This window comes from Noviluteimonas gilva, from assembly GCF_009740395.1.
GTDB classification, from domain to species: domain Bacteria; phylum Pseudomonadota; class Gammaproteobacteria; order Xanthomonadales; family Xanthomonadaceae; genus Noviluteimonas; species Noviluteimonas gilva.
Genome location: NZ_WOXT01000003.1, coordinates 55412 through 110844, shown reverse-complemented (window position 1 = coordinate 110844; position 55433 = coordinate 55412). Strand labels below are relative to the sequence as shown.

56 protein-coding genes and 1 tRNA gene (2 of these 57 running past the window's edge) are annotated in these 55433 nt (G+C 66.6%); 21 read left to right on the top strand and 36 right to left on the bottom strand.

All coding sequences use genetic code 11. The annotated features are described in order from the left end of the window. The 4 genes in view from GN331_RS11470 to GN331_RS11455 are tightly spaced (at most 50 nt apart) and all read left to right on the top strand, a layout consistent with a single transcriptional unit that may run on beyond the window. Window positions 1-678: the 3' portion of a carbon-nitrogen hydrolase gene (locus tag GN331_RS11470; RefSeq protein WP_156642222.1), read on the top strand. It extends 213 nt beyond the left edge of the window; 678 of the gene's 891 nt are visible here — the last part of the coding sequence; its start codon lies beyond the left edge, outside the window; it ends in the stop codon at window positions 676-678. Between the two features lie 50 nt (window positions 679-728). Next, on the top strand, window positions 729-1352 hold the full coding sequence (locus GN331_RS11465; RefSeq protein WP_156642220.1) for a TetR/AcrR family transcriptional regulator: 624 nt from the start codon (window positions 729-731) through the stop codon (window positions 1350-1352). 22 nt (window positions 1353-1374) lie between these two features. Then, complete coding sequence (locus GN331_RS11460) at window positions 1375-2298, top strand: alpha/beta hydrolase (protein WP_156642218.1); 924 nt, start codon at window positions 1375-1377, stop codon at window positions 2296-2298. A 27-nt stretch (window positions 2299-2325) separates the two neighbouring features. Beyond that, window positions 2326-3549, top strand: coding sequence for a TraB/GumN family protein (locus GN331_RS11455; RefSeq protein WP_156642216.1), 1224 nt, complete (start codon window positions 2326-2328; stop codon window positions 3547-3549). A gap of 48 nt (window positions 3550-3597) precedes the next feature. Here the strand turns inward: GN331_RS11455 and GN331_RS11450 are convergent, their stop codons facing one another. From GN331_RS11450 to GN331_RS11440, 3 genes are read right to left on the bottom strand one after another with little or no spacing between them, the layout of a single operon-like run. Further along, window positions 3598-6705: an efflux RND transporter permease subunit gene (locus tag GN331_RS11450; protein ID WP_331713461.1), complete on the bottom strand. Its 3108-nt coding sequence runs from the start codon at window positions 6703-6705 to the stop codon at window positions 3598-3600. Next, window positions 6702-10196: an efflux RND transporter permease subunit gene (locus tag GN331_RS11445; protein ID WP_425489287.1), complete on the bottom strand. Its 3495-nt coding sequence runs from the start codon at window positions 10194-10196 to the stop codon at window positions 6702-6704. The genes GN331_RS11450 and GN331_RS11445 overlap by 4 nt, the downstream gene beginning before the upstream one ends. Before the next feature lie 27 nt (window positions 10197-10223). After that, entirely contained in the window at window positions 10224-11363 is a 1140-nt protein-coding gene (locus tag GN331_RS11440; protein WP_156642213.1) for an efflux RND transporter periplasmic adaptor subunit, read from the bottom strand. Between the two features lie 318 nt (window positions 11364-11681). Between GN331_RS11440 and GN331_RS11435 the strand changes: the two genes are divergently transcribed. Together GN331_RS11435 and GN331_RS11430 are read left to right on the top strand one after the other, a co-directional pair. Next, window positions 11682-12131, top strand: coding sequence for a c-type cytochrome (locus tag GN331_RS11435; RefSeq protein ID WP_156642516.1), 450 nt, complete (start codon window positions 11682-11684; stop codon window positions 12129-12131). Between the two features lie 8 nt (window positions 12132-12139). Next, window positions 12140-12574 carry a c-type cytochrome gene (locus tag GN331_RS11430; protein ID WP_156642211.1) on the top strand — a complete coding sequence of 145 codons (435 nt, stop codon included), beginning with the start codon at window positions 12140-12142 and terminating at the stop codon, window positions 12572-12574. Window positions 12575-12637: 63 nt separating this feature from the next. Here the strand turns inward: GN331_RS11430 and GN331_RS11425 are convergent, their stop codons facing one another. Both GN331_RS11425 and GN331_RS11420 read right to left on the bottom strand, forming a co-directional pair. After that, window positions 12638-14353: a hypothetical protein gene (locus tag GN331_RS11425; RefSeq protein ID WP_156642209.1), complete on the bottom strand. Its 1716-nt coding sequence runs from the start codon at window positions 14351-14353 to the stop codon at window positions 12638-12640. A gap of 15 nt (window positions 14354-14368) precedes the next feature. Then, window positions 14369-14962, bottom strand: coding sequence for an NfuA family Fe-S biogenesis protein (locus tag GN331_RS11420; RefSeq protein WP_156642207.1), 594 nt, complete (start codon window positions 14960-14962; stop codon window positions 14369-14371). 104 nt (window positions 14963-15066) lie between these two features. Between GN331_RS11420 and GN331_RS11415 the strand changes: the two genes are divergently transcribed. After that, window positions 15067-15408, top strand: a complete 342-nt coding sequence (locus tag GN331_RS11415) for a 4a-hydroxytetrahydrobiopterin dehydratase (RefSeq protein ID WP_156642205.1) — start codon at window positions 15067-15069, stop codon at window positions 15406-15408. A 3-nt stretch (window positions 15409-15411) separates the two neighbouring features. On the opposite strand, the gene GN331_RS11410 is transcribed toward GN331_RS11415, so the two are convergent. Further along, window positions 15412-16377 carry an RluA family pseudouridine synthase gene (locus GN331_RS11410; protein WP_156642203.1) on the bottom strand — a complete coding sequence of 322 codons (966 nt, stop codon included), beginning with the start codon at window positions 16375-16377 and terminating at the stop codon, window positions 15412-15414. Between the two features lie 440 nt (window positions 16378-16817). Between GN331_RS11410 and rne the strand changes: the two genes are divergently transcribed. Then, on the top strand, window positions 16818-19970 hold the full coding sequence (gene rne, locus GN331_RS11405; RefSeq protein ID WP_156642201.1) for a ribonuclease E: 3153 nt from the start codon (window positions 16818-16820) through the stop codon (window positions 19968-19970). 190 nt (window positions 19971-20160) lie between these two features. Here rne and GN331_RS11400 read toward each other — a convergent pair whose 3' ends face one another. Continuing rightward, the gene (locus GN331_RS11400) at window positions 20161-20811 is read right to left on the bottom strand and encodes a response regulator (protein WP_156642199.1); all 651 of its coding nucleotides are present in this window, start codon (window positions 20809-20811) and stop codon (window positions 20161-20163) included. A gap of 168 nt (window positions 20812-20979) precedes the next feature. On the opposite strand from GN331_RS11400, the gene GN331_RS11395 reads away from it, so the two are divergent. Next, window positions 20980-21306 carry an antibiotic biosynthesis monooxygenase gene (locus GN331_RS11395; RefSeq protein ID WP_156642197.1) on the top strand — a complete coding sequence of 109 codons (327 nt, stop codon included), beginning with the start codon at window positions 20980-20982 and terminating at the stop codon, window positions 21304-21306. On the opposite strand, the gene GN331_RS11390 is transcribed toward GN331_RS11395, so the two are convergent. The 10 genes from GN331_RS11390 to GN331_RS11345 all read right to left on the bottom strand — a co-directional run bounded on the left by GN331_RS11390 (window position 21290) and on the right by GN331_RS11345 (window position 27749). Further along, entirely contained in the window at window positions 21290-21499 is a 210-nt protein-coding gene (locus GN331_RS11390; RefSeq protein ID WP_156642195.1) for a dodecin, read from the bottom strand. The genes GN331_RS11395 and GN331_RS11390 overlap by 17 nt on opposite strands. A gap of 60 nt (window positions 21500-21559) precedes the next feature. Next, window positions 21560-22723: a hypothetical protein gene (locus tag GN331_RS11385; protein ID WP_156642193.1), complete on the bottom strand. Its 1164-nt coding sequence runs from the start codon at window positions 22721-22723 to the stop codon at window positions 21560-21562. Window positions 22724-22730: 7 nt separating this feature from the next. Then, on the bottom strand, window positions 22731-23648 hold the full coding sequence (locus GN331_RS11380; protein ID WP_156642191.1) for an HAD family hydrolase: 918 nt from the start codon (window positions 23646-23648) through the stop codon (window positions 22731-22733). After that, entirely contained in the window at window positions 23641-24045 is a 405-nt protein-coding gene (locus GN331_RS11375) for a YidH family protein (protein WP_156642189.1), read from the bottom strand. The genes GN331_RS11380 and GN331_RS11375 overlap by 8 nt, the downstream gene beginning before the upstream one ends. After that, window positions 24042-24407, bottom strand: coding sequence for a DUF1622 domain-containing protein (locus GN331_RS11370; protein WP_156642188.1), 366 nt, complete (start codon window positions 24405-24407; stop codon window positions 24042-24044). Before GN331_RS11370 ends, GN331_RS11375 begins: the two co-directional genes overlap by 4 nt. Before the next feature lie 9 nt (window positions 24408-24416). Further along, window positions 24417-25355, bottom strand: a complete 939-nt coding sequence (locus tag GN331_RS11365; protein ID WP_231734476.1) for a formylglycine-generating enzyme family protein — start codon at window positions 25353-25355, stop codon at window positions 24417-24419. A 14-nt stretch (window positions 25356-25369) separates the two neighbouring features. Further along, window positions 25370-25912 carry a DUF4136 domain-containing protein gene (locus tag GN331_RS11360; protein WP_156642186.1) on the bottom strand — a complete coding sequence of 181 codons (543 nt, stop codon included), beginning with the start codon at window positions 25910-25912 and terminating at the stop codon, window positions 25370-25372. A 21-nt stretch (window positions 25913-25933) separates the two neighbouring features. Next, window positions 25934-26401, bottom strand: a complete 468-nt coding sequence (locus GN331_RS11355) for a YidH family protein (RefSeq protein WP_197427107.1) — start codon at window positions 26399-26401, stop codon at window positions 25934-25936. An 82-nt stretch (window positions 26402-26483) separates the two neighbouring features. Then, a complete protein-coding gene (locus tag GN331_RS11350) occupies window positions 26484-26909 on the bottom strand; it encodes a response regulator transcription factor (RefSeq protein WP_156642184.1) in 426 nt (141 codons plus the stop codon). A gap of 153 nt (window positions 26910-27062) precedes the next feature. Further along, a complete protein-coding gene (locus tag GN331_RS11345; protein WP_156642182.1) occupies window positions 27063-27749 on the bottom strand; it encodes a response regulator transcription factor in 687 nt (228 codons plus the stop codon). A 196-nt stretch (window positions 27750-27945) separates the two neighbouring features. Here GN331_RS11345 and GN331_RS11340 point away from each other — a divergent pair, with 196 nt between their 5' ends. From GN331_RS11340 to GN331_RS11325, 4 genes are all read left to right on the top strand, one after another. Further along, complete coding sequence (locus tag GN331_RS11340) at window positions 27946-29529, top strand: sensor histidine kinase (protein ID WP_156642180.1); 1584 nt, start codon at window positions 27946-27948, stop codon at window positions 29527-29529. 129 nt (window positions 29530-29658) lie between these two features. Beyond that, the gene (locus tag GN331_RS11335) at window positions 29659-30552 is read left to right on the top strand and encodes a SphA family protein (RefSeq protein ID WP_197427106.1); all 894 of its coding nucleotides are present in this window, start codon (window positions 29659-29661) and stop codon (window positions 30550-30552) included. A 22-nt stretch (window positions 30553-30574) separates the two neighbouring features. Further along, window positions 30575-31288 (top strand): aquaporin Z, encoded by a 714-nt coding sequence (gene aqpZ, locus GN331_RS11330; protein WP_156642176.1) that lies wholly within the window; start codon window positions 30575-30577, stop codon window positions 31286-31288. After that, window positions 31285-32586, top strand: a complete 1302-nt coding sequence (locus tag GN331_RS11325; protein WP_156642175.1) for a peptidase MATCAP family protein — start codon at window positions 31285-31287, stop codon at window positions 32584-32586. Before aqpZ ends, GN331_RS11325 begins: the two co-directional genes overlap by 4 nt. Window positions 32587-32589: 3 nt before the next feature. Here GN331_RS11325 and GN331_RS11320 read toward each other — a convergent pair whose 3' ends face one another. The 6 genes from GN331_RS11320 to GN331_RS11295 form a co-directional block, all read right to left on the bottom strand. Beyond that, window positions 32590-33468, bottom strand: coding sequence for a bile acid:sodium symporter family protein (locus tag GN331_RS11320; protein ID WP_156642173.1), 879 nt, complete (start codon window positions 33466-33468; stop codon window positions 32590-32592). Window positions 33469-33475: 7 nt separating this feature from the next. Continuing rightward, on the bottom strand, window positions 33476-33907 hold the full coding sequence (locus tag GN331_RS11315; protein ID WP_156642171.1) for a hypothetical protein: 432 nt from the start codon (window positions 33905-33907) through the stop codon (window positions 33476-33478). Between the two features lie 115 nt (window positions 33908-34022). Then, window positions 34023-34739, bottom strand: a complete 717-nt coding sequence (locus GN331_RS11310; protein ID WP_156642169.1) for a copper resistance protein B — start codon at window positions 34737-34739, stop codon at window positions 34023-34025. After that, complete coding sequence (locus GN331_RS11305; RefSeq protein WP_156642167.1) at window positions 34736-36472, bottom strand: copper resistance system multicopper oxidase; 1737 nt, start codon at window positions 36470-36472, stop codon at window positions 34736-34738. The genes GN331_RS11310 and GN331_RS11305 overlap by 4 nt, the downstream gene beginning before the upstream one ends. A gap of 76 nt (window positions 36473-36548) precedes the next feature. Then, a complete protein-coding gene (locus GN331_RS11300) occupies window positions 36549-36908 on the bottom strand; it encodes a CopL family metal-binding regulatory protein (RefSeq protein ID WP_156642165.1) in 360 nt (119 codons plus the stop codon). Between the two features lie 80 nt (window positions 36909-36988). Continuing rightward, a complete protein-coding gene (locus GN331_RS11295; protein WP_197427105.1) occupies window positions 36989-37786 on the bottom strand; it encodes an OmpA family protein in 798 nt (265 codons plus the stop codon). Window positions 37787-37956: 170 nt separating this feature from the next. Between GN331_RS11295 and GN331_RS11290 the strand changes: the two genes are divergently transcribed. Continuing rightward, a complete protein-coding gene (locus tag GN331_RS11290) occupies window positions 37957-38352 on the top strand; it encodes a low affinity iron permease family protein (RefSeq protein WP_156642161.1) in 396 nt (131 codons plus the stop codon). A 49-nt stretch (window positions 38353-38401) separates the two neighbouring features. Here GN331_RS11290 and GN331_RS11285 read toward each other — a convergent pair whose 3' ends face one another. The 4 genes from GN331_RS11285 to GN331_RS11270 form a co-directional block, all read right to left on the bottom strand. Further along, on the bottom strand, window positions 38402-39112 hold the full coding sequence (locus GN331_RS11285) for an SDR family NAD(P)-dependent oxidoreductase (RefSeq protein ID WP_156642160.1): 711 nt from the start codon (window positions 39110-39112) through the stop codon (window positions 38402-38404). A gap of 132 nt (window positions 39113-39244) precedes the next feature. Beyond that, window positions 39245-40297, bottom strand: coding sequence for an alpha/beta fold hydrolase (locus GN331_RS11280; protein WP_156642158.1), 1053 nt, complete (start codon window positions 40295-40297; stop codon window positions 39245-39247). A 19-nt stretch (window positions 40298-40316) separates the two neighbouring features. Next, the gene (locus GN331_RS11275; protein WP_156642156.1) at window positions 40317-41081 is read right to left on the bottom strand and encodes an alpha/beta fold hydrolase; all 765 of its coding nucleotides are present in this window, start codon (window positions 41079-41081) and stop codon (window positions 40317-40319) included. 127 nt (window positions 41082-41208) lie between these two features. Continuing rightward, window positions 41209-42261 (bottom strand): NAD(P)H-dependent flavin oxidoreductase, encoded by a 1053-nt coding sequence (locus GN331_RS11270; RefSeq protein WP_156642154.1) that lies wholly within the window; start codon window positions 42259-42261, stop codon window positions 41209-41211. A gap of 89 nt (window positions 42262-42350) precedes the next feature. Between GN331_RS11270 and GN331_RS11265 the strand changes: the two genes are divergently transcribed. Together GN331_RS11265 and GN331_RS11260 are read left to right on the top strand one after the other, a co-directional pair. After that, window positions 42351-42908 carry a YaeQ family protein gene (locus tag GN331_RS11265; protein ID WP_156642153.1) on the top strand — a complete coding sequence of 186 codons (558 nt, stop codon included), beginning with the start codon at window positions 42351-42353 and terminating at the stop codon, window positions 42906-42908. A gap of 15 nt (window positions 42909-42923) precedes the next feature. Beyond that, complete coding sequence (locus tag GN331_RS11260; protein ID WP_156642151.1) at window positions 42924-44114, top strand: BaiN/RdsA family NAD(P)/FAD-dependent oxidoreductase; 1191 nt, start codon at window positions 42924-42926, stop codon at window positions 44112-44114. Window positions 44115-44157: 43 nt separating this feature from the next. On the opposite strand, the gene GN331_RS11255 is transcribed toward GN331_RS11260, so the two are convergent. The 3 genes from GN331_RS11255 to GN331_RS11245 form a co-directional block, all read right to left on the bottom strand. After that, window positions 44158-44673, bottom strand: a complete 516-nt coding sequence (locus GN331_RS11255) for an SLOG cluster 4 domain-containing protein (RefSeq protein ID WP_156642149.1) — start codon at window positions 44671-44673, stop codon at window positions 44158-44160. Further along, on the bottom strand, window positions 44670-45098 hold the full coding sequence (locus tag GN331_RS11250; RefSeq protein ID WP_156642148.1) for an Sbal_3080 family lipoprotein: 429 nt from the start codon (window positions 45096-45098) through the stop codon (window positions 44670-44672). Before GN331_RS11250 ends, GN331_RS11255 begins: the two co-directional genes overlap by 4 nt. Window positions 45099-45162: 64 nt before the next feature. Continuing rightward, window positions 45163-45250: transfer RNA gene (locus tag GN331_RS11245), tRNA-Ser, on the bottom strand. Window positions 45251-45567: 317 nt separating this feature from the next. Here GN331_RS11245 and GN331_RS11240 point away from each other — a divergent pair. Continuing rightward, window positions 45568-46344 carry a hypothetical protein gene (locus GN331_RS11240; RefSeq protein ID WP_156642147.1) on the top strand — a complete coding sequence of 259 codons (777 nt, stop codon included), beginning with the start codon at window positions 45568-45570 and terminating at the stop codon, window positions 46342-46344. A 155-nt stretch (window positions 46345-46499) separates the two neighbouring features. Next, on the top strand, window positions 46500-46691 hold the full coding sequence (locus tag GN331_RS11235) for a hypothetical protein (protein ID WP_156642146.1): 192 nt from the start codon (window positions 46500-46502) through the stop codon (window positions 46689-46691). A 6-nt stretch (window positions 46692-46697) separates the two neighbouring features. Here GN331_RS11235 and GN331_RS11230 read toward each other — a convergent pair whose 3' ends face one another. After that, window positions 46698-47705, bottom strand: coding sequence for a LysR family transcriptional regulator (locus GN331_RS11230; protein WP_156642145.1), 1008 nt, complete (start codon window positions 47703-47705; stop codon window positions 46698-46700). Window positions 47706-47832: 127 nt separating this feature from the next. Between GN331_RS11230 and GN331_RS11225 the strand changes: the two genes are divergently transcribed. Then, window positions 47833-48414, top strand: coding sequence for an FMN-dependent NADH-azoreductase (locus tag GN331_RS11225; RefSeq protein ID WP_156642144.1), 582 nt, complete (start codon window positions 47833-47835; stop codon window positions 48412-48414). Between the two features lie 4 nt (window positions 48415-48418). Here GN331_RS11225 and serS read toward each other — a convergent pair whose 3' ends face one another. Then, window positions 48419-49708 carry a serine--tRNA ligase gene (serS, locus tag GN331_RS11220; protein ID WP_156642143.1) on the bottom strand — a complete coding sequence of 430 codons (1290 nt, stop codon included), beginning with the start codon at window positions 49706-49708 and terminating at the stop codon, window positions 48419-48421. Between the two features lie 94 nt (window positions 49709-49802). Here serS and GN331_RS11215 point away from each other — a divergent pair, with 94 nt between their 5' ends. Continuing rightward, complete coding sequence (locus GN331_RS11215) at window positions 49803-50423, top strand: energy transducer TonB (protein WP_231734475.1); 621 nt, start codon at window positions 49803-49805, stop codon at window positions 50421-50423. Window positions 50424-50427: 4 nt separating this feature from the next. On the opposite strand, the gene aroA is transcribed toward GN331_RS11215, so the two are convergent. From aroA to serC, 4 genes are read right to left on the bottom strand one after another with little or no spacing between them, the layout of a single operon-like run. Further along, the gene (gene aroA / locus GN331_RS11210) at window positions 50428-51744 is read right to left on the bottom strand and encodes a 3-phosphoshikimate 1-carboxyvinyltransferase (RefSeq protein ID WP_156642142.1); all 1317 of its coding nucleotides are present in this window, start codon (window positions 51742-51744) and stop codon (window positions 50428-50430) included. Continuing rightward, entirely contained in the window at window positions 51741-52844 is a 1104-nt protein-coding gene (gene hisC, locus GN331_RS11205; RefSeq protein WP_156642140.1) for a histidinol-phosphate transaminase, read from the bottom strand. The genes aroA and hisC overlap by 4 nt, the downstream gene beginning before the upstream one ends. Continuing rightward, the gene (gene pheA, locus GN331_RS11200) at window positions 52841-53968 is read right to left on the bottom strand and encodes a prephenate dehydratase (RefSeq protein ID WP_156642138.1); all 1128 of its coding nucleotides are present in this window, start codon (window positions 53966-53968) and stop codon (window positions 52841-52843) included. The genes hisC and pheA overlap by 4 nt, the downstream gene beginning before the upstream one ends. After that, on the bottom strand, window positions 53961-55046 hold the full coding sequence (gene serC, locus GN331_RS11195) for a 3-phosphoserine/phosphohydroxythreonine transaminase (RefSeq protein ID WP_156642136.1): 1086 nt from the start codon (window positions 55044-55046) through the stop codon (window positions 53961-53963). The genes pheA and serC overlap by 8 nt, the downstream gene beginning before the upstream one ends. A gap of 122 nt (window positions 55047-55168) precedes the next feature. On the opposite strand from serC, the gene msrP reads away from it, so the two are divergent. Next, window positions 55169-55433 carry the beginning of a protein-methionine-sulfoxide reductase catalytic subunit MsrP gene (msrP, locus tag GN331_RS11190; RefSeq protein ID WP_156642134.1) on the top strand. It continues 707 nt past the right edge of the window, so the window shows 265 of its 972 coding nt (coding positions 1-265); its start codon is at window positions 55169-55171; the stop codon falls past the right edge of the window.

The following is a 55433-nucleotide window of genomic DNA, read 5'->3' as shown; positions in this document are numbered from 1 at the left end:
AGCACGGCGCGGCTGTCGCAGTTGGCGAAGCAGCACGGCGTGGTGCTGGTCAGCTCGCTGTTCGAAAAGCGCGCCACGGGCCTGTACCACAACACTGCGGTCGTCTTCGAAAGCGACGGCGCGCTCGCGGGCAAGTACCGCAAAATGCACATCCCCGACGACCCGGGCTTCTACGAGAAGTTCTACTTCACGCCGGGCGACATCGGTTTCGAGCCGATCGACACCTCCGTCGGCCGCCTCGGCCTGATGGTGTGCTGGGACCAGTGGTATCCCGAAGGCGCGCGCCTGATGGCGCTCGCCGGCGCGGAACTGCTGCTCTACCCGACCGCGATCGGTTGGGATCCCGACGACGCGCAAGCGGAAAAGGATCGCCAGCGCAATGCGTGGATCCTCAGCCATCGCGGCCACTCGGTCGCCAACGGCCTGCCGGTGCTGAGCTGCAATCGCGTCGGCCACGAGCCCTCGCCGCTGGGCACCTCGGGCATCCGCTTCTGGGGTTCGAGCCACGTGCTCGGCCCGCAGGGCGAATTCCTCGCCGAAGCCAACCAGGACGAACCCGAGATCCTGATGGCCGAAGTGGACATGGAGCGCAGCGAGCACGTGCGCCGCATCTGGCCGTTCCTCCGGGATCGCCGCATCGACGCCTATCAGGACCTGCTCAAGCGCTATCGGGACTGACCGACGAGCGGTCATTCTAAATACGAACGGTCGTGCTATTGTCCGCGACCATGAGTACCCAGACCGCCACGCCGAAAGGCGCCGCCACCCGCGACACCATCGTCGGCCGGGCCTATGACATCGCCCGCGCCTCGGGCGTCGAAGGCCTGTCCATCGGTCCGTTGGCCGCTGCGGTCGGCATGTCGAAGAGCGGTGTGTTCGCGCATTTCGGTTCGCGCGAAGACCTGCAACTCGCCGTCCTGGAAGAAGCGGCCGTGCGTTTCGGCAACGCCGTGTTGATGCCCGCGCTCTCGCAACCACGTGGCTTGCCGCGCCTGCGCGCCATCATGCAGAACTGGTTCGAATGGGTGCGCAGCACCGCTGGCGGCGGCTGCGTGCTGATGGCCTCGGTGATGGAATACGACGATCGCCCGGGCGCATTGCACGACCAGGTCGTGCACAACGAACAACGCTGGCGCAGCGAACTCGCGCGCGCCGTGCAGATTGCGATCGACGTCGGCCATCTCGCCCCGGGCGATGTCGACCAGTATGTGTTCGAGCTTTACGCCATTCCGCTGACCGTCCACCACGAAGCCGGCCTGTTCGGCTACGACGTCGCGCGCCGCCACGGCGACGCGGGCGTCGAACGGTGGATCGCTGCCAGCTCTCCAAAAGTCTGTTCCCCCCAACACTGACCGCACGCCGGAGCCTTCCCCCATGGCAACGCCCTCCAAAATTAGCACGACCGTTCGCACCTCGCTGCGTCTTGCCTCGGTGCGCCTGGGCTTCCGCGTTTTCGGAATGCTCAATGCGAACTCCACCCTTCGCGCCGCGGGCAAGTTGTTCTCGACGCCCTTCGGATCCAGCCGCGCCCGCGCCCTCGCCGCGCCCGTCGGCGATGCGCGCATGGGCGAGATCACCGTCGACGGCAGGCGCATCGCCACGTACACGTGGGGCGATCCGAAACGCCAGCCCTACGTGTTGTTCGCGCATGGTTGGTCGAGCCACGGCACGCGCTTCCTCCCGTGGGTGCCGCGCTTGCGCGCCGAAGGCTACGCAGTCGTCGCCTTCGATCAGCCCGCACACGGACGCAGCGCGGGCGAACACACCAACCTGCCGGATTTCGCGGAAACGCTGCTGGCCGTCGGCAAGCGCTTCGGCCCGGCCGCATTGCTCGTCGGGCATTCGCTTGGCGGCGCGGCCGCGAGCGTCGCGCTCGCACACGGATTGGAAGCCGATCGCGTCGTGCTGATCGCACCGGCGGCGGATCCGGAAGCGGCGACCGAACGTTTCGCACGCATGATCGCGTTGCCGCAGCGGCTGTGGCGCGCGCTGATCTGCTCGTTCGAACGCCACGTCGGCGTCGCCTTCGACGACCTCCAGGCGCATCGCAACGCGCCGTGCATCGCGCGTCCGGCGCTGATCGTGCATGACGTCGAGGATCGCGAAGTGCCGTGGTCGGAAGGCGAGCGTTACGCGCGCTACTGGGCCGACTCGCGCCTGCTCAGCACGCAGGGCCTGGGCCACAACCGCATCGCCGGCGACGCGGGCGTCATCGCCGCAGCCCTGCGGTTCGCGCATGGCGAGACCGTGGGCGTCCGCGTTGTGTCCTCGCCGAACCTGCCCTACGGTTTCGCCTGAGCGGAGGCACCGCCATACTGCGCGGCTATGACTGATCAGACCGCGCACTCCCCCGCTCCCCTCGCCGACCAGCCGCATCTTCGCGTCGAACGCGACGGCGTCGCCTACACGCTGCTCGGCACCGCGCACGTGTCGCGCGCCAGCGTCGATGCGGTGCACGCTGCGATCGCCAGCGGCGAATACGACACCGTCGCGGTCGAACTCGACCCGCAACGCCTCGCCGCACTGAGCGATCCCGACGCGCTCGCGCGCATGGACCTGGTGAAGGTGTTGCGCGAAGGCAAGACGGCCTTGTTCGCCGCCAACCTCGGGCTTGCGGCGTATCAACGCCGCCTCGCCGAACAACTGGGCATCGAACCGGGCGCCGAACTCAAGGCCGCCGTGAGCGATGCACGCGAACGCAACCTCGCCGTGCACCTGATCGATCGCGATGTCGGCCTGACCTTCAAGCGCGCCTCGCAACGCCTGGGCTGGTGGGGACGCGCGAAACTCGGCGGCGGCATCGTCGCTTCGCTGTTCGGCGACGAAGAAGTCGGCCACGACGAAATCGAACGTCTCAAACAAGGCGACCTGCTCGAATCGAGCTTCGGTGAATTCGCGGAAGACAACCCCGAGCTGTACGACACCGTCATCGGCGAACGCGACCGCTACATGGCCGCGCGCCTGCGCGAAAGCGCGACGGCGCAAAGCGGCGCGCGCAACGTGCTGGCGGTCATCGGCGCGGGCCACCTGCAGGGCCTTGCGAAGCATTTGGCCGAAGAAACGCGCATGCCGGCCGACATCCGCGGCGAACTGGAAACGGTGAAGGAGAAGTCGTCCTTCCCGTGGTTCACGCTGATCCTCGCCGTCTTCGTGCTCGGCGGATTCGCGTTCGGGTTCTGGCGCGGCGGCCTGGATGTCGGCGCCGACCTGATGCTGTACTGGGTGATGATCACCGGCACGCTCGGCGCGATCGGTTGCGCCGCGGCAGGCGGCCATCCGTTGAGCATCATCGCGGCCTTCTTTGCCTCGCCCGTCACGCCGCTGCATCCGGCGCTGGCCTCCGGCACGATCAGCGCGCTCGTCGAAGCGTGGGTGCGCAAGCCGACCTACGCCGATTTCATGGCCTTGCGCGATGACGTGCAGAGCGTGCGCGGTTGGTATCGCAACCGCGTCGCACGCGTGCTGCTCAACTTCTTCCTGACCAGCCTGGGCACCGCCATTGGTGTATGGCTCGGCGGTGCCCGGATGCTCGGCAAGTTGCTGGCGTGATCGCTCCCTCCCCTGCTTGCAGGGGAGGGCCGGGGTGGGGTTGCGCGCTTACTCCGCGCTGATCGCCGTGACCGTCGCCGCAGCCGGCGGCAACGTCTTGCCGCGCGCCCGATGGATCGCGCGCACCGTACCGTGGCGCAGGTCGTCCAGCATCGCGTAGATCGTCGGCAGGAACAGCAGGCTGACCACCGTCGAGAACGCGAGACCACCGGCGATCGCACGCGCCATCGGGTAATACGCCGGGCCGTCGCCGGCCATCTGCGTGTTGCCGATCGCGATCGGCACCATCGCCAGGATCGCCGTGCCCATCGTCATCAGGATCGGGCGCAAGCGCTCCTTGCTGCCTTCCACCAGCGCATCGGTGCGCGAGAGTCCGCGTCGGCGCAGGTTGTTGATGTGCTCGACCATCACGATGCCGTTGTTCACCACCACGCCCATCAGCACCAGGATGCCGATGAAAGCCATGATGTTGAACTCGGTCCCGGTGAGCCAAAAGAGCCAATACACGCCGAAGATCGAGAACACCACGCCGCTCATGATGGCCGAGGGGAACAACAGCGATTCGAACACCGCCGCCATCACCACGTAGATCATGAACAAGGCGATCACCAGGTTCCACATCATCTGCTTGACCGCCGCGTCGTCGCTCATGAACTGCGGACGATCGAACGAGTAGCTGTAACCGGGCGGGAAGCCTTCGCGCGCTTTTTCCAGGGTCTCTTCGATCGCCTTGCGCGCGTCGGGTTGCGTGACCTTATCGGCGAGCGCCGAGGTGATCGTCAGCGTCGTCTGGCGGTTGGTGCGTTCGATCGACGAAGCGGCCGGCGTCACGCGCACGTTGACCATCGCCAGCAACGGCACGCTGCGGCCATCGGGCGCACGCACGGTGAAGCTCGCAAGATCCTCGGTGCCGTAGTTGTCGGCGCCTGCGAAGCGCACCCACACCGGCACTTCGGTATCGCCGCGCCGGAACTCACGCAAGGGCGCACCGCGCAACGCCAACCCGACGAAGGTGGCCACGTCGTTCGCACTGAAGCCGAACGCCGCCGCACGATCGCGATCCACTTCCACCGTCAACTCGCTGTTGCGATCGCCGCTGTCCACGCGCACGTCGCGCAGTTCTTTGCGGCGTGCGAGCAACGGCACGATGTCGTCGGCGATCTCGTTCAGCGTCTGCGTCGAGTCGCCGACCAGCATCACCTGGATTTCCTTGCCCTGCTGGTCGCCGCCCGGGCCGCCCTGGTCGCCGATGCCGATGTTGGCGCGCGCCGATTTCGGCATGTCCTTGCGCATGGCCTCGGTGATCTTGGCGACGGCCTCGCGGTCCTTCGTGGCCAGCTTGACGTTCGTGCCCGCCCAGCCCTGCTCGCGATAGCGCGAGAAGACCTGGTCGATGTCGAATTCCTTGCGATGCGCGTCCAGGTAATGCTCGACCTTGAGGATCTCGGCCGACATCTGTTCCTTGGTGTAAGCGCCCTTCCACTGGTAGTAGATGTCGATCTCGCCGACGTCGTCGCCGCCGAACATGTTCGTCTTGGTCATCTTCAGCGGCACGAAGCTCGCCATCACGATGACCAAGATGCCGATCACGCTCCAACCGCGGTGGTCGAGCGTCCAGCGCAACACACCGGCATAGCGGCGCTGCAGGCGCGAGATCAGGCCGTTCTCGTCGCGCACTGCCGGCGGCGTCTTCATGCGCGCCGACAGCATCGGGATCAGGCTCACCGCGACCAGCCAGGACGCGAGCAGCGAGACGCAGATCGTGATGGCGATCTGGCCCATGTAAATGCTGATCATGTTCTTTTCGCCGAACAGGTTCGGCACGAACACGATGCAGTGGCACAGCGTGCCCGCCGACAGCGCGATGGCGACATGGCGCGTGCCGATGATCGACGCGAGCTTCGGCTCGCCGCCCAGGCGTTCGCGTTCCTGGTAGATGCTCTCCACCACGACGACCGCGTTGTCGACCAACATGCCGATGGCCAGCAGCAGGCCCATCATCGACAGCACGTTGAGCGTCACGCCGGCGAAGTACATGAAGCCGAGCGTCATGATGAAGCAGATCGGAATCGCCAGCGTCACCATCAGCGTCGACGGCCAGTGGCGCAGGAAGAAGTACAGCACCGCGATCGAGAGCAGCAAGCCGATGCCGCCGGCTTCGGCCAGGCCGAGCAACGAACCGGTCACGCTCTCGCCGGCGTCCCACTGCACGAGCAGGTCGATGTCGTTGGTGCCCTGCTCGGCCATGATCGTGTCGAGCTCGGCGCGTACGTTGCGCGAGACGTCGACGAGGTTGGCGTCGCGCTCCTTGTACACGTCGATGCCCACCGCCGGGCGCCCGTCGAGGCGACGGCCGTAGGGCATCTTCTCGGGCTTGAGGCGCACGTCGGCGACATCCGACAAGCGCACGCCGTTGGCGAGCGTGAGGTCGCGCAATTGCTGCAGGTCGGTGAGTTCGCCCACGGGCTGCACGCGCAGGCGCTGCACGCCATCGTCGATCTGGCCGGCGGAGACGGAGAAGTTCACCGCGCGCAGGCGCGCGTCGAGATCGTTGAGCGCCAGGCCGTGCGCGTTGAGGCGGTCCTGGTCGATCGCGATCTCGACTTCGTTCTGCGGCGCGCCTTCGACTTCGACCTTCGCCACGCCCGGCAGGCGTTCGAGCCGGCGCTTGTAGACGCGGTCGATGCGGTCGAATTCCTTCGTCAGGTCCAGCGCCTTGCTCGTTAGTCGCAACTCGAGCGCGGGCTCGTCGCTCGTCGACCATTTCCAGACGAAGTAACGCTGCATGTCGTCGGGCAAATCGTCGCGGATCGCGTCGATGCGCTCGCGCGCTTCAGCCGCGGCAATCTCGATGTCGCGGTCCCAGTCGGAGAACATCAGGAACACGCTGCCCTGCTCGGACGTCGCGTTGCCTTCCATGCTCTTGACGTCGGTCATCGTCGAGAGCGTTTCCTCGACGGGCCGCAGGATCGTGCGTTCCACTTCTTCCGGCGTCGAACCCGCATACGGCAGTTGGATGAAGAGAAACGGCGCCGAGACATCGGGCATCGCTTCCAGCGGCAGGCGGACCGCCGCGATCAGGCCAACGACCACCATCGACACGAACAACATGATCGTGGTGACGGGCCGCTTGATGCTGAGCTCGGCGATGCTCACGTGTTGCTCTCCGGCGCGATCTTGCCGTTGCCGTTCAGCGGATCCTGGTCGTGCTCGATCAGCGTGGCGGCTGCCTTCGCTTCGGCGCGCTGCTTGCGCAGCTTCTCGGCGTAGTACTCATCCGAGCGACGATCCAGCAGGTCGTACACCACCGGGATCACGACCAGCGTCAGCAGCGTCGAAACCAGCAGGCCACCGATCACCGTGATCGCCATCGGCGAGCGCACTTCCGCGCCTTCACCGAACGCGAGCGCCAGCGGCAGGAAGCCGAACAAGGTGCACAAGGTGGTCATCGCGATCGGGCGCAGGCGCGAACGCGCACCGTCGACCAGGGCCTGGCGTTTGGGCACGCCTTCCTCGCGCAACTGGTTGACCTTGTCGATCAGGATGATCGCGTTCTTCACCACCAGGCCGACCAGCAGGATCAGGCCGATGAACACCACCACGGAAATCGCGGAGTTGGTGATCAGCAGCGCGAGCACCGCACCGACGAGCGCGAGCGGGATCGTGAAGAGAATGACGAAGGGATGCAGCAGCGATTCGAACTGCGAGGCCATCACCAGGTACACGAGGAACACCGCGAGGCCGAAGGCGAACATCAACGACTTCACCGAGCGGTCGAGTTCCTCGCCCTGCCCGCCGATGTGCATGCCCACGTCCGCGCCGAGCGGCGTGTCGTGCACCATCTTCTGCACTTCCTGCACGGCCGCGCCGAGGTCGATGTCGCGCAGGTTCGCCGAGACGATCGCCACGCGCACCTGGTCGGCGCGGTGGATTTCGCTCGGGCCCGTGCCCGCGACGACGTCGGCCACCGACGACAGGCGCACCGGCGTGCTGCTGTTCGGATTGACGATCAGGTTGCGGATGTCTTCGACCGATGCACGATCGGTCGCCTGCGCACGCACCAGCACGTCGATCTTGCGATCGCGGAACGAGTAACGCGTGGCGACTTCACCGCGCACCTTCTTCACCACGACGTCGGCGATCTGGCGCGTCGTCAGGCCGAGCGCGGCGGCGCGATCCTGGTCGAAGCGGATCTGGATTTCCGGGAAGCCCTGCTCCACCGTCGAAGTGACGTCGGCGTAATGCGAGTTCGCGCGCAGCATCGCGGCGAGCCTGCGGCCGGCGGCTTCGATCTGCGGCAGGTCGGGACCCTGCAGTTCGATTTCCAGCGGCGTGGACAGGCTGAAAAGCTCGGGGCGGCTGAAGTCCAACTGCGTCCCGCTGCGGCCGGCCATGCTCTTGCGCAGCTTCTCGGTCAATTCCGCTTCGATCTTCTCGCTGCCGCCGTTCTTCATCACGGCGGTGAGCTTGGCGATGTTCTCGCCGCTTTCGGTCGGGCTGGCATCCAGGCGCGTGCCCGTGCCGCTCACGCCGTACAGCGCGGTGAGGTTCTCGTCCTTGCCGTGTTCGCCCTGCAGCGATTGCACGATCTTGTCGGTGTCGCGCAGCGGCGTGCCGGGCGGCAACTTCACCGTCATTTCGAAGCGATCCTGCGCGAGCTGCGGGATCAGGTCGGCGCCGAGCAGCGGCACCACGGCGAGCGTTGCGAAGAACGCGAGCGCGGCGATGCCGACCACTTTGCGCGGATGCTCCAGCGCATTGGGCAGCGTGCGCAGGTACAGCGCTTCGAGGCGATCGTAGATGCCCATCGCAACCCGGCTGAAGGCGCGCATCACCGGTCCGATGACGGCAGCCAGCCCGCGCCACAGGCGCACGAAGAGCCAGAAGAACGCGAACGCGCCGTTGCGGATCGCCCAACCGATGCCGCGACCGGTGGCGGCGACGGGCTTCTGCAACTTCGACGTCGGTTCCCAACGCGGATGCGGGGCCTCTTCCTTGAACGCCAGCGGCGCGCGGCCGCGGATCGAGGAGAGCATCGGGATCAGCGTCATCGACACGACGAGCGAGATCGCGATCGCCAGCGCGACGGTCAGCGCCTGGTCGCGGAACAACTGGCCCGCGATGCCTTCGACGAACACCAGCGGCAGGAACACCGCGATCGTCGTCAGCGTGGAGGCCACGACCGCCATGCTCACTTCGCGCGTACCGACGATCGCTGCCTCGACGATGCCCAGGCCGCGTTCGCGTGCCTTCGCGATCGATTCGAGGACGACGATCGAATCGTCGACCACCAGGCCGGTCGCCAATGCGAGGCCGCCGAGCGACATCACGTTGAGGCTCAGGTCGAACTGACCCATGAAGAAGAACGTGGTGATGATCGACACCGGCAGCGACAGGCCGACGACGAACGTGCTCCAGCCATCGCGCAGGAACAGGAAGATGATCAGGATCGCGAGCGCGCCACCGAACAGGGCGTCCTTCTTCACGTCGGAGATGGCGTGGCGGATGAACTGCGACTGGTCGTCGATGACCGTCAGTTCGATGTCCGGCGGCATCTGCTTCTTGATCGTTTCGATCTGCGCCTGCAACGCATCGGCGGTCGACACGGTGTTCGCGTCGCCTTCCTTGTAGAGCGCCAGTTCGACGGCTTCGTGGCCGCCGAGGCGAATGATCGCTTCGCGCTCCTTGTACCCCTGGCGCACGTCGGCGATGTCTTTCAGGCGGATCGGCATGCCGCCGGCCGCAGCCGACGAGCCCGACGATGCGCTCTGCACCGACGAGGCCGCGGCCATCGCCGCTGCATTGCCCGTCGCCGCGGCGACTCGCGCCATTTCTTCCGCCGCGCTCTGCGCACCGCCGCCACCGGCGGCCTGCGTGGTGACGAGCATGTTGCGGATTTCGTCGACGGACGCGAACTGGTTGACCGTGCGCACCAGGTAACGCTGCGAGCCTTCTTCCAGCCGGCCGCCGGAGATGTTGATGTTTTCCTGCTGCAGGCGCTGGATGACGGTATCGATCGGCAGGTTGAGCTGCGCGAGCTTCTGCTGGTCGATATCGACCTGCACTTCGTCTTCCAGACCGCCACCGACCTTCACCGCGGCGACGCCTTCGACCGGTTCGAGTTTCTTCTTCAGGTCATCGTCGGCGTAACGGCGCAACGCGGTGAGCGCGCCCTGCGTGTCCTGGCCCTTGTTCGACAGCACCAGACGCATGATCGGCGCGGTCGAGGGATTGAAGCGCAACAACACGGGCGGCTTGGCTTCGAGCGGAAGCGCGAGCGCTTCCATCTTGTCGCGCACTTCCAGCGAGGCCTTGTCCATGTCGGTGCCCCACGCGAACTCGAGCACGACATCGCTCTGTCCCGTGCGCGAGACCGACTTGAGCTTGCGCAAACCCTTCACCACGCCGACGGCTTCTTCGACGGGTTCGGTGATGAGCGTTTCGATTTCCGCCGGCGCCGCACCGGTGTATTCGGTGCGCACCGTGAGCGTGGGATAGCTGAGGTCCGGCAGCAGGTTGACCTTGAGGTTGGACAACGCGATGAAGCCGAAGATGATGAACGTCAGCGTCGCCATCATCACCGTGACGCGGCGACGCGTGGAGAACTCGACGACGCTGAAGGACGCAGGATCTGAAGAATGGTTCACGCGCGAGCTCCGGGGGGCCGTGTGCGATCAGCGAGCGGCGGTGGCGGACGCGATGCCACCCTTGCCGGCCACCGGCGTCGCAGGCTTGGCCTGGTCGCCGACGATCTGCACCGGGCTGCCTTCGCGCAGCGCGACCTTGCCCGCGGTGACGACCTGGTCGCCCACCTTCAGGCCCTGGCGCACTTCGGCCCACTGGCCGTCGAGGTAACCGAGCTTGATCGGCACGCGCACGGCCTTGCCCTGCTTCACCGCGAACACGGCCGGATCACCTTCGTCTTCCAGCAGCGCGATGCGCGGCACGACGAGCGCGTCGGTGCGCTGGTCGTAGTCGATGCGGATGCGGCCGAACATGCCCGGCTGCAGCGCGCCGCCGCCGTCGAAGGAGCAGATCACGCGGAACGTGCCGCTGCCCGAATCCACGACCGGTGCGATGCGATCGATGACGCCGGCGAACTTCTTGCCGGGCAGCGCGTCGACGGCGAGGTCGACCTTCAGGCCCTGCTGCAGCGTGGCGACTTCGCGCTCGGGCACGTTGAGCGTGGCTTCCAGGCGCGAGACATCGACGATGCGGAAGATCGGCGTGTTGATCTGCACGAAGTTGCCGTCCTTGATCTTGCGCTCGGCGATCACGCCGGAGATCGGCGCGACGACGTTGGCGTACGACAGCTCGAGGTTCGCCAGGCGGTTGGCCGCGCGCGCGTTTTCGAGGTCGTAGCGGATCGTGTCGATGTCGTTGGCGCTCATGAGCTTCTGCTCGGCGAGCGTGACCGAACGCTTGTAGTTGGCTTCGAGCTTGCCCATCAGCGCGGCGGTCTGCGCGGCCTGCAATGCAGCGCGCGAGGAATCCAGGCGCACGAGCACCTGGCCGGCCTTCACCTGCTGGCCTTCCTGCACGAGCACCTGCAGCGCGACGCCGGAGGTCTTGGCGACCACCTGCGACTCGCCGCGGGCTTCCAGCGGCGCGGTGCCGGTATAGCTGGCGGCGATCGCCCGCTTGGAGGCGGCCATGACCTCGACGGGGATGGCTTCGGGGCCCTTGTCCCCTTCCTTGGCCTTGGCCTGGGCGTCTCCGTCCCCCTTCTTGCAGGCGGCAAGCGCGAGGGTGCAGGCGATCAGGAAGGCACCGGCGCGCAGGGCGCGGCCGTGGACGGAGGCATTGGCGGACATGTGGGCTGACCCCTTGGGTGTTGTAGTCAAGTAAATCACTCCCTGAATCCTGCCGCCATGCGCCATAGGTCATGGTGACTTCACGGAGAATTCCTGCTCCATGACAGACGCCGCACTGGCGGCGGATGCACGATTCGATTCGGAGCGATCGAACAAGGGATGCGGCGAGCGTCCGACCGGTTGCACGCGCGCACCTCCGGATCACGGCCACCTGTTTGCCGGTTCCATTCACGTGCAAGCTATACTTCGCGGCTTGCGAGACGACGGAATGACACGGACGTCGCGCGACCGAACTTCCACCGTGGACTTCTCTTCATGATGCGACCGCTGACGATCGCCGCCGGACTGCTGCTGGCGCCCCTGCTCTTCGCTGCACACGCGCAGCAGCCCGCCGCACCGGCCACTGTTTCACCGGCCACGGCTTCCACTGCCGCCGCGCCCGCCGCCGCTTCCACCGCCGCCGCTGCAAAGCCGGCCGCGCCTGCCGAACCGAAGGCCGCCGACCTCACCGGCGACGCCGCGAAGGGCAAGGAACTCACCTATACGTGCCGCGGCTGCCACGGCGTGACCGGGTACAAGAACGCGTATCCGAGCTTCCATGTGCCGCGCATCGGCGGGCAGTCGGCGGCGTATCTCGCTTCCGCGCTCACCGAATATCGCGAAGGCAAGCGCAAGCACCCGACGATGCAGGCCCAGGCGGAGAGCTTCTCGCCGCAGGACATCGCCGACATCGCCGCCTACCTTTCGACCGTGAACGCGCAGAAGTGAGCCCGACCATGACGATCAAGAAGAACGCGTTCGCCATCGCCCTGCTCGCCCTCGCGCTGACTGCCTGCTCGGGCAACGGCGAAGAAGGCCATACCGAAGGCGGCCACGCCGAAGGCGAAGCGCCGAAGTCCTCCTCCGCCGGTTTGCCGACGGGCAACATCGAAGCGGGCATGAAGCTCGCCACGACCAAGCGCAACGGCTTCGCGTGCGTAGATTGCCACGGCGCCGAAGGCAACGCGCCGACGGACAAGGCCTACCCGAAGCTCGGCGGCCAGTACTCGGATTACATCGAGCACGCGCTGCTCGCCTATCGCAAGGGCGATCGCGACAACGCGCTGATGAGCCCGCAGGCGAAGGAACTCACCGACCAGCAGATCGCCGACCTCGGTGCGTATTTCCACTCGACGGAAAGCCACCTGGCCGACCTGCACAACGCGCAGTAACGCTGCACGCGTCGTTGAAGAAAAGGCCCGCGCAAGCGGGCCTTTTTCGTTGCGATCGTCGAATCAGGGCGTCGTCGAAGCAGGCACCTGCACCGAGGTGTTCGGCGGAGGCGGCGCCTTCTTGATGCTGCCGTTGTCTTCCTGCAGCCACGGCTTGAACGGCACGTCGGGCGGCGGGCGCGCGGTCGCCGATTGCGCGTTCTTGTTCGGATCCATCAAGCCGCAACCACCGCCGAACTGCAGGATCGAAATCACGCACGAAATTTTCTTGTCGGTGCCCGGGATCGGGATCGACAACGACTTGATGCCCTTGCGCACCCATTCCTGCAGCAGGGTTTCGTTCGGCACCCAATATTGATCGAACGTCGTCGGCGTGTAATCCATCGGCGGGCGCTTGAGCCAACGGCCCGCGCGATCCAGGTCGGCGATATGCGCCTCTTCCGTGCCCGGTGCGTTCTTGCCTGGCGTCGGCGGCTCGCCGATGTTCGGGCGACCCTGCGCATCGAACACGCCGGGCTTCGCGCCCGATCCCGGTTTGCCGCCCGGCGTGTTGCGCGTACCCACGCCCCAGTCGTCGCCGCGATTGGGCGAAGGCCATGCGCCCGGCGCTGCATTCGGTGTCGCGCCCGCGCCCGGTTGCGCCGTGGGCGAGGTGCCACTGCCCGGCGCCTGCCCGCCCGGCGCCGCCGCCGTCGCGGCACTCGCCGAACCGGGCGATGTCGACGGTGCATTTGATGTCGACGTGCCCGGCGTCGTCGCGCCCGGTGTCGTGCCGCGCGACGGCATCGGAATCGCGCGCGTTTCGCCGCGCAGGGTGGGCAACGCGATCTCGCGCGATTGCGACTGCGTGGTGGTGATCGGAATCTGTTGCGTCAGTCGCGCCGATTCCTCACCGCGCACCTGCGGCGCGACACGAATGCGTTGGACTTCCACGCGCTGCGTGTCGAGCGTCTGTCGTTGCGCCTGCTCGCGCGAAATCGCCTGCGTGGGTTGTCGCAATTGCGGCACCGTCAGTTCGCGCGGTGCGAGATCCACTTCGCGCGGACGTGGTGGCGGCAGCACGAATTGCGTATCGGGCTGCGGCACTTCCGTCACCTGCAAGGGTTGCGGCGCGGGCGGCACTTCGACGACGGGCTCGGGTTCCGGCTCGGCCTGCGGCGGCGGTTGCGCAGCGACGGGCTCTTCGGGCTGCGGCGCGGGCTCTTCCGGTTGCGGCGGCGGTGGCGGTTGCATCGGTGCATCCGATGGCGTCGGCGTCGCAGCAGGCGGCGATGGCGCGGCGGCGGTTTGCGCCGGTTCCGGTTGCGGGCCTTCCGGTGCACCGCCGCCGGTTTCTTCGGGCGTTCCCGTCCCGATGAATTCGGCTTGCACGACCTGGTCGCCCTCGCCCGCCGGTTGCGGCGGCGGCACGAACACATACGCAAGCCACAACAGCAGGATCGCGAAACACAGGTGCAACACCGCGCTGAAGGTCGCGGCGAACACGCGCAAACGGCGCTCTTCGGGAATGGGCGGATGCCATTGCTGGCGCCACAACGTGGCGAAGGCCTGCCAACGGTTGAGTTGCACGTCGCGCTTGGGCGGCGATGCGAGCGGGCGTTGCGCGAGTTCGTCGACGAAGGTTTGCGGCAGCGCGCCCGTCACCCGGTGCGGCATGGGAGGCATCGCATCGAACCAGGCCTGCCAACCGGGCGGGAACGTGCCCGGCGCCTGCGGCCGAATCGATTTCAGCCGGCGCCGCAGCCCGAGGGCTTCGATGATGTCGGCAGCGGAGAACACGGTCCCCGCGGGCCGTCAGGCTGCGTCGCGTGGGAGGTACGGGGCCGTGCCTGTCGCATGGTCGGTCGCGTCGCGGACCGCGGTGACGCCGGGCACGCGCGTCATCAGCGTCGACTCGATGCCCTGCTTCAACGTCACGTCCGCCATGCCGCAACCGTGGCAGCCGCCGCCGAACCGCAGCAGCACGACGCCATCGGCCGTCACTTCCTGCACCGACACATGCCCGCGATGCTGCGCAAGCTGCGGGTTCACTTCGTGCTCGACCACCCAACGCACGCGCTCCACCAGCGACGCGGTGTCGGCCGGCGCTTCGCCCTTGATCTTCGGCGCGCGGATCTGCAGGGCGCCGCCCGTGGGCTGCTGCACGTAGTCGATCTCTGCAGCGTCGAGGTACGGCGCACTCGCCGGATCGACCCACAGCGTGAAGCCTTCGCAATCGATGGCCCATTCCTCGCCGCTGAGATCGCCCGGTTCGGCGAACTCCAGGCGGACGTCGGCGCGTGGCGTGCCGGCATGGACGGCGGACAGGCGAACGCCGAGGCCCGGGAGGGCTTCGCGTTCGATCAGGCGGCGGAAGTGCGCCTGCGCGGATTCGGAGAGCTGGATCATGCGGGCTATTCTAGCCACCCCGGAAGCGGCCGCCGTGGACAGTCCACCCTGCGACCACGGCCGATATGTTCTGGTTCAGCACGCAACGCTGTGGAGTGCTCCCAATGTCCGACCTGATCGCCCTCGCCGACGCCCATTGCATCCCGCGCCGCGGCACCGAGCACAAGCTCAACGAAGCCCGCGTGCGCGAGCTGCTGCCCCAGATCCCCGGTTGGGAGCTGGCCGAAGACGGGCACGCGCTCGTGAAGACGTTCAAGTTCAAGGACTACTACCGCACGATGGGCTTCGTGAACGCGCTGGCCTTCATCGCCAACGCCGAAGACCACCATCCCGACCTCGGCGTGCATTACGACCGCTGCGTCGTCCGCTTCTCCACGCACGACGTGGGCGGGCTGAGCGAGAACGACTTCATCCTGGCCGCGAAGACCGAACGCCTCGCGGGTTGAGCCTCAGGCGAGGCGATCCAGCACGTCGATCAACTCCGGCGCCAGGGGCGCGTTGAGCGAATACGGCGCGCGCCCGCCATCGAGCGCGAACTCCAGCGTCGATGCGTGCAGGAACATGCGCTTCAAGCCCACTTGATCGCGCAGGCGCTTGTTCGCCGCCGGATCGCCGTATTTGTCGTCGCCGGCGACCGGATGGCCGATGTGCTGCGCATGCACGCGAATCTGGTGCGTGCGGCCGGTTTCGATGCGCACTTCGCAATACGACTGTCCGCCGCGACGCTCGAGCGCCTTGAAGTGGCTCAGCGACGGCTTGCCCTGCGGATTCACCTGCACGTGGCGCTCGCCACCCTGGCGCAGGCCGATGTGCAGCGGCGCATCGACGGTCATCGTGCCGTTGGGCAGCCGACCGACCAGCAGCGCAAGATAACGCTTGGCGATGCCGCCCTCCTCGCGCATCAGCGCCTGGAGTTCGGTGAGCGCCGAACGCTTCTTCGCGAGCACGAGCAGGCCGGAGGTGTCGCGATCGAGGCGATGCACGAGTTCCAGGCCATCGTGCGGGCGCAGCGCGCGCAGCGTTTCGATCACGCCGAAGCTGATGCCGCTGCCGCCATGGCTGGCCACGCCCGCGGGTTTGTTGATCGCGAGCAGGCGCGCATCTTCGAACACGATGCTGGCCTCCATCGCTTCGAGCAGCCCCTTGGCGGGCGTGCCCTTCTCCGCCGGTTCGTCCAGGCGCACCGGCGGGATGCGGACTTCGTCTCCACCCTCGAGCCGACGATCGGCCTTCACGCGGCCCCCGTTCACGCGCACCTGGCCGGAGCGCACGATCTTGTAGATCAGCGAACGCGGCGCCCCCTTGAGATACCCCAGGAGGAAGTTGTCCAGCCGCTGGCCTTCACGGTCTTCGGCAATGCGGACGGTCCGGGCCTGTGCAGGCGCACGGCCGGGGGGCTGATCGGTGGGGTCCATGCTCGCCTTTGACCTGCTACACTCGCCGCGCGAAGTAAGGGTTTGATTTCGCAGGGAGATTGCGCGATGGACCGCGAATATCGCGTTCCCGCACAGCCAACGGGCCGAAAGCCCGCCTCCCGCGATCCCCGACACAGTGCGCGACCACCGCCCCCGGGGCGGCCATGTTAGCGGCTCGTCGGCAATCCCGGCCATCGCCCGGTGCGTCAGACATCGGCGCTTACACGACCCGCGCGACGCGAGGCTCCCCCGCCGCACGTCGCCGGCCCGCAAATTTTGGATTGGTAGTACAAGCGCTCCCGCGGTTTGCCGTGGTGTCGTAGCGCTGGAATACAACAAGCGCGCGATGCGCCCCACTTGGTGGCGCGCCGAAGGCGCCGCGGTATCCAGAGGCGAACGCCCACGGCGTTCCGCGTGCGACAGCGCGCGAGGAACGCACAATGAAGCGAATGCTCATCAACGCGACGCAGGCGGAAGAACTGCGCGTCGCCACCGTCGATGGCCAGACCCTGTACGACATCGACATCGAACAGCCGTCGAAGGAACAGAAGAAGTCCAACATCTACAAAGGGCGCATCACCCGACTGGAGCCCTCCCTCGAAGCGGCCTTCGTCGAATACGGCGCCGACCGCCACGGTTTCCTTCCGCTGAAGGAAATCTCCCGCGACTATTTCGCCAGCGGCGTCGACCACAACAAGGCCGGCCTGCGTGAGCTGTTGCGCGAAGGCCAGGAAATCGTCGTCCAGGTCGACAAGGAAGAACGCGGCAACAAGGGCGCGGCGCTGACGACGTTCATCTCGCTCGCCGGCCGCTACATGGTCCTGATGCCCAACTCGCCCACCGCCGGCGGCGTTTCGCGCCGCATCGAGGGCGACGACCGCGCCGCCCTCAAGGAGGCGATGGACAAGCTGCAGATCCCCGACGACATGGGCGTGATCATCCGCACCGCCGGCGTGGGCCGCGATGCCGAAGAGCTCCAGTGGGATCTCGACTACCTGCTGCAGGTGTGGAAGGCCATCGCCGAAGCCGCGCTCAGCAAGCCCAGCCCGTTCCTGATCTACCAGGAATCGCGCCTGATCATCCGTGCGCTGCGCGACTACATGCGCGCCGACATCGGCGAGATCCTCGTCGACACGCCGGAGATGTTCGAGGAAGCCCGCGAGTTCGTGCAGCAGGTGATGCCGCACAACCTGCGCAAGCTCAAGCACTACACCGACGACACCCCGCTGTTCAACCGCTTCCAGATCGAATCGCAGATCGAGAATGCGTATGAACGCACCGTGCGCCTGCCCTCCGGCGGCGCGCTGGTGATCGACCAGACCGAAGCCCTGACCGCGGTCGACGTGAACTCCGCGCGCGCCACCAAGGGCGGCGACATCGAAGAGACCGCGTTCCAGACCAACCTGGAAGCGGCCGAAGAAGTCGCGCGCCAGTTGCGCCTGCGCGACCTCGGTGGCCTGGTGGTCATCGACTTCATCGACATGGCCTCCAACAAGCACCAACGCGAAGTCGAGAACAAGCTGCAGCACGCGCTCAAGTACGACCGCGCGCGCGTGCAACTCGGCCGCATCTCGCGCTTCGGCCTGATGGAGATGTCCCGCCAGCGCCTGCGCCCGAGCCTGGGCGAATCCAGCCAGCTCGTCTGCCCGCGTTGCGAAGGCCACGGCCGCATGCGCAGCGTCGAGTCGCTGTCGCTGTCGATCCTCCGCGTCGCCGAAGAGCACGCGATGAAGGAAAACACCGGACAGGTGCTCGTGCAGGCGCCGACCGAGATCGCCAACTACCTGCTCAACGAAAAGCGCCGCGCGCTCGGCGAGATCGAACAGCGCCACGACGCGCCGATCGTCATCGTCGCCGACGACCAGCTCGAAACGCCGCATTACGAAGTCACGCGCATCCGCGAGAACGAGATCGGCGAAGAAAGCAGCAAGCCCAGCTACATGCGTGGCACGCCGCGCAAGCTTGCGACGCACGCGCTGACCAAGGCGCACCTCAACATCCCGAACCTGCCGGCCGTCACCAACGTGCGTCCGGCGCAGCCGGCGCCCGAACGCGAAGAACCGCGCGACGAAGCCATGCCCGCACCGGCGCCCGTCGCCGTTGCAGCACCGGTGGCCCCGCGTTCGAGCGGCGGCATCGGCGGCTTCTTCAAGCGCCTGTTCGGTGGCGGTGAACCGGTGGTCGCAACGCCCGCGCCCGCCGCACGTCCGCAGGACGAGCGCGGCCGCAACGGGCGCGACGGTCGCCGCGATGCGCGCGATGGTCGTGGTCGCAACCAGCAGGGTCGCGACAACCGTCGCGACGAACAGCGCCGCGACCAGAAGCCGGGCCAGCCGAAGGGCCAGCCGCAGGCGCAGCAAGCCAAACAGCAGCAGCAGCAGCCGCAGAAGCAGCAGCAACAGCCCAAGCAGCAGCAGAAGCAGAAGCCACCGCGCGACGAAGCGCAGACCGAACAGCAGCGCCTGGAACAGCAGCAGCGTGCCGAACAGCAGCGCGCCGAGCAGCTGGCACGCAACGCCGAGAAGCAGCGCCTGCGCGAACAGCAAGCCGCCGCCGATGCCGCGAAGGCCGCTGAAGCGAAGGCCGCACCCGAGGCCGTCGTGCCCGCGGTGACGGCCAACGTTGCGCCCGCCGCCGAAGCCGCCATCGCCGTTGCAGGTGCCGCGCAAGTCGCCGACGCCACGCAGCAGCCTGTCGCCGAAGGCACCGAACCTCCGCAGGACGCCACCGCCGACGCAGGCGAGGCCGGCGGACGCCGTCGTCGCGGACGTCGCGGTGGTCGCCGTCGTCGTCGTGGCCAGGGTGGTGCGGAAGGCGAAGGCGCCGTCGAGGCCGACGCGCAGGGTGCCGAGCACGACGACGCCGATTCCGGCGAAGTCGTCGCGCAGCATCGTTCGCAGCCCGAGTTCGATTTCGAAGACGACTTCGCGCCCGCACAGGTGGCTGCGACGAACAAGCCGGCGCCGGTTGCGCAGGCACCGATCGTGCTGGCCGCCGCCGTCGTCGAATCCAACGCGTTCGCGCAGACCTTTGACGCACAGCCCGCCCCGACGCAGCCCGCCGAAGCAGCCGCCGCGCCGCGCCAGGCCGCCGCGCATGAAGCGGAGTTCGCGCAGGCTCCGGTGGAACACGACGTCGAGCGCACGCCCGCCGCCGAAACCAACGTCGAGTCCGCCGCGACCGCGTGGGATCACGCATCGGCGTCGACGCCGGGCGCGTGGACCGACGCACCGATCGCGAACGAAAGCGTCGCCGACGCCGCGCGCGTGCAGGCCGAGGTCGAAACGGTCGAAGCCGAAGCGATCGAACCGGTGCCGGCACGCGAAGTCGCCTTCGCAACGCCGGTCTCGCCGGCATCCGACGCCGCCGCGCCGATGGAGACGCAACCCGCGATCGCCGTCGACGCGCAGGCCGAACCCGAAGCGCAGGCCGACGCCGTGGTGCGCGCAGACGTGCAGCGCGAACTGCAGGAAGACGTCCTCGCAAGCGCGCCCGCCGCGCCGGGCCTGTTCGACGCGATGCCCGCCGCCGACCCGGCGCAAGCCGCCGCCGACGCCGCGGAAGACGCCAAGCACGAGCAGCGCAACGCTTGAGGCACACCCCCCGTGCAAGGGGGGTGATTCGCGCGTAGCGCGAATCGGGGGGTTGAAGGTCGCCGCGACCTCACACGACCCCACCCCGTACCCGCCAGCACAGCTGGCGGGGCTCCCCGACGTACGTGCTGCCAATCAGGCAGCCCGTAAACGCGTCGGCTCGCTCCCTGCCTTCGCAGGGGAGGGAGAATTACAACGCCAACGCCGGATCGCACATCCCGTAACGGCTGACCATCCGCGCGAGCGCGATGGGATCGCGAATCCCCAGCTTGTCGAACAAGCGCGACTTGTGCGTGTTGATCGTCTTCGCGCTCAGGCTCAAGCGTCGCGCGATGTCCTCCTGCCGCAAGCCGCGCACGAGCAGCATCGCCACTTCGAATTCGCGCGGCGACAACGCGTCGAACGGCGAGCCATCCCCGCCATCGATGCCCGCCAGCGCCATCTGCTGCGCGATGCCCGTGGCGAGATAGCGCCGCCCGTGCGCCACATCCAGCAAGGCCCGCAGCAACTCGGTCGAATCGTGGCTCTTGCCCACGTACGCCGACGCGCCCGCTTCCATCGCACGCCGCGGCAGCGGCCCCTGGTGCTCAGCGGACACGACGACAACGCGCGTGCCGTATCCGCCGCGCACGACGCGCTCTGTCACCTCCAGCCCGCTGATGCCAGGCAGGTGCACGTCGCACACCAATACATCGGGCCGCAACTTGCGCAACTGCGGCAGCGCATCCTCCCCGCTCTCTGCGTGGCCCACGATTTCCACGCCCGACTGCTCGCCAAGAATCATGCACATCCCGGTGCGCACAATGACGTGGTCGTCCACCACGAACACACGGATCGTCATCCCTGATCTCCTTTCGCGCAAAGCCTAAGGCGATTGCGAAAAGAACTCGTGCGACGCCGGTCAGCTTTCGCTCGCGGGCGCGGTCGCGAATGGCGAGTGGAAGTTTCCGAGCGCGTGGCGCGCATGGCGTGACAGAATCGCCGCGTCGCCCGCAACGGAGCTCCGCCCATGATCGTTCGCATGTGGCACGGCCGCACCGCCGCACACCACGCCGATGCGTACCTGTCCTTCCTCGAGGAACGCGCGATCCCCGACTACCGCCGCATCTCCGGCAACGCGGGCGTGTGGTTACTGCGACGCATCGAAGGCGACGTCGCCCACTTCATCACGATGACCCACTGGACCACGCGCGACGCGATCGCCGCCTTCGCCGGCGACGACATCGCGGTGGCGAAGTACTACCCGGAAGATCGCGACTTCCTGCTCGAGTTCGAACCGACCGTCGTGCACTACGAGATCTGCGCGAGCGACATCCCGTTCAATCGTCCAGCGTGAACCCGGCCTTGATCGTCACCTGCCAGTGCTGGATCTTCCCGTCCTCGACGTGACCGCGCGTTTCGATCACCTGGAACCACTTGAGGTTGCGGATCGTCTTGCCCGCGCGTTCGATCGCGTTGCGCACGGCATCGTCGGTGCCCGACTTCGATGAACCCGTGAGTTCGACGGCCTTGTAGACATGGTTGGACATACGCGGATCTCCGGAGGGGACTTGGTTGGGAACGGGCCGCGCCTGCGATGACGGCCAGCGTCAGGCGAGCACGCCCAGCACGCGCCGCAGCAACTCGTCGATGGACACCGCGTGCAACACCAGCGGCAGCATCGGCAGCGCCGCGACGACCGCGACGCTCAGCAGCGCCTGTTTGTTGACGGGCACAACCGCCATCGATCGCGCCGTCGCGTACATCGCCGTGAAGTCGGCGACGGCGGAGGGATTGGGGCTTTCGAGCAGGGCATCGCCCGACTGCGTGGGATCGGGATTCTCCCAGCGCGCCGCGAACGCACGCGATGCCGCCTGCCCGAGCGCGCCGAGCTCATGCATGTCGTGCCGTCGCGTGCGCACCAGCGGGCGCATCACGAACAACAACGGCGAGAACACGACGAGCACGCTGCCGACGATCACGCCGAGCATTTCCCACTGGAACGATTGCAACGTGGCGTGCGCGTATTCCATCTGCACCAGCGCGGTGCCGCAGAAGATCGTGCTGGCGGCCAGCGCCATGACGGCGAACCACGACTGCGCCGGCGCAAGGAATCCCAGCCCTCCTGCGCCGTCGGGATGCGCGGCGAAGATGGCCAGGCGAAGGCGCGAGAAACGCCACAGCAGGTACGCCCACACCAGGAACCGCCAGAGCCACACCAGCGCGACGAAGCGGAACACCGGCGCCGACACCGCCGCGAACCATTCGCCCGCTTTCGACAGGGAGCCTTCGACCGTCGCCCAATGCGTGAAACCCGACACATGCGAAAACTTTGCGTTCGTCGAGAACGCCGAGAGCAAAGCGATGAGCGCACACATTGTTTCGGGAATGTGGGAATCGCGGATCGCGTGCCCGTGCTGCACCAGGCGCTGGAACGCATCGTGCGAAGCGCCCGGCACCAGGCCGGACCGCCCGATGTAACGCACGGTCGCATGCAGCACGTGGTCGCAGGCGCCGGCGCCGAGGACCATGATCGGCACCGCGACGAGCAAACGCGCGAGCACTGCGTAATCGCCCAACAAGGCGATGCGATCGGCGGATGGCAGCAACATTCCCTCGATCGCGGCGAGCACCATCAGCGGCACGAAGGACACCACGACGATCAATGCGAGCAGCAGCCACTTCGTCGGCACGCCGGGGCGCAATGCGCCGAGCCAATGCATCAGTCGATACACCGGGCCACCGCGCAACAGGGAGAAACTGTCGGAAAGCATCGGTGCCCTAGGTCGCCTCCGGGTACACCGTCTCCCAGTCGCGCGCCATGTCGATCACCACCCAGCCGCGTTGGGCCGCTTCGTCCAGCCCGCGATCGAGCTTGCCGACCATCGAAGCGCGGTCGTAGGCGAATTCGCGCTCGCCATCGGTGTGGTGCAACAGCGCGCCGAAGCGTGGGCCCTCGCCCGTCGTGGTCCATTCCAGCATTTCGAAATCGCCGTCGGAGTTGCCGAACGCCATCACCGGCCGCCGCCCGAGGAAACGCTGGATGCCGACCGGCTTGCCCGCGTGATCGTCGACGAGCTCGGGCTGCTCGGTCTTCATGATCGAAGGCCGGTCGCCCGTGACGTACTTCAACCCCGCGTAGCTACCGATCACCTGTTGCGGCGGAATTCCGTAGGTCGCTTCGACCCACGCGCGCAGGAACTCCTGCCCACCGCCCGACACGATCCACGTGCCGTAACCGTTCGCCCGCAGGAAAACCATCAACTCCTGCATCGGCTTGAACACCATCGCGTCGTAGCGGCGCCGGGTGACCGGATGCCGCGCATCGGCCAACCAATCACGCACGATGTCGGTGAACTGTTCCGTCGTTACGCCCGCGTGCGTGGCGGCGATGATGGGCAGCAGGCCCTTCTCGCCCGCCGCCACCAACGACTTCATGTCGTTGTCGATCACCCACTTGTAGGGCTCGATGGTCTTCCACTCCGGATGCTGCGCCGCAAGCGCGCGCACGCGATCCAGCGCGAACAGGAACTGGAAATACAGCGGCTGCTCCGACCACAGGGTGCCATCGTTGTCGAACACCGCGATGCGATCGCCCGCCGCGACGAACTCCGGCGACCCGGTCGTCGTCGTGCGTTGCACGAAATCGACGATCGCCTGCCGGGCTTGCGTGTCGCGCCACGACGGCAGGTCAGACATGGAACAACCATGCGGCGGTCACGCCACCGAGCAGGAGGAAAATCAGCGTCATCCCGATCACGGCGCGATCCATCGGGCGGAAGGTCGCATTCTTGATGTCGGTGTTGACGTGCTTGTAGCGATACAGCGACCAGCATGCGAGCAGGATCCCGAGCACGACCATGCCCAGGCCGACGTTGGCCGAGTCGCGCAGCACCCCGATCTTCTGGCCCACCTGCAGCTTGTCGCCCTGCTGCAGGAACACCGAGAAGCGATTCAGGGTGATGCCGAAGCCGATCAGCGACACGCACGTGCGCAAATACGCCAGGTGCGTGCGCTCGTTCGCCAGGTGCGAGCGCAGGTCGGCCAGGCCCGTGCGCGAGGCCGCCAGTTCGTTCGAAGTGGGTTGCGTGCTCATTGCCCGGCCTCCACGGCGTCGGTCGCGCCTTCGCGCGCCGCCGCGTCCAGGTCGCGTTCGAGGAAGAAGTTGAGGAACGTCCGGATCACGGCGATCGACGCGAGCTTGCCGATGTCGTCCCACGTCGGTGCGATCGCGGTGCGCACGATGTCGGCCGCGAGCATGAATTCCAGGCCCAGCAGCAACCAGCGCGCCAGGCTCAGCCACGCCGCGCGCCGCCGCCCGTGCGAAGCGATGTTGCGCAGCGGCGGCACGAGCACGCGCACGAACGCTTCCACCGCGCCGATGGCGATCATCAGCACGGAGATCGCTTCCAGCGCGAGGGCGATGTGCTGGCTGAAATCGCGGAAAATTTCTTCCATACGTGTGACTCAGCCGCCGAGGACGCAGCGGAAGCCCAGGTGCGAGGTCGAGGTGTCGACGGGCTGCGCCATGCGCGCAGCGGGGCGATAGCGACGGCAGTAGTTCGGCGCGCACAGGTGCGAGCCGCCCTTCATCACGCGACGCGGAATGCGCAACTGCGGTTGCGCGGGATCGAAGCTCGCCTCCAGCGGTCCGCCGCGCGGGTTTTCGGGAATGCAGCAGGCCTTCTGCGGTTCGGCAGGATGGCGCGGGCGATACCAGTCCGACGTCCATTCCCACACGTTGCCGATCATGTCGAACAAGCCGTAGCCGTTCGCAGGAAATGCACCGACCGGCGAGGTGCCGATGTACCCATCCTGCGCGAGGTTCTGCCAGGGAAATTCACCCTGCCAGGTATTCGCGCGATGCAGCCCGTGGGGCGAGAACTCATCCCCCCACGCGAATTCGGCTTCGTCCAATCCACCGCGCGCCGCGCATTCCCATTCGGCTTCGGTCGGCACGCGCTTGCCCGCCCATGCGACGTACGCATCGACGTCGCGCGCGGCGACATGCACGACGGGATGATCGTCCTTGCCCTCGATCGAGGTATGCGGACCGAGCGGATGGCGCCAGTCGGCGCCGCGAATGAACTGCCACCAGCGATAGTGATCGTCCAGGCCCACGCGATGCGCCGGCGGCACGAACACGACCGATGCAGCGACCAACATCTCCGGCAACGCGCCCGGATAGTCTTCGGCCTTCGGCGCTTCTTCGGCGAGCGTGACGTGGCCGGTGGCTCCGACGAATGCGCGGAACTGCGCATTCGTCACCGGCGATGCGTCGATCCAGAATCCATCGACCGTGACGCGATGCGCCGGCGCTTCCTCCGGATAGTGATGGTCCGATCCCATGCGGAACGTGCGTCCGGGAATCCACACCATGCCGGCGTGCGCGTCGTGGGTTCGCATCGCGGGTTGCGCACTCATTTCGCGGCCGCGCCCGGCGGGAAGCTGGTGAACATCTTGTCCAGCGCGGCGTTGACCGCGGTTTCGTTGCGCTGCGGCGAATCGGACACCGTGCCGCTCGCGACGCCGCGCCACACCGCCTTCTTCGTCGAAGTGTCGAACATGTCGAGCACGAGCGTGCCGACCGTGTAGGTGTTCACGCGCGTGGTGGAACTGCCCATGCCGCCGTAGCCCCAACCCGGCCCCCATCCCCAACCGCCCATGCCGGTGCCGGTGTAGAAGGTGTCGAGCGTCTGTTTCTGGCTGGTCGCGACGTTGCCGACGAGCGCGATGTCGCCGCTGCCTTCCTGCCGCGTGAATCCGCGCGAGGCCATGCGCGCATCGATGCCCGCGATGATGCGTTGCTTCGCGAGCGGATTGTTGATCTGCAGTTCCTGCGCCCAGTAGTAGGTGCGGAAGCGCGAGAAGTCGGCGGACGGATCGTGGTCGACCGTGACGTCCGGCGTGGATGCGCAACCGGCGAGCAACGCGGTCAGTGCAAGGGGAATGAGCGCTTTCATTGCGTTGTCTCCGTGGAGGGCCTAACCGAATGGACGGACGTCGAACACCATGCTGGCGATCGCCAGCAAACCGATGCACAGCAGCACCACCGCGCAGATCAGCGTGAGCGAAACCGGATACTCGCTCTGCCCGTGGATGAGGCCGTCGGCGATCATCTGCGTGCGCTCTTCGCGCAACTGCGTCATGTACCGTACGTGGTAGGCGATGCCGGCCATCAACAGCAATATCCCGACCATCACCAGCGCAATCCCGAAATTGCGTGGCGCTTCCTGCGCGATCGCCGCACCAGGACTCTTCAACCAATTGGTGAACACCTGGTAGATCGTGAAGCCGAAGCTGATGAGCGACAGCGAGGTGCGGATCACCGACATCAGCGTGCGATCGGCGCTCATGCGCGTGCGCTGGAAGCTCATGCCGGTCCGGCGCGAGGAGAGCTCGACCGAAATGTCGTCGGCAGTCTTGAACTTGGCGGGATCGACCGGGGGCATGGCGCGCCCAGCTTCGTTCCCGCCGCCCGGACCGCACAACGGGGTTTACACGGTCGGGGGCCTCAGTATTTCTACTGTGTACTCAGCGGCGCAGGGCCTGGCGATTGAGCGAAGCCGACGCATACCAGCGGCCGGCCATCACTTCGGCGACCGCGGCGGCGAGCGCATCGCCGGCGTCGGCCTTGAGCACGTAGGCGGTGCGCGGCAGCGCGCGAGCGCGGGCGACCAGCGCGGGTTCGTCGTGCACGGTGATGAACACGACGCACAGGGCCGGGTGCGCCTTGAGCGCGTGTTCGGCGGCCTGCAGGCCATCCATGCCGGGCATGGAGATGTCGGTGACGAGCACGTCGGGCTTGAACGCGTTCAGCGCGGCGAGGATGGCATCGCCGTCGGTGACCAGGCCCAGGACCTCGAAGTCCTGCGCCAACAAGGTGCGCAACTGGCGCGCGACGACAGGACTGTCCTCGGCCAGCAGCACCCGCGTGCGAATCGGCGCGACCCCGTGCATGCCCCACAGCCTGAACGCACGCGCGCCGCGCGCCTATCGTGAAAACGACTGAATTCGGGCAGGTAAAACTACTGTGGAGCGTCAGTACCCGACGTCCCTCATCCCCCTTTCCAAGGGGGATCGAACGCGCAAAGCGCGTTCGAGGGGGATGAACTAAGGTGGCGCATCAATCGCGATCAGCCCCGCGTGCGCGGCCTTGCGCACCAGTTCGACGGTGCTGTGCACCCCGAACTCCTGCATGATCGCGTACTTGTGCGACTCGACCGTGCGCACCGACAGACCCAGTTCGAAGGCGATCTGTTTGGACCGCAGGCCCTGCGCGACGCGCGAGAGGATTTCGCGCTGCTTCTGCGTCAACGCCGCATCGGGTGTCGAGCGCGACGAGGACGGCGAACCGTGCGCGCGATGCGCGCTCGCACGGATCGTGCGTGCGGCGAGTGTCGGCGTGACATAGGTGCGTCCGGCGAGCACTTCCAGGATCGCGCGTACGAGCTCGTCGCCCGCCGAGGATTTCAAAACATACGCACTCGCGCCGCCTTCGATCGCTTCGGCGGCGAGTTCGGGATCGGCATGCATCGTCAGGAACACGAACGGCACCTCGATGCCCATCGCGCGCACGGTGCGCATCGCTTCGAGTCCGCTCATCGCGCCCATGCTGATGTCGGAGACGACGACGTCCGGTGCGTCGCGCTGCACCGCGGCGATCAACGACTCGCCATCGCTTACGAGTTGGATGTTGCAGAAGCACTCCAACAGGAGCATTTCCACGCCTTGCGCGACCAACACGTGGTCGTCGGCCAACAGCACGCGGGCGCGTTCACTGGAATTCGCAGCATCCATCTTCGGTCCCCCTTCAAGGTCCGATCGGGGTCCCCCTGCGCCCGGTGAGCCTCGCGTGAAATGCGTTCAAACCGCGTGACGGCGCCATGCGCATTCATGTCCTTGAATTGGTCATCCATCCGTCGGAAGGGTGACCTTCTGTCATTGCCGGGTGCGTGTACGAGGTGTACACGAAGCTGAAAACACCGGGGCTCGCATGGACCACGAACCTGCACGGATGGGATGGCTTTTGCCGGCGGCCGTTGCCGCGGCCGGCGCGCTCGGTCAGACGCTGACCATGACGCCGTGGATGGCGAGCTTCCTCGGCCAGGCGGTGTGGATCCCCGGTGCGGTCCTGATGTGCGGGCTGCTCGCGACGCCCGGTTCGCGGTGGCCGATCGTGTTCGGTGCAGCGTTGTTGGGCAGCGCACTGGCGTGCGTGGGCATGGGGCGCGAGTTGTTGCCGCATTGCGTGATGTTGATGGGCGAGTTCGCGCTCGTGGTCGTCGCAACGTGGTGGCTGCATCCCGAGCGCGATGGAAAGATTTCGCCGAACGGTTGCGAGCCGGTCAAATTCCTCCTCCTGTGCGGCGTGCTGCTGCCGATCGCGGGCGGCGCGTGGGCGCATGCGGCCAGTACGCAACTGGGCATGATGGCCATGCCGTTCACCGATGGCCACGAGATCCTCGCGCGCAGCATCGGCTACCTGATCGTCGTGCCCGCCTTCACCGGCGCGGTGCGCCTGGCGAACGATCGCGCGGGCAACAGCGATGTCCATGGCTGGCAACCGGCGATCATCCTGATCGGCGCGCTTGCGATCGTGGTGTTGTGGATCTCGCCGCTCGGCAACGGCGAAGCGTTCCCGCTGCTGCTGCTCGCGCCGATCATGTTGCTGTTGTGGGCCGACCACGCACTCGGTTCGGCATGGACGCGCGTGGCCTGGGTGCCGGTGTGGTTGGGTTGCCTGTTGCTGACTTCGCTCGGCATCGGTCCGCTCGTACACGCGGAGGCGCGCGCGACGCTCTCGCACGTGCAGTGGTGGTCGATCGGCACGACCGTCGTCCTGCTGCTGCTCACGGCCTTGCGCGACCAGCGCGGCGAATCCACCGAGGCGTTGCGCGATTCCGGCGAACGGCTGAGCCAGCTCGCGCGGCGCGCGATGAACATGCAGGAGAACGAACGCAGCCGCATCGCGCGCGATCTGCATGACGACGTCAACCAGTCGCTCGCTTCGATCTCCATCGAACTCAGCAGCCTCAAGCGCAACGCCGATCCGCCGGGACGCGGCCGCATCGAAGGCTTGCAGGATCGCCTGCTCGGCGTGTCCGACGACATCCGCCGCCTTTCGCACGAACTGCACCCGAGCATGCTGCGCTACACCAGCCTGGCCGCATCGCTCGAAGGCCTGTGCGCGGGCCATTCACGCGACGATCTGCACGTGCGTTGCGACACCGATGAGTCTTTCGATCTGGACGAGCCGCAGAAGCTCGACCTGTTCCGCATCGCGCAGGAAGCGCTGCACAACGTCGAGAAGCACGCCGATGCGCGCCATGTGCGCATCGAGCTGCGGCGAGACGGCAGCGGCATGGCCTTGCTGCGCGTGGAAGACGACGGCCGCGGACTGCCGGAGGATCGCATCGCCGCACCGCGTCGCGGCCTGGGCATGATCAGCATGGCTGAACGCGCACGCACCTTGCGTGGTCGTGTCGAATTCAGCGCCGCGCCACGCGGCGGCACGCGCGTGGAAGTGCGCTTCCCGGTGGCCGAGCCTTCCGTAGAAGTACTGAGGCCGGTCCGGTAGAAGTCGGGTTGGGCTGCGCGGCCTCGCCGAGGAGGATAGGACCCTTCCCGACGTCGCCGGAAAACCCAGATGCCGCACAACGCGCGTTCCCTCCCCCTCAGCGTCGCGTTGGCTGTCGGCTGTGCCTGCATGTTTGCCGGGGCTCCCGCGCAAGCCACCGAAGGTGGTCTCGGCCGGCCGATCACCGGCCTGCAAGCGACCTCGTATGCGGGCGTGGTTCCGCCGACGCCGGGATTCAACCTCGCCATCCAGTACGCCTATTACTCCGGGCAGATCGGCGGGCAACGCGAAACGCCGATCGGCCGCAGCACGGCGATCGGCCTGGATGCGCAGTTTTCATTGCTGAACTTCACGGGCATCTATGTGTGGCCCACCGGCGAAGGCCGCTGGAATTACGCGACCGCGGTGGCCGTGCCCTTCGCGAAGGTGGACGTGGAAGCGGACGTGCGCATCGGCCGCTTCGGTCTGTCGACGAGCGATTCGGAAAGCGGCCTGTTCGACATGACGGTGGTGCCGGTCATCGCCAGCCGCCACTTCAGCCAGACCAAGCACATGTCGCTCGCGCTCTACATCTACGCGCCGACCGGCAAGTACGACCCCGACCGCCTCGCCAACGTCAGCCTCAACAACTGGACGTACTCGCCGACCGTTTCGTACACGCAGCTCGGGCAGGCCGGCACGCTCGAGTTCACCACGGTGGCGGCCGTCGACCTCTACACGGAAAACAACGCCACCGACTACCAGAATGGCGCCGTGTTCCGCCTCGACACCCTGTTGATCAAGCGGACCAAGAGCGGCTGGGGTTTCGGCGGCGCCGGCGGCTGGATCGAGCAACTGGAAAACGACACCGGGCCGACCGCCGATCGCCTCAACGGCTTCAAGGGACATTCGTTGGCCCTTGGTCCCATTGCCACGTACAAGACGGGCAAGGTCGAATTCTCCGCACGCTGGTTGTACGAGTTCAACGTCAAGAATCGATTGGAGGGCAACCCGGTCCTGCTGACCGGCACGATCACGTTCTGATCAACATCCAGGGAGATCGACCATGCTCAAGCGACTGCTCGCCGAAACCATCGGCACCTTCTGGCTCGTGCTGGGAGGCTGCGGCAGCGCAGTGCTCGCGGCGAACTTCGGCGGCGACGGCAATCCGCTCGGCATCGGCCTGCTGGGCGTTTCGCTCGCCTTCGGCCTGACGGTGCTCACCGGTGCGTTCGCGCTCGGTCACATCTCGGGCGGACACTTCAATCCCGCGGTGAGCGCGGGGCTCTGGGCCGGCGGTCGTTTCCCGGCGAAGGAGTTGATTCCGTATTGGGTCGCCCAGACGCTCGGCGCGGTGCTCGCCGGCTTCGTGTTGTGGCAGATCGCGCACGGCCGCGCGGACCTGGTGATCGATCCGAGCGCAGCCGGCGTGTTCGCGACCAATGGCTACGGCGGGATGTCGCCGGGTGGTTACTCGATGACGGCGGCGCTGCTGTGCGAACTCGTCATGACCGGCATGTTCCTCGTCGTGATCATGGGAGCGACCGATCCGAAGGCGCCCGCCGGTTTCGCACCGATCGCCATCGGCCTTGCGCTCACGCTGATCCATCTCATCAGCATTCCGGTGACCAACACCTCCGTGAATCCGGCGCGCTCGACGGGCGTTGCCCTGTTCGTCGGCGGCCAGCCGCTGCAGCAACTGTGGTTCTTCTGGGTCGTGCCGATCCTCGGCGGCATCCTCGGTGGCGGCCTCTATCGTTGGCTCAGGCGCCCGGAATGAGCGCAGTCCCCGTCGATCCCGCGCTCGAGCGCCTGTTCGTTGCCGATGCCGCCATCGTCAAGGTCGGGCGCAAGGTCCGCGTGCTCGACGCGATCGGCTGGCCAGCCACGATGGAAACGCGTTTCCTCGAACGCCTGCGCGCGGGCAATCCGGAGTTGCCGCAACCCACCACGCAACCGCAGGCGCTCGACGCCGAAGTCGCCGCGCTCGACGCGATCATGCAGGGCATCGATCGCGGCCATCCCATCGGTCATTGGCTGTGGAAAACCGCGTGGAGTTACCGCGTGGCCGCGCAGATGTTGCGCGGCATCGGCACGCCCGAATTCTCGCGTTGTTCGATCCTGCTCTATGGCCGGCCAGACACGAAATACCAATCGCAGGACGTCACCGCGGACGACGCCGCGCGCGACATGCTCGCGACCACCGATCACCTGATCGATTCGCGCCTGATCCCCGAGACGCCGTGCAACATGACGGCCGAGCAATTCGCCGTCCGCATTCGCGAACGCATCGATCCGTTCTTCACCGACGACAAGGTCGCGGTGGTCCTCAACCCCGACCTCGCCTCGAAGGCCGCCGCGGGCAGCAAGCAGATCACCCTGCGCGCGACCGCGATGTTCTCCGAACTCGACGTCGAACAACTCGTGCAGCACGAAGCGTTCATCCACTCGGCCACGCTGCTCAACGGCAAGCACCAGCCCTACGTCAAATCGCTCGGCGTGGGCTCCCCGCGCACGACGCGCACGCAGGAAGGCCTGGCGACGTACTCGGAGATCATCACCGGTTCGATCGACCTGCAGCGCTTGCGCCGCGTCGCGCTGCGCATCGTGGCCGTGGGCCAGGCCTTGCAGGGCGCGGACTTCATGGAGGTGTTCCGCACCTTCCTCGACGCTGGCCAGACCGAGGTCGAAAGTTATCGCAGCGCCGCGCGCGTGTTCCGCGGTGGCGATGTTCGCGGGAAGGTCTGCTTCACGAAGGATGGCGCGTACCTGGAAGGCGTCATCATGGTGCACCTGTTCATCTGCAAGGCGCTGCACGAAGGCCGCGCCGACATCCTGCGGATGTTGTTCTGCGGCCGCGTCAACACCGCGGACGTCATCACGCTGACGCCCTTCCTCCAATCGGGATTGATCGTCGGTCCGCGTTACGTCGCGCCGTGGGCGCAATCGCCCGAACGCGTGCTCGCCACGATGGCCTTTTCCGCGGCGACCGAAAAATTCCGGCTGGACACGTTCAACCTCGATCGCTTCGTCGAATACGAAGACGAGCGCATCGCCGAATCCGGCATCGGCTGCTGAGCGTCAGGGCGGTCGCGTCGCCGGCGGTGGCGACGGCGGACATTCCGCGCGCCGCTGCCACATCACGTACGGCACGCCGACGATCGCCGAAATGAGCACGTAGAGCAGCACGGTGCCGACGAAGTTGAGGTCGGGGAAATTCGCCGAAGCGATGGTCAACGCGATCGCGGGATGGCGGCAGCCGCTCGCCAGTGCGAGCACGACCGAATGCCCGCGTTCGGGCCGCCCCAGCCAATGCCCCACGGCCAGGCCGATGACGACGAAGAAGGTGATGGCGAAAATGGTGCCGTCGCCGAAAGCCGACCAGATCCCGCGCCATGCGGCCGCGAGCAAGGCGACTACCGCCAGCGGTAACAGGATGTTCGCGATCCGCCCGACGACGGGGATCAACCAGCGCGCAAGCTTGGGCCAGCGCCGCCGCACCACGAAGCCGATCAGCAACGGCGCCACGATCATCATCAGGACGATTTGCGTGATCTTGCCCAGCGAGACGGAGAACTCGCGGTGGAACATCCAGCCCAGGATCAAACCCGAGAGCGGAATCGCGATGATCGCGGTCAGCGACAGCGTCACCAGCAACGCCACCATGAACGAGTGTTCGCCGCCGGCCTTGTCCGTCTTGGTCGGCAGCAGCGGCGGCAACGGCGACAACGCGAGCGCGACGAGCGCAAGTTCCGTCGTGCGGCGGAACTCGAAGACCTCCTCCATCACCACGGCGATGATCGGCATGATGAGGAACACCGCCAGCAGCGATTTCACCAGCAGCCCGGGCCGGCGCCACAGATAGAGCAGATCATTGCGCGAGCTGTGCAGCCCATAGCCGAACACCGTGCAAATGATGCTCAGCTGGAACGCGAAGATGACGATGTGTTTGGGATCCATCGACGTCTCAACGCGCGTAAAGGTCGATCACCACGCCCTCGGCGGTGTTCTCCGCCACCTGGACACTGAAGCGCCGCTCGCCGTGCTTGATGCGCACGAAGACGTTGCCCTTCTGATTGTTGGTTTCGAAATCCTTCACGCCGAGGATGTCGCGGAACAGCTCGCGGGTCTGCAGCGCGATGCTGTTCTCCGTCTGGCCCTTCGTGATCGGCACGACGATCTCCGTCGGCGCGTCCTGGTCGTTCTGCCAGACGAGGAGTTTGATCTGCCCATCGCTCTTGGCGGTGCGATCGAAATTGATGGTCCAGCTCTTCGATGCATCGCCGGGCCGCTTCTCCGCGGCCGCGCTGGGAGCCCGCAACCCCTCCGTGGACTGAGCGGTGGCGCCACCGACGACGAGCATGGCGGCGAGGAACAGGATGAGAGAGGACGTGCGCATGCCGGATCTCCTGGAGGCCCTGCCCCAACAATGCGGGCCGGGCGCGCGTGGAGCCACCGCAATTCCACTTTGCGGCCGGCCAGTAGAAATACTGGGCCGGCCGCCGAAGCGTGCATCAGAACCAGACGCGCACGCCCGCCACCAGGCGCGTATCGCCGGCGCCCTCGCCCGCCATGCGTCGATGATCCGCGGTCTCGCCGTACGCGCGCTCGTAAACCAAGCCGACGTAAGGCGCGAATTGACGATGCACCTCGTAACGCAGGCGCAACCCCGCTTCGATCGTCGACAGCCCCGCGCCAATGCCGCGCTTCGGATCGTCCTTGCCGTAGAGGTTGGCTTCCACCAGCGGCTGCAGGATCAGTCGATTGGTGAACAGCACGTCGTATTCGACTTCGATGCGCGCGGCGGTTCGCCCTGAAGCGCCCAGGTACGCGGTGGCCTCGACTTCGACCTTGTACGGCGCAACACCGACCACGCCCAGCGCGGCCCAATCCTGCGATGCGCCCGGCTTGACGTCGTGCCGCACGCCGGCCACCAGGTCCCACCACGGTGCGACGGGCCTTCCGTACAAGGCTTCGAATCCGGCCGATTGCGTGCGCCCATCGACGCGTTCGCCTTCCGTTCGCAACCAAAGCTTGTCGGTATCGGTCCCGATCCACGCCTGCGCTTCCCAAGCCTGGCCCGCGCCGTGGTCGGCGTCGAACGCTTCCAGCCGATTGAGCAACACGTAGGTCTGCACGCTGTTGTCGTGCGCGGTTTCGGCGTGCCCGTGATGCTGCGCATACGCACTGCCCGACGCAAACAGCGCAATGGCGATGACGAGGGTCTTCATCGTTCGACCCTCACTTCGCGCATCATTCCTGCTTCCATGTGGAACAGCAGGTGGCAGTGGTAGGCCCACGCGCCGAGCGCGTCGGCGTGCACGCGATAACTGCGCCGCGTGCCGGGCGGCATGTCGATGGTGTGCTTGCGCACCTGGAATGCGCCGTCTTCGTCCTCCAGATCGCTCCACATGCCGTGCAGGTGGATCGGGTGCGTCATCATCGTGTCGTTGACCAAGACCACGCGCACGCGTTCGCCGTAGGTCATGCGGAGGGGTTCGACCTCGGAGAACTTGCGGCCGTCGAAACCCCAGACGAAGCGCTCCATGTGCCCGGTGAGATGCAGTTCGATTTCGCGGCCAGGATCGCGGCCATCGGGATCGTCGAACAGGCTTCGCAACATTCCATAACGCAGCACGTTGCGCCCGTTGTCGCGCAGGCCGACGCCGGGATCGTCGAGGCGCGGCGTCGGCGCGGTCGCCTGCATGTCGACGAACGGATTGCGGGTTTCGCTCGCCGGATGCGACTGCGCAGGCATCGCGTGGCCCATCGCGGCGTGATCCATCCCCGCCATGTCGTGCGACATCGTCTCGTGCCCCATGTCCGCCATCGTCAGGATCGCGCGCGCATCAAGTGCGGGCACCGGCGCACGCAAGCCTTCGCGCACGGCGAGCGTGCCGCTCACGTAACCGGTGTGGCCCATGTCCTGCGCGAAGATCGTGAATGCATCCTGGCCCGCCGGTTCGACGATGACATCGAAGGTTTCCGCAGCCGCGATGCGGAATTCGTCGACCGTCACCGGATGGACGGACTGGCCGTCGGCGGCGACGACCGTCATCTTCAGGCCTGGAATGCGCACGTCGAAGTACGTCATCGACGAGCCGTTGATGAAACGCAGGCGCAGCTTTTCGCCGTGGCGGAACAGGCCGGTCCAGTTCGCGAGCGAGGTCGCGCCGTTCATCAGGTAGGTGTAGGTATTCGCGTTGACGTCCGACAGGTCGGTCGGTGTCATGCGCATCGCGTTCCACATGCGGCGGTCGGTGATTGCCTTCGATGCGCCTTCGCGTTTCGCATCGCGCGCGAAATCGCCCACCGTGCGTTTGTAGTAGTTGTCGTACCCCGGCATCTTCTTCATGCGCGAGAACAACGCGGACGGATCCAGGTCCGTCCAATCGGTCAGCATCACCACGTGCTCGCGATCGTAGGCGAAGGGCTCGGGCGCGATCGGATCGATGATCAGCGGCCCGTACAGGCCTGCCTGTTCCTGGAAGCCCGAGTGGCTGTGGTACCAGTACGTGCCGCCCTGTCGCACTTCGAAACGATAGTCGTAGGCCTCGCCACGCCCGATGCCATCGAAGCTGATGCCCGGCACGCCGTCCATGTTCGCGGGCAGCACGATGCCGTGCCAATGGATCGACGTGCGATCCCCATGGATCGAGTTCGGCGGCAGCGCGTTGCGCACGCGCAGGTGCACCGTCGTGCCTTCCTTCCAGCGCAGCAGTGGCGCGGGAATGGAACCGTTGACGGTGATCGCGGTGCGCGTGCGACCGGTGAAGTTGGCCGGTGTTTCACCGATGCGCAGGTCGAATTGCGTGCCGTTGAGCACGGCCTGGCGCATCGCGCCGGGTGAGGCACGCAAGGGCCACGCACCGATGCCGGCGAACACGCCGGCGGCCGCGAGGCCTTGCACGAAACGGCGCCGCGCAGGCTGCGCGGGCGCGTCGAAAGAAGAATCGAAAGACATCCAACACTCCGGAAAGCGGACAGGCGTGCGCAGGCGCACGGCATCGAAGGCGTCGCGAGGGACGCCGATGGACCGCTTAGCCGATGGGAGGTCGGATGAGATTGGCGAGCAACGGGCTCGCGTGCGACGGTTTACGCGATTCGAAGGACAACACCGCGTTGCGCGGCGGCGCGGCGATCACGTGATTCGCCGGCAGCGCCGTGGCGTTGGCGAGACAACTGCACAGGCACGCACCGGGCGGGCAGCAATCGTCGTGGGACGCAGGCGGTGCGGCGGGCGGTGCATCGTGCGTCGCGGCCATCTCGTGGCAAGGCGCTGCGACCTGCTGCGCGACGCCCTCCGACACCATGCGCGCATTCGCGAACGCCGTCGCCGTGCCGTTCGCCAGCAAGGACAGGCACAACAGGATGCGCAGCAGGAACGGGAACGGACGCATGGCCACAGGGTAACCGATGCGGCCGTCCGTGAAGAAAGCCCCGCTTCCGCGGGGCTCCTTCGATCCTACTTGCGTCGGGCTTACTTCGCGTCGGGGTTGACGCCCTTGTCGACGACCAGTTTCACCACGACCTTGCGTGCATTGGCATTGCTGCCCGAACCCGCGTCGGCGGCAACGCCCATGCCATCACCAGCGGTGACGCGGCCCGGCTGCAGGCCACCCTGGCGCTGCAGATAGCTCGCGACCGCGTCGGCGCGGCGCTTGCTCAGGCGTTCGTTCGCGGCGGCATCGCCGGTCGAATCGGTGAAGCCCTGCATGACGACGGCGTAGTTCTGGATGTCCTTGGCCTTCTTCGACAGTTCCATCAGGTCGGACTTGCCCTTCTCCGAAATCGCCGTGCTGCCCGAAGCGAACATCACTTCGGCCGTGGCGACCGCTTCGTACTTGCCGAAGTCGTCCATGCGCTTGCCCATCGCATCGACCTTCGTCGAGGTGGGCGCGACACCGGCCTGGACCTGTTGCGCGGTGCGCATGTCGTCGGCGCGGAACGAGATCGCCGTGGCCTGCAATTGATCGCCCTGCGCGACGAGGTCGGCGGTGACGGGCAGGCCCGGGATCAGCGCGCTCTTCTGCATGCGCTCGAAGCGGACGGCCGCGAGGCCTTCCTTCTTCTTGATCTCGGTGGCCGAGGTCAGCGTGATCGTGTGATCGACGTTGTTGCCGTCGCGCACGGTGACCGTGTCGCCGGCGACCGCGGTGATCAGGCCCTTGACGGTCGACTTGTCGCCGTCCGCGGCGAAAGCCACGGGCGCCACGGCCAGCAACGTCGTCAGCGCGGCGATCCAGAACGAATGTTTCGATGGTTTCCAGCAGGCCATGACATGTCCCTCCAGGACGAATGGCGAGGCGCAAGCGTCGCGCCGCGCTCGCGCGCCCGCAATTACCCGTTGGGCCAATCGCCGACTCATCGGTAAGCGCGCCTTTCGTGAGCGCACCACGTTCACCCGCCGTGCCACAGGCTCCCGCCATCGCCAGATGACGCCGCCCCATGACCACGCGCAACAAACTGTTCACGCGCTTCGCCAAGAAGGCCGCGCATTTCACCGGCACGCCGATGTGCTTCATCATCGCCCTGGCGATCCTGCTCGTGTGGGCCGCCAGCGGGCCGATCTTCAAGTTCAACGACACCTGGCAACTGGTGATCAACACCGGCACGACCATCATCACTTTCCTGATGGTCTTCCTGATCCAGAACACGCAGAACCGCGATACCGAGGCGATGCAGATCAAGCTCGACGAACTGTTGCGGGCCAACCGCACGGCGAGCAACAAGTTGCTCGATCTCGAGGAGTTGGAAGAATCGGAGATGGACGAGCTGCGCAAGCACTACGAGATGCTGGCAGAGCGCAGCCGCAACAAGCCGACGGCGAAGCGCAGGTCCTGAGCTTCGCCGTCGGCGTTGACGCTGCTGGATTGTTCGTCGCGGGCGTTGATCAGTGGCCGGCGCTCTGCCCGCCGTCGACGTGCAGGATCTCGCCGGTGACGAAGCCCGCGCCGTCCAGGTACAGCACCGCCTGCACGACATCGGCGATCTCACCCATGCGGCCGACCGGGTGCAGCGCGGCCAGGAAGCCGTGCGTTTCCGGCGCATGCATCGGGGTCTTGATCACGCCAGGCGACACCGCGTTCACGCGGATGCCGCGCTTGGCGTATTCGATGGCGAGCGACTTGGTCGCCGAGTTCATGCCGCCCTTGGTGAGATTGGCGAGCACAGACGGCACGCCGTCGATCGCATGATCGGCCAGGCTGGTCGTGATGGACACGACGTGGCCACTGCCCTGCTTTTCCATCGCGCCGATCGCTGCCTGCGTGATGTGGAAGAACCCACCGACGTTGGTGGCGATGGCGGACGCGTAGTCTTCCGCGGTGTATTGCGTGAACGGCTTGGCGATGAAGACGCCCGCGTTGTTGACGAGGGTGTCGATGCGTCCGAACTTCTCCAGGCCTTCGCGCACGATGCGCTGCGCCACGGCCGGATCGGCGATGTCGCCGGCGACGGTGAGGATCTCGGGGTCGTTGGACGGCTTGATCGAACGCGAATTGGCGATCACGCGGTAACCGCGGTCGCGGAAGGCCTGCACGAGGCTGGCGCCGATGCCCTGCGATGCACCGGTGACGATGGCGACTTTCTGCTGGGTGTTCATGTGTGTTTCCTTGATGGGGGGACGTCGTGTTTCGACGCCGGCCAATCTAGGTGCACACACGCGTTGCGAGAATCCACCGCGTCAGGCAGACATTCTTCCGCGCAGCGAAGGAATTCAGCCCGCAGGCGGGTTTCAGAGCTTTTCGGAGTCGACGATCGCCTGCACGAACGCGCCGGGATCTTCCTGCGGCGGGTTGTGGCCGATGCCACCGGTCAGCAGCCGGTGGGCGTACTTGCCGGTGAAGCGCTTGGCGTAGCTTTCCGGCGGCGGATGCGGCGCGCCGTTGGCATCGCCTTCGAGCGTGATGGTCGGAACGGTGATGGGAGGAAACGTTGCGAGCTTCGCTTCGTTCGCGTCGTACTTCGCCTCGCCTTTCGCCAGCCCAAGTCGCCAACGGTAGTTGTGGATCACGATGTCGACGTGGTCCGGGTTGTCGAACGATTGGGCGCTGCGGTCGAAGGTCGCGTCGTCGAACGCCCACTTCGGCGAAGCCAGCTTCCAGATGAGCTTGGCGAAATCGTGCGTGTACTTCTCGTAGCCTGCGCGGCCGCGATCGGTCGCGAAGTAGAACTGATACCACCACTGCAACTCCGCTTCGGGCGGCAGCGGCGCTTGCGCGGCCTTCTGGCTGCCGATCAGATAACCGCTCACGGCCACCAGCGACTTGACGCGCTCCGGCCACAGTGCCGCGACGATGCCCGCCGAGCGTGCGCCCCAATCGAAGCCGCCGAGGATCGCCTTGTCGATGTGCAGCGCATCCATGAAGGCGATGACGTCCTCGGCAAGCGCGGTGGGTTGCGCGTTCCGGAGCGCATCGGGTGACAGAAATCGTGTGGTGCCGTAGCCGCGCAGGTGCGGAACGAGCGCGCGATAACCGCGCGCCGCGAGTTGCGGCGCGACATCGACATAGCTGTGGATGTCGTAGGGCCAGCCGTGCAACAGCACGACGGGCGTGCCGTCCTTCGGGCCGTCTTCTGCGTAGCCGATGTCCAGGACGCGTGTCTTGACCTGGCTGATGCGCGCGAAGCGCGTCGTCGCTCCGCTGCTGGCTGCGCGCGGGGTCGCGGGCGTTGCCTGCGCATCCATGGCCTGCGCAAATCCCAGCGGCGCAGCCGCGACGCCGAAGGCCGCGCTGCCCAGCAGGCGACGACGTCCCTGATCGAACCTGTTCGTTGGCCGTGTCATGGCGACGCGCGTCGCCGCGCTACTTGACCGAATTCGCCGCGGCGACGATGACGTCGGCGACCGCCTGCGGCTGCGAGACCATCGGCACGTGGCTGCTGTCGAGTTCGGTCGTCGTCGCTTTCATCCGCTTGGCGTAGGCGCGTTCGGCATCGGGCTGGATCATGCGGTCGTTCTTGGCGACGATGTACCAGCTCGGTCGCGTGGCCCACGCGGCCTTCGAGATCTTCGAATCGAACGCTTTCGAATTGATCGGCCCCTGCGTGACGGCGATGAGGTTGGCTTCTTCCGGGCCGACGTCCTGCGCGAAATCCTTCGCCACGGTTTCAGCCGACAAGGTCAGGTAACCATCGGCGCTCGCGATCGGATGCGCCAAACCGGGCGGCGGCGGGTAATTCTTGCCGACATCGCCGCCCGCCTCGCCGGCCTCGGGCGCGAACGCAGCGACGTAGACCAGCGCTTTCACCTTGTCGTGGTTGCCCGCTTCGGTGATGACGGCGCCGCCCCAGGAATGACCGACCAGCACGATGGGGCCGGTTTCTGCATCGAGGACGCGCTTGGTCTGCGCGACATCGTCGGCCAGCGAACTCAGCGGGTTCTGCACCGACACCACATGCAGACCCCTGGCCTGCAGCAGTGGAATGACCTTGTTCCAGGACGAGCCATCAGCGAATGCGCCGTGCACCAGCACGACAGTGGCCTTGGGTTTTGCTTCGGGTTCCGCCGAATGCGCGGACGTGGCGACGACTGCGAGCGCGAGGAAAGCGGACAGGAGCATGCGATTCATGACGGCACCTTGTGTTCACGCTGATGGGGGAAGACATCCGCGCTTCCATCTTCGCTGGCCGTTGCGCAAGAACGCGCTCACCCACTCGGGCGATTGCTGACGCGATGACGTGAGCGAAGCGGCCTTGCTAGCTGCTCAGTTCGGCGATCAACGCGTCCATCAATGCGCGCGTCGACAAGGTGCGCGCGAGCGGCGCGCCCTGCCCGGCCCATTGCGCGCCATAGCCGAATTCGCCAGCGGCATCGGCGATCTTCGCGAGTGCCTTGCCGGCGTCGTAGGCGATCGGATAGTCGGGAATCGCGTCGTCCGGGACGTCTGCGCCGAAACGCGTGAACGCATTCGCGAGGCAACGCGCGGGCCGACCGGAGATCGCGCGCGTCATGCGCGTGTGGTGCGCGGCGTCCGAATGCAGGCGCTTGCGATAGCCCGCGTTCGCCAAGGATTCGTCGGTGTCGATGAAGGCCGTGCCGAGTTGCGCGGCGCACGCGCCGAGCGACAGCGCTGCGCGAATGCCCGCGCCGTCCATGATCCCGCCGGCGGCGATGACGGGGAGCTTGCACTCGCGCACGAGCAAGCGCACCAACGCCATCGCGCCCAGGCGATCATCGTGCGCGTCGGGATCGAACACACCGCGATGTCCACCCGCTTCGTATCCCTGCGCGACGATGGCATCGAGCCCCGCCGCTTCGACCGCACGCGCTTCGGCCAGGCTCGTCGCCGACGCGATCAACACGATCCCGGCCGCTCGCAACGCATCGCGCTGCGCTTGCGTGGGCAGGCCGAAGTGGAAGCTCATCACTTCGGGCCGCGTTTCGATGAGCGCGGCGAGCATCGCGTCATCGACGAGGAAGGAGGTGTAGATCTCGCGCAAGGCAATCGGCGCCTGTGCGTTGAAGCGTCGGAACTCCGGCGCAAGGCGCGTGAGCCAGGCATGCTCCTTCGCGGCGTCCGCGCGCGCGGGCCGGTGCGCGAAGACATTCACGTTGAGCGGCCCGCGATCGAGCGCGCGCGTCGCGGCGATGGCCTCGCGCGCTTGCGTCGCCGACATCGCGCCGACACCGAGCGCCCCGAGTCCACCCGCAGCCGACACCGCGGCCGCCATCGCCGGCGACGACACGCCCGCCATCGGCGACTGGAAGATCGGGACGCGCAGACCCAGCGTTTCGAGCAACGGCGACATCGCGGGACTGTACTGCGCGCCGGGCCCCACCGGCACCGTCACCGGCAAGCCTCTACAATGGGCGTTCCGTTTTCGGAAGCATCCCCGCCATGGCGCCCAAGGCGACCGTGATCAAGGTCGAGCTCCAACTCAGCGACCTCGACCGGCATCACTACGAGACCTACCCGCTCACCCTCGCCCAGCATCCGTCGGAAACGGAGGAGCGGCTGATGGTGCGGCTGGTCGCCTTCGCGCTGTTCGCCAGCGACCGCCTGGAATTCGGGCGGGGCCTGAGCAACGAGGAAGAGCCCGATCTGTGGCGTCGCGACTACACCGGCGACATCGAACAGTGGATCGACCTCGGGCAGCCTGATGAGTCGCGCGTTCGCAAGGCGAGCGGCCGCGCGCGCCAGGTCATCGTCGTCAACTACGCCGGCCGCGCCGCCGATCTGTGGTGGGAAAAGAACGCATCCGGGCTTGCGCGCCTGGGCAACCTCACCGTCATCGACATCGATGGACCGACGGTGGAAGCACTGGCCGCGATGTTCCAACGCAGCATGCAACTCAACGCGATCCTCCAGGATGGCGAGCTGCAACTGATGGGCGATGCCGGCAGCGTCACGCTGCGCGCCCGCACCCGCATGGCACCGGCCGCGAAAGCGGCCTGATCGCGAACGTCGCGCATGAGCGGGCATTTCGACGCCGTGATCGTGGGCGGCGGCGCCGCAGGACTGATGTGCGCGTTGACCGCAGGCCGGCGCGGCAAGCGCGTGCTCGTGGTCGAACACGCCAACCGCGTCGGCAAGAAGATCCTGATGTCCGGCGGTGGCCGCTGCAATTTCACGAACACCGGCGCAACGCCGGCCAACTATCTGTCGGCCAATCCGCACTTCTGCAAATCCGCGTTGGCGCGCTACACGCCGCGGCATTTCATCGACATGGTCGAGCGCCATGGCATCGCGTATCACGAGAAAGAACTCGGGCAACTGTTCTGCGATGTCTCGTCCAAGTTGATCGTGAAGATGCTGTTGGACGAATGTGCGGAAGCCGGCGTGCGCGTGGAGACCAGTTGCAGCATCGAACGCGTGAGCCACGGCGACAGCGACGAAGCGCGGTTCCGCGTGCACACCACGCTCGGGAATTTTTCGGCGCCTGCGCTGGTGGTCGCGTGCGGTGGATTGTCGATCCCGAGCATGGGCGCCACGGGCTTCGGTTACGAACTCGCGCGCCAGTTCGGCCACGCCGTGTTGCCCACGCGCGCGGGCCTCGTACCGCTGACGCTCAGCGGCAAGCACCAGGAACGCCTCGCCGATCTCAGCGGCGTGGCGTTGCCGGTGACCGCGCAATGCAATGGCGTCTCTTTCAGCAATTACATGCTGGTCACGCACCGCGGCGTCAGCGGCCCGGCGATCCTGCAAATCTCTTCGTTCTGGCAACCGGGCGACGAGCTGCGCATCGATCTGTTGCCCGACCAGGACGCACTCGAAGCGCTGCAGCAATGGCAACGCGATCGCCCGGCCGCGGAACTCAAGACCGTGCTCGGCGACGTCATGCCGAAACGTTTCGCGCAACGCCTGTGCGAACACTGGCTGCCCAATCGGCCGATGAAGCAATTCAACGCGCCGCAACTGCGCGAGATCGCGCAGGTGCTCGGTGACTGGGCGCTCGTCGCCAGCGGCACCGAAGGCTATCGCACCGCGGAAGTGACACTGGGCGGCGTCGACACCGACGAGTTGTCCTCGAGCACAATGCAATCCAAACGCATGCCGGGGTTGTACTTCATCGGCGAAGTGGTCGACGTCACCGGCTGGCTCGGGGGTTACAACTTCCAGTGGGCGTGGGCTTCGGGGAGTGCGGCCGGTAACGCGGTGTGATCATGTTCGAACCGTGCGACGCAAGCGCCGCCAGGCGAATCCGCTAACGCACCAATCCGAGCGCGCGTAGCTCCCTCTCCAATTGCGCAATCGAATCCCACGGCAAGATCGGCGCGTTCTGCCGCTCATCCGGCGGATTCGACGGCAACGTATCGGACCAACCCCCACATCCCACGAGCGGCAAAAGCGGGCGCTTGTGCAACCACGCCAGGCACACTTCGGAAATCGTGCCCGCACGTCCGCCGATGACGATGCACGCATCGCCGGAAAGCGCCATCAACAAATTGCGTGCGTCACCCATGCCGCATGGAATCACGACGGTAGCGGGCCAGTCCGGGGGCGGCATTGCATCGGGCGGAACGATGCTGACGACCAGACCGCCTGCGTCGATGGCGCGCTCGGCGGCGACGCGCGTCGCAGGACTACCGCAACCGCTCACGAGCGTGATCCCGAGGCGCGCCAGCAACGCGCCCGCTTCGCTCGCGAGCGCGTAGGCGTCGGATCCGGGTTCGGCGCTGCCGAGAACGCAGACCTGGGGGCGTCGGTGCGACTGGTTCAAGAGCCCGTGCCGCCAAGGAGTTCGTCGATGACGGGATCCATCTTGGCCTTCGTTCCTTGCCACTTGGTTAGCGCGAAACCACCCTTGCCGCGGAGGTGATAGTCGGCCGCGCCGATTTGTCGACCCTCACGCCAAAGGCGAAGCTCTGCGTGCGAAAGATAAGGCTTGAAGTCCCAGGATCGGAGCGCCGTGTACGTCAACGTCACCGGGCACTGCTTTGCGCCGTCGGCATCCACGACCGTCGTCGCGATTCCATGACGATCGAATCCATCTCGAAGCACCGGAACAAAGTCGTCGACGATGACCGCCGGGTTGTTCTGGATGCAGACCTCTTTGATGTTGGCGACGCTTTCAACTGGACGTACATTCGTTGACGTGCACGCCGCAAGCAACAGCGCGCACGACGCCGCTGGAACGCTTTTCATTGGACACCCCCTGTCCTTCGCTATACGGCGGCACCGGCGCGAATCGGTCAGAGGTCTGCGCGAGTGGCGGAAGGGGTGGGATTCGAACCCACGGATGGTTTCCCATCGGCGGTTTTCAAGACCGCTGCAATCGACCACTCTGCCACCCTTCCACGAACATCAAAACGCTAGCACGCATCGACCGGAACCCACGGGAGTGGGATTGCTCGGCCCTTCCATGGGCCTCGCCCCTCCGCGCTGCGCGCTCCGGGGCCAGCCTTCGGCTGTCCGAATTCGCTCCCGGCGAATTCGTCGAACCCACGGTCGTGTCTCCACGACGCCGGTTTTCAAGACCGGTGCCTTAAACCGCTCGGCCATCCCTCCGTGCACGACACTTTAACGGCTGTCGCTGAACGGGCCAAATGGCCCTTCATCCGGGCTCGGCGCGTTGTCTGGCTAACATTCGCCGGCAGTCCTGGAGCCGACCCCGATGCCGACCGCCTCGCCCGTGCCCCTCCTCTGGACCGGCGGATGGGATTCCACCTATCGCGCGCTCGTCGTGCTGCTCGATCTGCGCGCGACGGTGCAGCCGTGGTACCTGTTCGACGGCAAGCGTGCGTCGGCGCAGATGGAATCGCAGGCGATGGACCGCGTGCGCGCATGGTTGGCCGAGCACCACCCCGCCACGCAGGACGCCTTGCTGCCCACGCGCGTGGTGCGCCTGGAAGAAGTCGGGCCCGATCCGCGGATCGAACACGCGTTCTCGCAAGTGCTGCGCCTGCGCGGCATCGGCGATCAGTACGCGTTCCTCGCGCGCTTCGTGAAGCAGTTCGGCGTGCAGGGCGTCGAGCTCTCGCTCGAAAAGACGGCTCACGGTGCGCACGGCGTGATCCAGGATTACGTCGGGCCCGCGCGCGACGTGCATGGGCACGACACCTATCGCGTGAAAGACGAATGCCTCGACACACCGATCGGCACGATCTTCGGCGGATTTTCGCTACCGTTGTTCAACACCGAAAAACTGGACACCGTCGCGCACATCGAGCATCGCGGTTGGAACGATGTCATGGCGATGACGTGGTTCTGTCACACGCCCGCGCAGGATGGACAGCCTTGCGGCTTCTGCAATCCATGCCAATACGCGATCCAGGATGGCTTCGCGTGGCGGATTCCGGAGAAGCGACGCGCGTTGTCGAAACTCTACGGCAGGACATTGCAACCACTGCGCGGAAAGACTCGACAATTGCTGCGTAGGCTCAGGGCCTAAAGCGGACACGGCGCGCCCGTAATTTGCTCACCGTGACGGGGGATTCGCAAACCTCACGAACCTCGCGGACGATGCGGCACTTTCGCCAAACGACTACGGCCGCTTTCATGTCGTCGACTTTGCTCAACGTTTATCGGTGCTATCAGGGGCACTACATGCTGCAGCGCGGACCGGTCATCGATACGGTGCGCGGAACACGCGTGCACTGGCTCGGCGTACTCGAGCCCGATGTTCTCGATCCAACGTTGCGACATCGCGTCGAGCACGAACTGGAAGCGCGCGCGTTCGCGTTGCTGACGGCGGCGCAGTTCTACGATCCGAACCGCGGCCGCCATCAGATGCACTGAAGGGCGTCAGCCCTGCGGCGCGACGGTCACCGCGGCGGGCTTGCGACGCTCCACCTGCGGCATCGCGTGCTTGTCGGTGCCCGGCGGGCAATTGCGGCAATGCAGGCGCGACTCTTCGATCAGCGCGGGCATGCGTTCGGCGAGGAAGTCGATCAGCGCACGCACCGCGGGCAACAACCCACGACGCGACGCGAACACCAGGTGCGCGATGCCCTGCGGCAGGCGCCATTCGGGCAGCACCACTTCCAGCTCGCCATTGCGGATCGCATCGGCGCACACGGTTTCGGGCAGCATCGTGATGCCGATGCCCTGGCGCGCGAGCGCCATCAACATCGGGAAATCGAAACCCGCCAGGCGCGGCTTGAGATCGACGCGGCGCATGTCGCCGTTCGCATCCTGCAGGTCCCAACGCTGGCGCGCCTCGTCCTCGTTCATGCTGAGCGTGACGTGGTCCTTCAGTTCGTCGGGATCCTTCGGGCGGCCCATGCGATCGAGATAACCGGGGCTGGCCACCAGCAATTCCTGGATCTGGCCGAACGTGCGCATCACCAGGCTGCCGTCGTCGTCGAGCTTGTTGCGCACGCGCATCGCAAGATCGAAGCCTTCGTTGATCACGTCCACGCGGCGATTGCTCACGTGCAGTTGCACGCGCACCTGCGGGTACTTGGCGAGGAACTCGGGCATCAGCCGCGGAATCATTTCCTGCGCGAAGCTCACCGGCACGCTCATGCGAATGGTGCCGCGCGGCTCCGAACTCAGCCGGTCGACCACTTCGCGCGCGGCCTTGGCCTCTTCCAGCATCGTCTGCGCGTGGCGATGCACTGCGCTGCCGACGTCGGTGACGGCGAAGCGGCGCGTCGAACGCTGAAGCAAGCGAACGCCCAGCTCGTTCTCCAGCGCGCTGATGCGGCGGCTCAGGCGGGACTTGGGAATGCCCAGGGCGCGCTCGGCCGCCGCGAAGCCGCCGTTGTCGACCACGGCGGAGAAGTAATAGAGATCGTTGAGATCCTGCATGACGGGCTCCGGACTATTGCCACTATTGCAACGATGCGTGGCATTGGACCATCTTTATCCCACTGATGCAACGGCCTAGAGTTCGCCCCAACGCAGCAGACCCGCTGCCCGGACTTGAGGCCTAGCCATGAAACTCCTCCATCTCGACACCAGCGCCCTGGGCGCAAACTCCGTGACCCGCGAGCTGAGTGCGGCAATTGTCGCGCGTTGGCAGGCTGCCGTGCCGGGTCTGACGGTCGAATATCGCGATCTCGACACCCATCCGCTCCCCCACCTCACCGGTGCGGTGCTCAGCGGTACCGACGCGGCCGCCAAGGCCGAGGGCGACGCGATCATGGACCAGTTCCTGGCCAGCGACGTCATCGTGATCGGCGCGCCGATGTACAACTTCGGCATCCCCTCGACGCTGAAGGCGTGGATCGACCGCGTCGCGGTGGCCGGCAAGACGTTCCATTACACCGAGAACGGGCCCGAAGGCCTGGCGACGGGCAAGAAGTTGATCGTGGCCAGCGGCCGCGGCGGCATCTACGGCGACAGCAGCCCGGCCGATTTCCAGGAAGCCTACCTGCGCCACACGCTCGGGTTCCTGGGTGTCACGGACGTCGAGTTCGTCCGCGCCGAAGGCGTGGCGTATTCGCCGCAGCATCGCACCGATGCGATGGCCGGCGCGCACGCTTCGATTTCGGAGCCCGTCGCGGAAGCCGCGTAAACGATCAGCGGATCGTTTCAGCGCCACCCATGTAAGGACGCAAGGCCGCCGGCACCGTAATGGTGCCGTCGGCGTTTTGGAAGTTCTCCATCACCGCGATCAACGCGCGGCCGACCGCAACGCCGGAGCCGTTGAGCGTGTGCACGGGTTCGGGCTTGCCCGTCGCCGGATTGCGCCAACGCGCCTGCATGCGGCGCGCCTGGAAGGCGTCGCAGTTGGAACACGACGAGATCTCGCGAAACGTGTCCTGCGACGGCAACCAGACTTCCAGGTCGAAGGTCTTCGCGGCACCGAACCCCATGTCGCCGGTGCACAGCAGCACGCGGCGATACGGCAGGCCGAGTTTTTCCAGCACGACTTCCGCCGAACGCGTCATGCGCTCGTGTTCGTCCGCTGACTCCGACGGACGCGCGATCGACACCAGCTCCACCTTTTCGAACTGATGCTGGCGGATCATGCCGCGCGTGTCGCGGCCGTGGCTGCCGGCTTCGGCGCGGAAGCACATCGAATGCGCGGTCATCCGCAGTGGCAGGCGCGTGTCGTCGACGATCACGTCGCGCACGATGTTGGTCAGCGGCACTTCGGAGGTCGGGATCAGGTAACGCCGGCTGCCCGGTTCGTCGCCGCCGATCGCGGTGGCGAACAGGTCGTCCTCGAACTTCGGCAATTGCCCGGTGCCGCGCATCGATTCGGCGTTGACGAGCAGCGGCACATTGGTTTCTTCGTAGCCGTGTTCGGTCGTGTGCAGGTCGACCATGAACTGCGCGAGCGCGCGATGCAGGCGCGCCAGTTGCCCGCGCAGCACGGTGAAGCGCGCGCCGCTGAGTTTCGCGGCGGTGTCGCCGTCGAGCCAGCCGTTGCGCTCGCCGAGCTGCACGTGGTCCTTCACTTCGAAATCGAACGCACGCGGCGTGCCCCAGCGATGCTGCTCGACGTTCTGCGTTTCGTCGTTGCCCTGCGGCACGTCGTCGTAGGGAATGTTGGGAATGCCGAGCGTGATGGCATCGAGCTCGCCGCGGATGCGCTCGAGTTCGACTTCCGAGGCCTTGAGCTCGTCGCCGAAGGACGCGACTTCCGCCATCAGCGCCGCGACATCCTCGCCTTTCGCCTTCGCCTGCCCGATCGCCTTGCTGCGCGTGTTGCGCAGGTTCTGCAATTCCTGCGTGCGCACCTGCAGGCGCTTGCGGTCGGCCTCGAGCGACTCGATGGCCTCCACCGGCAAGTCGAAGCCGCGGGAACGGAGCTTGGCCGCGAGTTCGGCGGTCTGGGTGCGCAGCAGGTGGGGGTCGAGCATGGGGCGCCACGTTTCGATACGGGGGCTGAATTATGCGGCCTCCAAGCGCGCTTGCCGACCGGCTCGGCCGTAACGACGTGACAGAATCGGCCGCATGTCGAGCCATTCCTCCTCTTTCGCGGCGCGCCTGGCCGCCTGGCGCCCCACGCAGCGCGGCCTTGCGATGATCGCCGCGGCCGTTCTCGTCGGCCTGGTCCTGTTCCTCATCGTGTGGTCGGGCCAGCGCAGCAACGCGCCCGCGCCGGTGCGCGCCACCGCCGATCGCCCGGATTTCGCACCGCTTCCCGCGCCGATGGCGGGCAACGCCGACGGCGCGAGCGGCATGGAAGAACCCGACGAAGAAGCGCTCGCCGAACGACCGCGCCTGGAAGAAGCGCCGCGCCGTGAAGCCCCGCCCGCGCCGGCGCCGGTCGCGCCTGCGCCCACGGCGCCGCCTGCGATGGCGGATAGCGCGAGCCCGTCGCCCATCTCGCGTCCGCCGCCGCGCTATCCCTCGCGTGCGTTGCGCATGCGCGAAACCGGCACGGTGCGCGTGTTGGTCGCCGTCGGCGCCGATGGCGTGCCGACCGATGTCAGCGTCGAAAGCAGCAGCCAGTCGCGCGACCTGGATCGCGCGGCGCTGGAAGCGGTTCGCAAATGGCGCTTCCGTCCCGCGCAGCGTGGCGGGCAGCCCGTCGCAGGCTCGGTGGTCGTGCCGATCGAATTTCGTCTGTAACGGGTCAGCTTTCGCGCAGCGCGAACCCCGTGCTGCGCGCCAGTGAATCGAATGCGGGGAACGAGGTCGCGACATTCGCGGTGTCGCACACCTGCACCTCGCCGTCGCACACCTGCCCCGCGATCGCGAAGGCCATCGCCACGCGATGATCGCCATGCGAAGCGACATGGCCGCCGCGCAACGGGCCGCCATGGATCGCCGCGCCGTCTTCGGTTTCTTCCACCGCGATGCCGAGCGAACGCAAGCCGCTCGCCATCGTCGCGATGCGGTCGGATTCCTTGACGCGCAACTCCGCCGCGCCACGCACGCGGGTCGTGCCTGAGGCGCAGGCCGCGGCAACGAACAACGCGGGAAACTCATCGATCATGTCGGGCACCGCGTCCACGGGCACGTCGATGCCGTGCAGCGGCGCATAACGCACGTGCAGGTCCGCGACCGCTTCGCCGCCCTGCTCGCCCATCGCTTCGATGTCGACGTGCGCACCCATCGCACGCAGCACGCGCAGCAAGCCCGTGCGGCGCGGATTCATGCCCACGCGGCGCAGCACGATGTCGGAACCGGGAATCACGCACGCGGCGACCAGGAAGAACGCCGCAGACGAGAAATCCGCCGGCACCGACACATCCGTCGCGCGCAGGCGATGCCCGCCCGAAAGCCGCGCGACGCCCGGCGAAAACTCGATCGGCCAACCGAAGGCGCGCAACATCCGCTCGGTGTAATCGCGCGTGGGATGCGGTTCGCGCACTTCGGTATCGCCCTTCGCATGCAGGCCCGCGAGCAGCACGGCGGACTTCACCTGCGCGCTCGCGATATCGGACGCGTAGGAGATACCGCGCAACGATTTGCCGCCCGCGATCTTCAGCGGCGGGAATCCATCGTGCGCGGCGATCGAAGCGCCCATGCGCGCGAGCGGATCGAGTACGCGCCGCATCGGCCGCCGCGACAGCGAGCCATCGCCGATCAGCACGCTGTCGAAGCGTTGACCGGACAGCAGCCCCGCCAGCAATCGCATGCCCGTTCCCGCGTTGCCGCAGTCGAGCGGGTGCGTCGGCGCCTGCAGGCCGTCGAGGCCCACGCCGTGCACGATGCGCGTGCTGGCGCCGGGGACTTCGATGCGCACGCCGAGCTTTTCGAAGATCCGCGCCGTCGCGAGCGTGTCTTCGCCTTCGAGGAAGCCTTCGATGCGCGAGGTGCCATCGGCGATGGCGGCCAGCATGATCGCGCGATGCGACACCGACTTGTCGCCGGGCACATGGACTTCGCCGCGCAGCGGACCACCGGGCGATGCGACCCAGGCTTCGCGCGGTTCGGCAGCGATCATGCGAGTGCGTCCAGTGCGTCGAGGAAGCGGCGGTTCTCGTTGCGATCGCCGACCGTGATGCGCAGGCAATCGCCCAGGCCGTAGCCGATCATCGGGCGCGGAATCACGCCGCGATCGAGCAGGCCCGCTTCGATGGCCGCGGTCCGCGCGCCGAATTCGACGAGCAGGAAATTGGTTTGCGAGGGATGCACGAACCAGCCGCGCGAGCGCAACGCATCGGCGAGCCGCGCGCGTTCTTCCGCGTTGCGCGCAAGGCCCCATTGCAGGTGTTCGACATCGCCGAGCGCCGCTTCGGCCGCCGCAAGGCCCATGCAATTGACGTTGAAGCTTTCGCGCACGCGTTCGATCACGGCGATCAGGCCCGGATGTGCGACGGCGAATCCAACCCGCAATCCCGCCAGCGCATACGCCTTGCTGAAGGTGCGGGTGACGATCAGGTTGGGATGGTGCGCCAGCAGCGACAGCGCCGATTCTCCACCCTCCACGAATTCCGCGTAGGCCTCGTCGACGACGACCAACACCTCGGGCGGCAGCTTCCGCAGGAAATTCGCCAGCGTGTCGATCGTGAAATGCGTGCCGGTCGGATTGTTCGGATTGGCCAGGTACACGAGCTTGGTCCGCGGACCGACGGCTTCTGCAATCGCATCGAGGTCGTGCCCGCGCGGCATCGTCGCGTGTTCGCGCGGCAATGCCGGCGCCGCACGCAGCGTCGCTCCCGCGGCCTGCGTCGCGATCGCATACACCGCAAACCCGTACTGCGAGGCCACCACTTCATCGCCCGGCCCCGCGAACACCTGCGCGAATTGCATCAGCAATTCATGCGAGCCATTGCCGAGGATCAATTGCTCGACCGCGAGCCCGTGCTTCTGCGCGAGCGCACGCTTGAGATCGCCGCCCAGCGGATCGGGATAGCGATGGATCGCATGCAATTGATCGAGCACCGCCGCGCGCGCGGCCGGTGAAGCGCCCCAGGGATTCTCGTTCGATCCGAGCTCCACGAGCGACGGCCCGACGCGGCGACGCCACGCGACCAGATCGTGCCCCGGATCGTAGGCGCGCAAGCCCTGCAGCGCCGGCACCGCGAGGCGATCGAAGTTCACGGCACGGCCACCGGATACGAACCGAGCACGGTCACGTTTTCCGCGAAGTCGGCAAGGTCGGCCAGCGCCTCGCTCAGCGGCGCTTCGGTCACGTGCCCGCCCACGTCGATGAAGAAGGCGTATTGCCACAGCCCCGTATGCGCGGGCCGCGATTCGATGCGGTTCATGCTCACGCCGCGGCGCGACAGCGGTTCGAGCACGCGGAACAACGCACCGGGCTGGTTGCGCACGAACACCATCAGCGAGGTGCGATCGTTGCCCGACGGCGGGAACATGCTGCGGCCGATCACCAAGAAGCGCGTCGTATTGTCGGGCCGGTCTTCGATGGGGCCGGCGACGATCTTCAAACCGTACACGTGCGCCGCGTTCTCGCCGGCGATGGCCGCCGCGTCGTCCGCGTTGCGCGCGCGGCGCGCGGCCTCGGCATTGCTGGCCACCGGCAGCTTTTCCGCATCGGGCACGTGCTGGCGCAGCCATGCACGGCATTGCGCGAGCGACAGCGCGTGCGAATACACGCGCTCGATGTCTTCGATATGGCCCGTGCGCGAGAGCAGGTACTGATGCACGCGCAACTCGACTTCACCGCAGATCTTCAGCGGCGAGGTGAGGAACAGATCGAGCGTCGACTGGATCGTGCCCTGCCCCGAGTTCTCGACCGGCACGACACCGAAATCCGCATGCCCGGCGGCCACTTCGTCGAACACTTCCTCCACGCTGGCGAGCGGCAAGCCCTTCGCCGAATGCCCGAAGTGCTTCTGCACGGCCTGCTGCGAGAACGTGCCTTCCGGCCCGAGATAACCGATCTTCAAGGGTTCCTGCTGCGCCAGGCACGCCGACATGATTTCGCGGAACAAACGCACCAGCACGTCGTCGGCCAGCGGCCCGTCGTTGCGATCGACCACACCGCGCAACACCATCGCTTCGCGCTCGGGCCGGTAGTAATCCACCGCCGCCGCGAGCTTGCCCTTCGCCTTGCCCACCTGCCGCGCGAACTGCGCGCGCTCGGCGATCAGCGCCTGGATCTGTCGATCGATCCCGTCGATCTGCGTGCGCACCGCGACCAGATCCAGCGGCGCTGCATCACCCGAGGGAGGCGGCGGAGGTGCTTTGGTTTTCTTAGCCATGGCGGCCAGCGAAATCCCGCATGAAATCCGCCAGCGCCTGCACGCCGGCCTCCGGCATCGCGTTGTAGATCGACGCACGCATGCCGCCGACGGCGCGATGCCCCTTCAGCGCGAGCAGGCCCGCGTCCTTCGATTCGGCGAGGAAGGCCTTCTCCAGCGCTTCGTCGCGCAGGAAGAACGGCACGTTCATGCGCGAACGCACGGACGCCTCGACTTCGTTGCGATAGAAGCCGTTGGAGCCGTCGATCGCCGCGTACAACAGCTGTGCCTTGCGCGCATTGCGTTGGGCGAACGCTTCCACGCCGCCCTCGTCCAGCATCCACTGCACGTTGAGGCCGAGCATGTACCAGTTCCACGTCGGCGGCGTGTTGAGCATCGACTCGGCCTTGAGCTGCGAGCGATAGTCGAAGATGTCGGCGCGCGGCTGGCCGTCGCGTTCGAGCAGGTCGCGCCGCACGATGGTCACGCTGATGCCCACCGGGCCGAGGTTCTTCTGCGCGCCGGCGTAGATGATCCCGAACTTCGAGATATCCACCGGCTCGCTGGCGATCGAGGAGCTGAAGTCGGCGACCAGCGGAATCTCGCCGGTGTCGGGGATGTCGCGGAACTCGACGCCGTGGATGGTCTCGTTCGCCGTGATGTGCACGTAGGCCGAGTCGGCGGCGAATTGCCAGGTGTCGCGCGCGGGGATCGAGCGGAAATTGTCGGCTTCGCTGGTCGCCGACACATGCGTGGCCACGTACGGCTTGGCCTGCTTCAGCGCGGTCTTGCCCCAATGGCCGGTCAGCACGTAGTCGGCCGGCTGCCCGGGCGCGGCGAAGTTCAGCGGGATCAGGGCCTGCTGCGTCGTCGCGCCGCCCTGGGTGAACAGCACCGCGTAGTCATCGGGGATCGACAGCAGCGTGCGCAGCGCCCCTTCGGCGGCCGCGGCCACTTCCATGAACTCGGGGCCGCGATGGCTGATCTCGACGATGGACGCCCCGGCGTCGCGCCATTCCAGCATTTCCGATTGCGCCTTGCGCAACACCGGTTCGGGAAGCGTGGCGGGACCGGCACTGAAATTCCAGGCACGTGGCATTGGGCGTCGTCGATGTGGGTTGCCGGCAGTATGCAACACCGAAATTGGAGCCGACACTCGGCCATCGCATCCGCTCGACGCTTTCAGGCGTAACTGTTGTGTCCGTCCCCGAGGAGCCTTCCATGTCCCTGCGCGACGCCTTGCGCATCCCCGCATCGCAGATCACCGACGAAGCGGTCTACCTCGATCGCCGTCGCTTGCTTGCTGCCTTCGCCGCGAGCCCCGCGCTGGCCTTGGCCGGATGCAGTGAAGCCGCGCCTCCGCCGCCGCCGTCGAAGGTGACGATCACGCCTGAGCAGGCGAAGTCGGGCTTTCGCACCAACGAGGAACGCACGCGTTACGAGGACGTGACCTCGTACAACAACTTCTACGAGTTCGGCAGCGGCA

Bases quoted from the DNA above. Each gene is read 5' to 3' on its own strand.
- GN331_RS11465 (WP_156642220.1), top strand. From the start codon at position 729: ATGAGTACCCAGACCGCCACGCCGAAAGGCGCCGCCACCCGCGACACC.
- GN331_RS11460 (WP_156642218.1), top strand. From the start codon at position 1,375: ATGGCAACGCCCTCCAAAATTAGCACGACCGTTCGCACCTCGCTGCGT.
- GN331_RS11455 (WP_156642216.1), top strand. From the start codon at position 2,326: ATGACTGATCAGACCGCGCACTCCCCCGCTCCCCTCGCCGACCAGCCG.
- GN331_RS11440 (WP_156642213.1), bottom strand. From the start codon at position 11,363: ATGTCCGCCAATGCCTCCGTCCACGGCCGCGCCCTGCGCGCCGGTGCC.
- GN331_RS11435 (WP_156642516.1), top strand. From the start codon at position 11,682: ATGCGACCGCTGACGATCGCCGCCGGACTGCTGCTGGCGCCCCTGCTC.
- GN331_RS11430 (WP_156642211.1), top strand. From the start codon at position 12,140: ATGACGATCAAGAAGAACGCGTTCGCCATCGCCCTGCTCGCCCTCGCG.
- GN331_RS11420 (WP_156642207.1), bottom strand. From the start codon at position 14,962: ATGATCCAGCTCTCCGAATCCGCGCAGGCGCACTTCCGCCGCCTGATC.
- GN331_RS11415 (WP_156642205.1), top strand. From the start codon at position 15,067: ATGTCCGACCTGATCGCCCTCGCCGACGCCCATTGCATCCCGCGCCGC.
- GN331_RS11410 (WP_156642203.1), bottom strand. From the start codon at position 16,377: ATGGACCCCACCGATCAGCCCCCCGGCCGTGCGCCTGCACAGGCCCGG.
- rne (WP_156642201.1), top strand. From the start codon at position 16,818: ATGAAGCGAATGCTCATCAACGCGACGCAGGCGGAAGAACTGCGCGTC.
- GN331_RS11400 (WP_156642199.1), bottom strand. From the start codon at position 20,811: ATGACGATCCGTGTGTTCGTGGTGGACGACCACGTCATTGTGCGCACC.
- GN331_RS11395 (WP_156642197.1), top strand. From the start codon at position 20,980: ATGATCGTTCGCATGTGGCACGGCCGCACCGCCGCACACCACGCCGAT.
- GN331_RS11390 (WP_156642195.1), bottom strand. From the start codon at position 21,499: ATGTCCAACCATGTCTACAAGGCCGTCGAACTCACGGGTTCATCGAAG.
- GN331_RS11385 (WP_156642193.1), bottom strand. From the start codon at position 22,723: ATGCTTTCCGACAGTTTCTCCCTGTTGCGCGGTGGCCCGGTGTATCGA.
- GN331_RS11380 (WP_156642191.1), bottom strand. From the start codon at position 23,648: ATGTCTGACCTGCCGTCGTGGCGCGACACGCAAGCCCGGCAGGCGATC.
- GN331_RS11375 (WP_156642189.1), bottom strand. From the start codon at position 24,045: ATGAGCACGCAACCCACTTCGAACGAACTGGCGGCCTCGCGCACGGGC.
- GN331_RS11370 (WP_156642188.1), bottom strand. From the start codon at position 24,407: ATGGAAGAAATTTTCCGCGATTTCAGCCAGCACATCGCCCTCGCGCTG.
- GN331_RS11365 (WP_231734476.1), bottom strand. From the start codon at position 25,355: ATGCGAACCCACGACGCGCACGCCGGCATGGTGTGGATTCCCGGACGC.
- GN331_RS11360 (WP_156642186.1), bottom strand. From the start codon at position 25,912: ATGAAAGCGCTCATTCCCCTTGCACTGACCGCGTTGCTCGCCGGTTGC.
- GN331_RS11355 (WP_197427107.1), bottom strand. From the start codon at position 26,401: ATGCCCCCGGTCGATCCCGCCAAGTTCAAGACTGCCGACGACATTTCG.
- GN331_RS11350 (WP_156642184.1), bottom strand. From the start codon at position 26,909: ATGCACGGGGTCGCGCCGATTCGCACGCGGGTGCTGCTGGCCGAGGAC.
- GN331_RS11345 (WP_156642182.1), bottom strand. From the start codon at position 27,749: ATGGATGCTGCGAATTCCAGTGAACGCGCCCGCGTGCTGTTGGCCGAC.
- GN331_RS11340 (WP_156642180.1), top strand. From the start codon at position 27,946: ATGGACCACGAACCTGCACGGATGGGATGGCTTTTGCCGGCGGCCGTT.
- GN331_RS11335 (WP_197427106.1), top strand. From the start codon at position 29,659: ATGTTTGCCGGGGCTCCCGCGCAAGCCACCGAAGGTGGTCTCGGCCGG.
- aqpZ (WP_156642176.1), top strand. From the start codon at position 30,575: ATGCTCAAGCGACTGCTCGCCGAAACCATCGGCACCTTCTGGCTCGTG.
- GN331_RS11325 (WP_156642175.1), top strand. From the start codon at position 31,285: ATGAGCGCAGTCCCCGTCGATCCCGCGCTCGAGCGCCTGTTCGTTGCC.
- GN331_RS11320 (WP_156642173.1), bottom strand. From the start codon at position 33,468: ATGGATCCCAAACACATCGTCATCTTCGCGTTCCAGCTGAGCATCATT.
- GN331_RS11315 (WP_156642171.1), bottom strand. From the start codon at position 33,907: ATGCGCACGTCCTCTCTCATCCTGTTCCTCGCCGCCATGCTCGTCGTC.
- GN331_RS11310 (WP_156642169.1), bottom strand. From the start codon at position 34,739: ATGAAGACCCTCGTCATCGCCATTGCGCTGTTTGCGTCGGGCAGTGCG.
- GN331_RS11305 (WP_156642167.1), bottom strand. From the start codon at position 36,472: ATGTCTTTCGATTCTTCTTTCGACGCGCCCGCGCAGCCTGCGCGGCGC.
- GN331_RS11300 (WP_156642165.1), bottom strand. From the start codon at position 36,908: ATGCGTCCGTTCCCGTTCCTGCTGCGCATCCTGTTGTGCCTGTCCTTG.
- GN331_RS11295 (WP_197427105.1), bottom strand. From the start codon at position 37,786: ATGGCCTGCTGGAAACCATCGAAACATTCGTTCTGGATCGCCGCGCTG.
- GN331_RS11290 (WP_156642161.1), top strand. From the start codon at position 37,957: ATGACCACGCGCAACAAACTGTTCACGCGCTTCGCCAAGAAGGCCGCG.
- GN331_RS11285 (WP_156642160.1), bottom strand. From the start codon at position 39,112: ATGAACACCCAGCAGAAAGTCGCCATCGTCACCGGTGCATCGCAGGGC.
- GN331_RS11280 (WP_156642158.1), bottom strand. From the start codon at position 40,297: ATGACACGGCCAACGAACAGGTTCGATCAGGGACGTCGTCGCCTGCTG.
- GN331_RS11275 (WP_156642156.1), bottom strand. From the start codon at position 41,081: ATGAATCGCATGCTCCTGTCCGCTTTCCTCGCGCTCGCAGTCGTCGCC.
- GN331_RS11270 (WP_156642154.1), bottom strand. From the start codon at position 42,261: ATGTCGCCGTTGCTCGAAACGCTGGGTCTGCGCGTCCCGATCTTCCAG.
- GN331_RS11265 (WP_156642153.1), top strand. From the start codon at position 42,351: ATGGCGCCCAAGGCGACCGTGATCAAGGTCGAGCTCCAACTCAGCGAC.
- GN331_RS11260 (WP_156642151.1), top strand. From the start codon at position 42,924: ATGAGCGGGCATTTCGACGCCGTGATCGTGGGCGGCGGCGCCGCAGGA.
- GN331_RS11250 (WP_156642148.1), bottom strand. From the start codon at position 45,098: ATGAAAAGCGTTCCAGCGGCGTCGTGCGCGCTGTTGCTTGCGGCGTGC.
- GN331_RS11240 (WP_156642147.1), top strand. From the start codon at position 45,568: ATGCCGACCGCCTCGCCCGTGCCCCTCCTCTGGACCGGCGGATGGGAT.
- GN331_RS11235 (WP_156642146.1), top strand. From the start codon at position 46,500: ATGCTGCAGCGCGGACCGGTCATCGATACGGTGCGCGGAACACGCGTG.
- GN331_RS11230 (WP_156642145.1), bottom strand. From the start codon at position 47,705: ATGCAGGATCTCAACGATCTCTATTACTTCTCCGCCGTGGTCGACAAC.
- GN331_RS11225 (WP_156642144.1), top strand. From the start codon at position 47,833: ATGAAACTCCTCCATCTCGACACCAGCGCCCTGGGCGCAAACTCCGTG.
- serS (WP_156642143.1), bottom strand. From the start codon at position 49,708: ATGCTCGACCCCCACCTGCTGCGCACCCAGACCGCCGAACTCGCGGCC.
- GN331_RS11215 (WP_231734475.1), top strand. From the start codon at position 49,803: ATGTCGAGCCATTCCTCCTCTTTCGCGGCGCGCCTGGCCGCCTGGCGC.
- aroA (WP_156642142.1), bottom strand. From the start codon at position 51,744: ATGATCGCTGCCGAACCGCGCGAAGCCTGGGTCGCATCGCCCGGTGGT.
- pheA (WP_156642138.1), bottom strand. From the start codon at position 53,968: ATGGCTAAGAAAACCAAAGCACCTCCGCCGCCTCCCTCGGGTGATGCA.
- serC (WP_156642136.1), bottom strand. From the start codon at position 55,046: ATGCCACGTGCCTGGAATTTCAGTGCCGGTCCCGCCACGCTTCCCGAA.